Genomic DNA, 55205 nt, shown 5'->3' with positions numbered 1-55205 from the left:
CATGCGCACCTTTCTCAATCTGATCGCGGCCGAGCCGGACATCGCGCGCGTACCGGTGATGATCGACAGCTCGAAATGGGAGGTGATCGAGGCGGGGCTGAAGTGCGTCCAGGGCAAGCCGATCGTCAATTCGATCTCGCTGAAGGCCGGCGAGGCCGAGTTCCGCGAGCAGGCGGTGAAATGCCTGCGGTACGGCGCGGCCGTGGTGGTCATGGCCTTCGACGAGCAGGGCCAGGCGGACACCGCGGCGCGCAAGGTCGAGATCTGCACCCGCGCCTACCGGCTGCTGGTCGACGACATCGGCTTCCCGCCCGAGGACATCATTTTCGATCCGAACATCTTCGCCGTGGCGACGGGGATCGAGGAGCACGACGCCTACGCCTTCGACTTCATCGAGGCCACGCGGACGATCAAGGCCACCCTGCCCCATGCCCGCGTCTCCGGTGGAGTGTCGAACGTCTCGTTCAGCTTCCGCGGCAACGAGCCGGTGCGGCGGGCGGTCCACTCGGTGTTCCTCTACCACGCCATCCAGGCCGGAATGGACATGGGCATCGTCAACGCCGGCGATCTGCCGGTCTATGACGACATCGACCCGGTGCTGCGCGAGGCGGTCGAGGACGTGATCCTGAACCGGCCGCAACGGACCAATGTCTCCAACACCGAGCGGCTGGTCGACCTCGCGCCGAACTACAAGGGCGACAAGGGCGCGGCGCGGGTCGTCGACCTGAAGTGGCGCGACGCCCCGGTCGGCAAGCGCATCGAACACGCCCTGGTGCACGGCATCACCGACTGGATCGAGGCGGATACGGAAGAGGCGCGGCTGCAGGCCGAACGCCCGCTGCACGTCATCGAAGGCCCGTTGATGGACGCCATGAACGTCGTCGGCGACCTGTTTGGCTCGGGCAAGATGTTCCTGCCGCAGGTGGTCAAGTCGGCCCGGGTGATGAAACAGGCCGTGGCCTGGCTGGAGCCCTTCATGGAGGCCGAGAAAACCGGCAAGCCGCGCGAGCTGGCCGGCCGCATCCTGATGGCCACGGTCAAGGGCGACGTCCACGACATCGGCAAGAACATCGTCGGCGTCGTGCTCCAGTGCAACAACTACGAGGTCATCGACCTGGGCGTCATGGTCCCGGCCGACCGCATCCTCGACGCCGCGATCGAGCACAAGGTCGACATCGTCGGCCTGTCGGGGCTGATCACGCCGTCGCTGGACGAGATGGTCTTCGTGGCGCGCGAGATGGAGCGGCGCGGCTTCGACATTCCCCTGCTGATCGGGGGAGCCACGACCAGCCGGACGCATACGGCGGTCAAGGTCGAGCCGGCCTATCACCGCGGTTCGACCACCTATGTGGTGGACGCCAGCCGGGCCGTGGGCGTTGTCTCGGGCCTGCTGTCCCCGACCGAGAAGGCGCGCAACGAGGCGGCGACGCGCGACGAATACATCCGCATCCGCGAGCAGTTCGCGCGCGGACAGACGGCCAAGGCGCGGACGACCTTGCCGGCGGCGCGGGCCAACCGGTTCCGGCCGCAGGCGGCGACTCCCCGCCCCCCGAAACCGTCGTTCCTCGGCGCGCGCGCGTTCGACGCCTGGGATCTGGGCGATCTGGCGCGATACATCGACTGGACGCCCTTCTTCGCCAGCTGGGAGCTGATCGGCCGCTATCCGATGATCCTTGAGGACGAGATCGTCGGCGAGGCGGCCCGCGACCTGTTCGCGGACGCCCAGGCCATGCTGAAGCGGATCGTCGACGAGAAATGGTACACGGCACGGGGCGTGGCCGGCTTCTGGCCCGCCAATGCGCGCGGCGACGACATCGTGGTCTGGGCCGACGAAAGCCGGACGACCGAACTGGCCCGCTTCCACGGTCTGCGCCAGCAGATCGCCAAGACCAGCGGCAAGCCGAACCTGTGCCTGTCGGACTTCGTGGCCGAGGACGGCGAGGACTGGCTTGGGGCCTTCGCGGTCACCGCGGGGCACGGCGAGCTGGAGAAGGCGGCGGCGTTCAGGGCGGCCGGCGACGACTATTCCGCCATCCTGGCCACGGCCCTGGCCGACCGGCTGGCCGAGGCCTTCGCCGAGGCGCTGCACAAGACGGTGCGCGTCGAGCTGTGGGGCCACGCGCCCGACGAACAGACGTCGGTCGAAGACCTGATCGCCGAATCCTACCAGGGCATCCGCCCGGCGCCCGGCTATCCGGCCCAGCCTGACCACACCGAAAAGGCCACGCTGTTCAGATTGTTGCAGGCCGAAACGAACGCCGGGATGGAACTGACCGAGAGCTTCGCCATGTCGCCGCCGGCCTCGGTTTCGGGCCTGTATTTCGGCCACGCCGAGAGCCACTATTTCGGCGTCGGCAAGATCGACCGCGACCAGGTCGAGGACTACGCCCGCCGCAAGGGCTGGGACCTGGCCACCGCCGAACGCTGGCTGGGGCCGATCCTCAACTACGATCCGGCGGCCGCGCCCCGCAGCGACGCGGCCTGAGACCCTCTCCCGCGGAGCGGGAGTCCTACTCCAGCCCCACCTCTTCCGGCGTCGCCGGCGGCGTGGCGATGTTCTCGCGCAGGCGCCGCGCGGCGTGTTCGCAGCGGCCCGGCAGGCCGAAGAACAGGCCGAAGGCCTGACTGCGCACGGACTCGTCCTGACCGGTCAGCGGAGCCCATTTGGCCGTGGCTTCGGCGGCGGCGGCCCGGGCGGCGGCGCGGCTGGCGGCCGACTGGCGCGGACCGGCGGCGTCGAGGGCGGCGCGGAAGTCGGCGGCCTCGAGCTTGCCGAGGCGGATGATGTCCTGGTCCAGCGGGTCGGCGTCGGTCAGGGTCTGGCCGAGCGTCACATGGCCGTTCACCAGCGCTTCGCACCAGGCGACCAGCGGATAGTCGTCCTGCGGCGCGCCGCGCGGCAGCGGGTTGGCGTAGGCCACCGCCTCGCGGATGCGCAGGGCCTCGGTCGTCTCGCCCGAGGCGGGGCCGGCGGTGACGACGGGGCCTTCCTGACCGGCGGCGACGGGAGCCGTCTGCATCATCAGGGCGGCGGCGAGGGCGAGGCTGGCGATCATGAAGGCTCCGGAGTTATGCGCCGCTTGACGACGCTCGGATGCCGCAACGCTTCAGGCCCCGCAATGGTTTTTCCGTGGCGACATATTTTTCATCGCGGACGGGCGAGCAAGAAAAAGGCGGCGGATCCGAAGATCCGCCGCCCGGTAGTCTGTCTCTCCGACCGCTTACTAGAAGCGGTAGGCCAGGCTGAACCGCACCGTACGCGGCGCCTCGTAGGCCGTGACCTTGGCGTAGTTAGGATTGACCGAACCGTCGCCCAGATCGCCGAACTCGTTGAAGTCCTGAGCCGAGGAGGTGTCGAACACGTTGAACACGTCCGCACGAAGCACCAGGCTGTCGCCCGGGATTTCGAACACCTCGGCGAGATCGTAGGCGAAGGTCAGGTCGAGGACCCTGAGCCAGTCACTTTCGAAGGACTCGCCACGCGGGGTGGCGACGCCCTGACAGAACCACGACGCCGCCTGATAGGCCGCGGCGAAGGCATCGGTCGGGTGCACGCCCTGACAGCCGAACTTGCGCGGCGACTGAATCAGCAGGTTGGCGCCGATGTTCAGGGCCGGGGTCGCCTGCCAGTTACCGAACGCCTTGAAGGTGTGCGCGCGGTGGTTGGGCAGGAAGCCGTACGAGTTGTCGGTCAGACCGGGCTGGTCGAAGTCCTGCGACAGACCGGGGTCGGTCTGGCCGTTGTCGGACTTCAGGGCGCCTTCGTAGTTGCCCTTGTTTTCCGACCAGACGTAGCTGAACCGGCCGCCCCAGACGCCATCGAACGGCTTCTCGAGCGAGACCTCGACCGCCTTGTAGGTGCGTTCCGGATCCGGGTAGTTCAGCTGGTCGGCCGTGAGGGTGACCTCGCGGTCAGCCGTGACGACCCCCCCCGTGGCATCGGACAGGTCGTCGCCATCCAGGGTGATGACCATGTCTTCACCGGGGTTGGTCAGGACGTACTGGTGGAAGCCGTACCAGATTTCGTCGCAGCCGGCGCCGTCGGTGATGTCGGTGTCGAGCCCGTTCGCCAGGCAGTACTGATTTACTGCCGCGTCGATGGCGACGTCATCGATGGCCGTACCCAGCTCGCGGTAGGTGCCCTTGATGCCCATCGTCCAGTCGCCGAACACGCGCTGTTCGTAGCCGAGAATGAACTCGTCCACGAACATCGGGTCGAGTTCCTTGTCGACCTGGGTCGCGATCGGCCGGACTTCGCCGCTGGCGAAGTTGCCGCCGCTGACGAAGCCCTGGTTGGTGGTGCCGTAACCGAGGAGGATCGGCTCATCGGTGGTGTCATGGATGCCGTTGCGGTCCACGTCGTTCGGGCCGCCCGTGAAGTCGAGGTTCCAGGTGTCCTGGATAAAGAACTCGGCGCCGGCCAGACGCTGGTTGGTGTTGACCGCGACCGGCAGGAAGTAGCGCCCCCAGAAGCCGAACAGCTTGGCTTCACCATCGCCGAACACGTCGTAGGTCGCACCCAGGCGCGGGGCCCACTGGTTCTGCAGGTCGACGAAGGCGACGCCGGCGATGTTTTCGTTCTCGAAGCCTTCGTTCCGGATGCCGAGGTTCAGGGTCAGCCGATCCGTGACTTCCCACGAGTCCTGCAGGTAGTAGGCGTTCTGGGTCGAGGACCAGCCGCCGTCGTTGTCGTAGGCGCGGACGCGAACGCGTCCGGGGTTGCCCAGCATGTCAGCCCGGCCGACGAGGGTGGGGTTGAAGTTCGGGTTCGGCGTGCCCGCGAGCGGCCCGGTCAACCGGATCGGATCAGCGAAGCCGGTTCCGGCGGCGTTGTTCATGGCGCCGGGGCCGGTGCTAGCGGTCACGAGGGTCTGGAAGCGATACCAAAGGCCGCCCGTCCGGTCGCCGGTGCAGTTCACAACCGAGCTGATCGGGGTGAAGCCGGGAACGTTGCGACCGTTCGGCCGGCAATAGTTGTAGCCGGCGCCCGAGTAGTCGAGAGCCTGGAAGGATTCCAGCTTCTCCTGGTCAATGCCGAAGCGGAAGTGGTGCGAGCCGAAGAAGTCGGCGTAGATGTCGACGTCGGCGCGCAGGACGGTGCGCTCGTCCTCGTTCGTCGAAGGCTGACCGACGCCCCAGATGCCGCGACGCGGGAAGATCGGCAGTTCGTCGGTGATCAGCGCGCCGGCGTCCCCGGGCGAGAAGCTGTACTCGTTGTACTCGTTGACGCCATAGGCCAGCGAGGTGGTCAGCCAGTCGGTCCACACGCCGGTATAGCGGGCGATCCAATTCTCGCCGCCGAACTTGAAGGTCGACGGGGTGAACTCGCCGATCTCCTCGCCGTCGGCGTTGACGAAGATGTTGCGGGTTTCCTGCTCCTGCTCGTCGGAGAAGTAGGTGAACTCCAGACGATGATCGTCGGTGATCAGGAAGTCGACCTTGGCGCCGTAGAACGGATCGTCCGAGGTGACGACCGTCCCGTTGGCGCCCGCGCCGAAATCGGGATCGGGCTGGACCAGGAGGCTGCCGATGTTGGTCGATTCACGATCACGGAAGTTGTACAGACCGAAGATGAACAGACGGTCCTCGATGATCGGACCGCCGAAGTCGAAGATGACATCGGAGGACTCGACTTCGTCGAAGCGGTTCTGCGCCAGGTAAGTGTCCGGCGAATCTTCACGCAGGCTATCCGGCGACCAGTAGGCCGTGATGCCGAATTCCCACTCGTTGCCGCCCGACTTGGTCGTGCCGTTCAGCACGCCGCCAGTGCCGCGACCGAATTCCGACGAATAGCCGCCGGTCTTGGTCTCGAGCGTCTGGTAGAATTCGAACGGAACGGTCGACGAACCGGTGAAGTCCCGGAATTTCGTGATGTTCAGGCCGTTGACGAAGTAGGTGTTTTCGCCGGCCGAGGCGCCGCCGATGGTCGGAATGGAGCCGAAGGCGCCGTCCGAGGCGGTCACGCCCGGGGCCAGCAGGGCCACGGCGCTGGCGTCGCGCGCGATCGGGATGTTGCGCGACAGTTCCTCGACGTTGACCGTCAGGCCGGTCGTGGTGGCGTCGAATTCCGAAACGGCGCGACGGACGCCGACGACGACGACTTCGTCGATCTGCGTGGCGTTGCCCTCGGCGGCGCCCAGGGTCAGGGTCAGCGAGGCGGTGCCGCCCGAGCCGACGCTCACGGTGTCGGTCAGGGAGTTGTAGCCCGGCGCGTTGACGACGACTTCATACTGGCCTTGCGGCAGGGCCACGGCGCGGAAACCGCCCGAGGCGTCAGTGGTGAAGCTGCGCGAGAAGCCCTGGCTGACCGAGGTCAGCGTGACGCTGGCGCCCGAGACCGGCGTACCGGCCTGGTTCGCCACTGTGCCGGCGACGGCCCCCTGGGTCAGGTTCTGCGCGATGGCGACCGAGGGCGTCATCAGGGTGAGGGCCGGAGCCGCCACCAGCGCCATAAGCGCTGTTCCGCCAATCATGGTCGAGTGCAGCAAACGCTGCTTGATGGTTTGGGTCTTCAAAGGTGGTCCTCCTGAGACCGCCGGGCGCATCCAGGAGGAGGCGAACATCGACGGCAACCAAACTCCGCGCACCCCAATGCACGCAGATTGCGGTGACCTTAGACTTGGCAACCCCCAAGCGCAGCATAATTACGGCGCCGTAATCCAATCGTGGCGGCGCTGTCGCAATCCCGCCACACGCCAGATCAAGTTGCTGGGAAGACAGACAAAATGGTCGCCAATTCTGCCTTAATCCACCGTCTTTCCCCGCAAGTCTGGGTGACCGGGCAAGTCCGGCCGGAGGAACTGAGTCAGCTGAGCGCGGCGGGATTCACCTGCTTGGTGAATCACCGGCCCGATGGGGAGGAACCCGGGCAGCCGACAGCGTCGGAGGTCGCCCGGGCCGGGGCCGAGGCCGGTCTCAGGGTCGTCCACGCCCCGACCCGGGGCCTGCCGGACGCGGCCGTCGTCGCCGCAACACGCGAGGCGCTCGACGCCCTGGAGCCGGACGACAAGGCGGTGTTCTTCTGCCGCTCGGGGATGCGGTCCGCCGCCGCGTGGGCCATGGCCGAGCGGCTGGCCGGCGTCGAGCCCGAACCTCTGCGGGAAGCGGCGGCCGCGGCGGGCTACGACCTCAGCCAGGTTCCGCTATAAGGCTGTCAGCGAATAACGCCGACACGGACGGCGTAGGGCGCCGGGTCTGGCGTACAGGAGGCGGCGACGAGCTGCGCCGCCATGAGACACAGGAAGGCCGCCGCGATGGGCTGGAGCCGATTTGAGACAGCCAGGGCGATGGAAACGGCCATGTCGGGCACTCCGCGGAACGATTCCGGGGCTGTGAGGCAAGGGCCGGGCCGCAGTCGGCGCCGCCGCACATGATCCCTTTCGTGCGCGGGCTGGAGGTGGCCTACGGGCGGGCCGACGCGGTCTCGCCTCTGATCCGGCGCGTCATTGCGGCCAATCCCGGGCCGTTCACCTTCACCGGCACCGGCACCTATATCGTCGGGCGCGCGGAGCCCGGAGCGGTCGTGGCGGTGATCGACCCCGGCCCGCCGGACGACGCCCACCTTGCGGCCCTGCTGGCGGCGGTGGAAGGCCAGACGGTCAGCCAGGTGCTGGTCACCCACACCCACCGGGACCACTCGCCCCTCGCCCGTCCATTCGCGGAAGCGGTCGGCGCGCCCGTGCTGGCCGCGCGCCCGCCGGCCATGGTGGTCCACGCCTCGGGCGCGCTGGACGAAGAGGATGACGAGACGTTCGCGCCGGACCTGATCCTGACCGGCGGCGAGATCCTGAACGGCGACGGCTGGACCCTCGAGGCCATGGCGACGCCCGGCCACGCCTCGAACCACATGGCCTTCGTGCTGCGCGAGGAAAACGCCCTTTTCAGCGGCGACCATGTGATGGGCTGGTCGACGACGGTGGTGGCCCCGCCCGACGGCGACATGACGGCCTATATGGCCAGCCTGGACGCGGTGATCGCGCGCGGCTTCTCAACGATCTGGCCGACCCACGGCGCGCCGATCACGGAGCCGGGCCCCTTCCTCGACGCCTATCGGGCGCACCGGCTGGAACGCGAGGCGCAGATCGTGGCCCGGCTGGCGACGGGCCCCCGGCGGATCATGGACATGGTCCCGACGCTCTACGCCGCCGTCGACGAGCGGCTATGGCCGGCCGCGTCCCTCTCGGTCTGGGCCCACCTGATCGCCCTGGTCCGTCAGGGCCGGGTCGTCGCCGAGCCGGAGGCGTCGCTTCAGGCGCTCTACCGGGCTGTCTGACCCGGCGGAGCAGGTCGCCTTGACCGTCTCCCAATCGGCGGCGCTCAGGGCGCTCTCCCCCGGACGCTCGGCAGCGCGCGCGGCCTGGCCTCGCCGCCTCGAGTCCGGGTGGGTGTTCATGAACTCAGCCGCCGCGCCAAGCTGACCGGCGTCACCTTCCGCACGCGCCATCCGCTCAAAGAACGGGGCCATGCCCCGCGATGACAGCCCGGCCGCGTGGAGCAATGCCTGGCCGCCCGCGTCGGCTTCGAGTTCGGCGTCGCGGCTGTAGCTGAGGTCAGAGGCCTGGCCGGCGAGGATGACGGCCTGCTGGCCGGCTCCGGTTCCGCCGCCCACAACCAGATCCAGCAACATGCCGATGCCGAGATCGCGCCAGACCGCCTGCATGACGTGGCGCTTCTCGATATGCGCCACCTCGTGGGAGATGACGGCGGCGAGCTCATCGGGGGTCCGGGCGTCGCGGATGAGATCATCCGTGATCAGGATTGGCCCACCCGGCAGGGCGAGGGCGTTGGCCATCGGCGCCTCGACCGCCCGCACCCGGATATCGAAGGGGGTGTCGGCCCGCGTGGCGATCCGGTCGCCCAGGTCGTTCAGGATCGCCTGGCCCCGCGGATCGTCGCAGCGTGGAAAGGCGGCGCTGACCTGGGCGTCCAGGTTCGAGCCCAGCCGCAGCTCCATATCCGCCGGCGTGGCCCGGGCAAGGGGACCCGCTAGGGCGGGAACGCCGATGAAAACGAAGGCGACCACGCCGGCGGCGGCGGCGGTGAGGCCGCCCACCAGCCAGACCTCGCTCCGGCGCCGGCTCTTCAGGCGGTCGGCCAGCCGGTCCCCGATGAGCGGATTCCAGTCGCCCACGGGCAGCACCAGCCTTGCGTCGGGCTCACGCCGGCTGGAGACACGGGCCTGATCCGCCTCGATCTGGACCGTCAGATCCGGCAGCCGCCAGCCGATTTCTCGCCCATCGGCCCGGATGGTCAGCATGTCGCCATCGAGGCTGGCTTCGGCCTCGTGAGGATGAGCGGTCCGACCGTCGTAGAACCGGACGCTCATCGTCAGATCGCCGAGAAGCCGAAGGCGTCCGCCAGCCCCTCGCCGCTTCCCGGTCCGCGTGAGGTCTGCTGGGCCAGATCCAGACGCGCCTCACCCGCCGACTCCAGGCGCTCGATCAGGAACCGGGCGGTCCGCGCCTGCACCCATGGCATCAGGAAACCGACGGTGATCAGCAGGAAGAACAGGTTCGTCACGGTCAGCCACCAGAGGGGAAGGGCCTTCACGTTCAGCTTGAAGCCCGCCTTGTCGACCGTCACGCCGGCGGCGATCGAGCGCAGCAGGGCCGCCTGGTACGGCGCCCAGATCAGCAGGGCGAACGGCGAGACAACGAGGAGACCTGCGTAGATCGACAGGGTGAACAGGATCGACGGCTGGGCCGGTTGTCCATCCGGGCCCGGCTCGAAGACTCCTGTCACGGCCCCGATGACTCCGACCCCGATCAGCAGCAGGATGTAGCCGACAAGTGTCCCGACCCATCCAATGGCGTAGGCGCCGTAGATGCCGTGCCGCTCCGCCCGCTCCATCCGGAAGCGCACGCGGCGATCGCCAAAGCGCAATTCGTCCCAGATTTTCGACGCGAGGCTGCGCTCGGCATGGGGCCAGAACCAGCCGGCGGTGAGGCTGCTCAGGAACAGGGCTCCCAGATAGTGCAGGCCGTAGGAAGAGGCCGAGCCCTTGAGCCGGAAGCGGATGCCGCGCCACGTCGTGCGGCTGGCCATGTACCGGAAGGCGGTGAAGACGCCGAAGCCCCACAGCCAGAACATTCCGATGTAGAGCGGAAGCAGCAGCAGGATGAACCACTCGCCGATGAACTGGATGCCGAAGGCGATCGCGAGAAACGGCAGGCCCAGGGCGAACAGGGCGATCACGAAACCGACGAACAGTTCGACGCCACGCCCCGTGTATTCGAACGCCTCCTCATTCATGCGCACGCCCCGCCACACCCGCTGGCGCACTTCCGTCTTGCCCCAGAAGCGGTAGAGCGTGAGCGTGACAAGGTTCAGCAGCCCATTCTTCAGGCTGATCCCGAGGAACCGGCGCGGTTCGATCGTCGTCGAGAACCTCAGCGTCTCGCCGGGTTCGGGCGTATAGGGCGCGAGCGACTCGTCGGCCGTACTGTCGGTCATTTTTGGTTCCCCCTGATCAGGCAGGGGTAAACAGCGACGTCTTTCGACGCAACCGGCGAGAGTCCGTCGGTCTTATGAGTTGCACCGAAGCAACGGCGCGCAACCGTCGCGATCAGCCGCCGCTACGCAACGCCTCGCTGATCCGGGTCGCGAGACGGCAAGCCTCGCCCCCATGGCTCCGACCGTCCCGGGCCGCGACGCGGACGTCGGTGCGACCGGGCCGGATGCGGATGACGGCGTCGTGGACCGTGCCGAACCAGAAGCCGCGATGCGAGCCCGCCGCGCGGCCCACGCTGACGCCGCCCTGCAGACTGAACCCCGATTGCTGCAGCGCCCAGACGGCGGACTCCGGCGCGACCTGGGTCATCGCGGGCACGGCGCCCGGGCACGACTCGACCCCCGCCGTCCGGGTCGGGCCCGCTCCGCCGCGCCGGGCGTCCAGTTCGCCGAAGCCGGGACTCTCGGCCAGGTCGGTGCTGATGTCGTCCGGCGGGGCCGACGCGGCGCGCCCCGCCTGCCAGGCGTAGACCCCGATGGTCGCGGCCGATACCACGACGGCGGCGAGCGAGAGCAGCCACACGGCGCGGCGGCGCAGGGCCATGACCAACAGCGCCAGGGCCGCCAATGCGCCGAGCCCGGCGAGGACGGGGCCGACGCGCATCACCAGAAGATCGTGGCCGGTCGCGTAGCTCCACTGCCCGGTCCGGGTCCCCAGCGCGGCGACGAAGACGAGCAGCGGCGCGGCCAGGACCAGCGCGGCCAGACCCTGGCCTGCAATCCCGCTGCGGGTCGACCGGCCCGCCATCTCAGCCTCCCGTCGGCAGGCGGTAGTCCTTCATCCGCTCTCGAACCAGCTTCTTGTCGATCTTGCCGGTCGCGCCAAGCGGGATGTCGTCGACGAAGACCACGTCGTCCGGCATCCACCATTTGGCGATCTTGCCCTGCAGGAAGTCGAGGTGTTCCTGCTTGTTCTGGTTCTGGCCGGGCTTGAGCTTGAGGACCAGCACAGGACGCTCGTCCCATTTCGGGTGGGCCGCGCCGATCACGGCGGCCAGCTCGACCTTCGGGTGGCCCATGGCGATGTTCTCGATCTCGATCGAGCTGATCCATTCCCCGCCGGACTTGATCACGTCCTTGGCGCGGTCGGTGATCTGCATGAAGCCCTGCTCGTCGATGGTGGCCACGTCGCCGGTATCGAAGAAGCCTTCATGGTCGAGGATGTCGCCGCCTTCGCCCTTGAAATAAGCCCCGGCGATGGTCGGGCCCTTGATCATCAGCCGACCGTAGGTGTGCCCGTCGTGCGGCATCTCCTGGCCCGCATAGTTTTTGAGCTTCAGTTCGACGCCCAAGGGCGGAATGCCCTGTTTGACCCGCCATTTCATCTGTTCGTCGTACGGCAGGGCCAGCAGTTCGGGGGGGAGGTTGGACAGGGTGCCGATGGGAGACGTCTCGGTCATGCCCCAGCCCTGCAACACCTCGATATCGAATTCTTCCTGGAAGGCGCGGATCAGGCTCTCGGGCACGGCCGAGCCTCCGATCAGCACCTTCTTCACCGTCGGTATCTTGAGGTTGTTCTCGCGCAGGTGGGTCAGCAGGCCCTGCCAGACCGTCGGCACGGCGGCCGAGAAGGTCACGCCCTCACTCTCGATCAGTTCGTAGATGGCCGCGCCGTCCATGCGCGCGCCAGGCATGACCAGCTTGGCCCCGGACGCGGGTCCGGCGAAGGCGATGCCCCAGGCGTTGGCGTGGAACATGGGCACCACCGGCAGGATCACCTCCTTCGGCGAAGGTCCCAGCACCGTGGATTGCATGCCCAGCAGCGTATGGATGAAGTTGGAGCGGTGCGAGTACAGCACCCCCTTCGGGTTGCCGGTCGTACCCGAGGTGTAGCAGAGGCCGCAGGCGGTGAGCTCGTCGAATCCGCCCCAGGCGATGTCCTCGGACGCGGTCGACAGCAGGGCCTCGTAGCATTCCGCGCCGGGCAGCTTCGTCGCCGGCATGTGCAGTTCGTCGGTCAGAACCACGACCCGCTCGACCGAGGGGCAATGCGGCAGCACGGCCTCGAGCAGCGGGATAAAGGTCAGGTCGACGAAGATGACGCGGTCTTCGGCGTGGTTGATGATGTAGGCCAGTTGTTCCGGGAACAGGCGCGGGTTCAGGGTGTGGCAGACCGCCCCCATGCCCATGATGCCGTACCAGGCCTCCATGTGGCGGCCGCTGTTCCAGGCCAGGGTGGCGATCCGGTCGCCGACCTTGATGTCCCAGTCCTTGAGCACGCTGGACACGCGTTTGGCGCGGGCGTGGATCTCGGCGTAGGTGGCGCGGACGACCGGCCCCTCGACCGAGCGGGTCACGACCTCGCGGTGGCCGTGCCAGTTCCTCGCGTGGTCGATGATCTTGTCGACCGTCAGCGGCCAGTCCTGCATCAATCCCAGCATCGATATCCCTCGCTTGCGCCTGCTGCCCGAGGCGCTTGCCGAAAGGAGTATCGGGGCCGTAGACGTTAGGCAACGTGACGCTAGGTCACCGAGGTCCTGTTTCCGCGGCCGGATATCCGGCACGGCTTCACCCTGGAAGGCCTTCATGCCCATACTCGTCGCCATCACCGGAGGGTCGGGCTCCGGCAAGAGCACCCTGGCGGAAACGCTGGTCGCCGCGCTCCCCGCGGGCGCCGCCGTGCTGGTGCGCGAGGATTCCTACTATCGCGACGCCGCCAGCCTGCCGGGTTTCGACGCCGCCACCTTCGACTTCGACGACGTGGCGGCCCGCGACCACGAGCTGATGATCCGGGACCTGGCCGCGCTGAAGGCCGGACACGACGTCACCGTGCCGATCTACTCCTTCATCCATCACGGCCGCGAACCCGGCGGCGAGCCCGTGCGCGCGGCCCAGGTGGTCATCGTCGAGGGCACACATGTGCTGTGCACGCCCGGGCTGGTCGAGCTGTTCGACATCCGCGTCTTCGTCGACACCCCCGCCGATATCCGCTTCATCCGTCGTCTGTTGCGCGACCAGGCCGAGCGGGGCCGGACCGCCGACTCCGTGATCCAGCAGTATCTGGCCACCGTCCGCCCCGGCCATGAGCGCCTGACCGAACCGTCGCGGGTCAACGCCGACTTCATCGTCGCCGACGCCACCGCCGCCGTGCGGCTGGAGGACCCGCAGGCCGTGGTCCGGCTGGCGGCGCCCGTGCTGGCCCATCCATTGCTGGCGGGCCTCTTCGCCGGCTGATCATCGAACAGGGGTCGCCGACCCCTTGACCGCGCCGCCCGGCGCGGGTCTGCTTGTCGCTCAAGCGAGCGATGAACAGATGCACGGCTCAGTCGACCTTTCGGGCTCCGCCCCCGATCCCAAGCGCCAGTTGATCGTGAGCCACGCCCGCAAGCGCTTCGTCAGCGAGGGCTATGCCGCAACCAAGATCGAGCCGATCGCGCGCGAGGCCGGCGTGTCGACGGCCACCCTCTACACCCTGTTCGGCGGCAAGGCCGAACTGTTCGCGGCCGTGATCGACGACGCCGCAGAGGATTTCGCGCGCCAGATGGCCTGCGTCCGGGCGGTCGAGGGCGACGCGCGGCTGACGCTGACCAGTTTCGCCGAGGCCTACGCCGACTTCATGGGCGATCCGTTCGTGCGCGCCGTCTTCCGGCTGGTCATGGCCGAGCGGCCGCGCTTCGAGGCCGTGGCGCTGCGCTTCTTCGAAAAGGGTCGGGCGGAGTTCGGGGCGACCCTGATCGGAATCCTGGTCCGGCTGTCCGAAACAGGCGCCCTGAAGCCCGTGCAACGGCCGTCATGGGCCGCCGGCCAGCTGATGGGCATGATCGAGCACCCGGTCTTTTTCGTCCCGCTGGTCACCGGCGACGAGGTGCGGATGCGGCGCTCGAACGCGGAAGTGGTCGCCGACGCGGTCGAGACCTTCCTGGCCCGCCACGGAGCCTGACGCAGGTCAGGGCCAGAGCCGCGTCTTCGTCCACTCTCGCCCGACCCGGTCGAACCGGAGCCGGTCGTGCAGGCGGAACGGCCGGTCGCGCCAGAACTCGACCGTATCCGGAATGACCCGCCAGCCGGTCCAGCGCTCCGGCCGCGGCACATCCTGATCGGCGAACCGGGCCGCCTCGCGCGCGACCGCGAGCTCGAGGGTCTCCCGGCTGTCGAGCGGCCGCGACTGGTCCGAGGCCCAGGCCCCGATCCGGCTCTCGCGGGCGCGGCTGGCGAAATAGGCGTCGGCTTCGGCCTCGCTGACCGGCTCGACCGCGCCGCGGACCCGCACCTGCCGGCGCAGCGATTTCCAGTGGAACAGCAGGGCCGCCGCCGGATGGGCCGCCAGCGCCTCACCCTTGGCGCTCTCGCGGTTCGAGTAGAAGGTGAAGCCCCGGGCGTCGATGTCCTTGAGCAGCACGACCCGCGCGTCGGGCAGGCCCGCGGCGTCCACCGTCGCCAGGGTCATGGCGTTGGCGTCGTTCGGCTCCGTCGCCTTCGCATCGGCGAGCCATTCCACGAACAGGCCGATCGGTTCGGCGCGGTCGAAGATGGTCTCGTCGCCGTTGGCGGCCAGGGCGGCGGCGTACTGCTCCGCATACTCCTCGCGGGTCGGGCTGGGCGGGATCAGGGGAGCGGTCATTGGGGGGATATACTGCCCGGGCCGGTCTCGAACCAGCGTCCTGTCGGTCCGAGAGCCGACCGCTCTACCACTGAGCTACCGGGCAGCAGGCGCATCATCGGGACGGAACGGGGACAGTGTCAACCGGGCCGGGTTTGAACCGGCGTCCTGTCGGTTAGGAGCCGACTGCTCTACCGCTGAGCTACCGGATGACCCGCCCCTGTTGGCGCAGCCGCCCCGTGCATGCAAGCGCTCAGAGCTTCGCCGGCTTGAGGCTCTTGCCGCTGAATACGCCGGCTTGCCTGAAATAGGCGGCGAGGTGCGGATTGTTCACCGCCACGCCGTGCACCAGTTCCGGCGTCGGACGGAAGTCCGCGATCTGCGTGCGGGCCCGCGCCCGGCTCCAGCCGCTCTTCTCGGGATCGAGGCCCGCCGCGTCGCAGGCCGCCTCGATATGGGCGCGGGAGCTGACCGCCTCCCCTCGCATCACGGCCCAGGGCGGAGGCAGGCGCCGCCAGACGAGGGTGTCCGGATGGAGTCCGCCGCCTTCGCGGCGATGCCATGCCGCCACGTCCGCAGCCATCAGCCTGAGCACCTTGCCCGGCATCGTGGTCTCGAGGACGGCGTCGGCGCCCATGGCCTCGAGCAACGCGATCCAATGGTCCCGCGCGCGGTTGAACGCCCCGGCCATCAGGTTCCACGTGCTGGAGTCGTTGCCACGCCTGACGATCATCGTCTGGAGATCGATGTCCGTCCTTTCGTGGGCTTCCGCCAGACGCTCGGCTGTTATCTGCAGAACATCGAACCACTGCCCCAGCAATCGACCCTTCTGTTCGTCAGTCAGTCGCGCGAGCACGTCGGCGCGGGGGAAGACATGGGCGATCGCCCACCAGGACGTCGCCGGCGAAGCTTCGCACAGCTTGAGCAGGTGCGCCGCGAAGGCGTCGAACGGACGCTGTTGCCCGGCGATGGTGAACTCACTGCGAAGTTTCATGCGGGCGGCGTAGTAGGCCACGAACGCGGCGCTGCGCACGTCGCCGCCGAAATCCTCGACCGTCAGACGGGGCGACAGGCCTGCCTTTCCCACCAGAATGAGGTCAAACTTCTCCTCTTCGCGCTGGAGGCGGCGGGCCCGGCGCTCCAGCCGCCCGACCAACCGGAACAGCTTGTCGTAGCGCCGCCGCGACAGCGTCAGGCCCGCCGCGGCCCGGGCCTCGCCGTTCAGACGATCCGTGGCGAACGCGGAGCGGCCAGCGGCCTTGCCGATGAGGCGGCCCAGTTCCGCCGCGACGGTGTCGAGGGCGGCGGCGTCCGCTCCATCCGGCAAGGTTTCACCGAGAAACAGCAGGGCGAGCTCCCGCGCCTTGTCGAGCTGCCGGCGCGGACTGGTCGGCGACTGGAAAGTCGCGGGCATGGACGACCAGCCAAACCGGCGGTGCGACGCCATCCCCAGCATCCGCTTCAGCGGTTCGGCCCATTCGCCCCTGCGCAGTTCCGGCAAGGCGTCGCGGGCATAGGCCGCCACGGTTTCGGGCGTTTCCCGCCGGGCGAGCGTGCGGTGCAGAACCTGGACCGGATCGGTGGAACTCATCCCCGGACTTTTCACCGTCCGGTCGCCGCTGTCGAGGCGTCACGGTTAACCGGACCTTGACCATGTTGCCGCCTAAGCTTGCGGATGCGCGCCCGTTCCCAACCCGAGGTCGCCTCGATCGCCGAGGCCCACGCCTTGCTCGGCCTGACCGGTCCGACAGCCGAACCTGTTCTGACAGCAGCGTTCCGCGCGGCGGTGAAGGCGGCGCATCCCTCGGCGCCGGGCGGCGACGCCGATCGCTTCCGCCGCGTGATCGCGGCCTGGCGGTTGATCCAGAGCCACGAGGCGCGGCCACTGGCGCTCGCCGCGCCGATAGCGCCCCCGCCCTCCCCGCCCGTGCTCGCCATCGGGCCGATCGAAGCCCTGAACGGCGGCCATGTCGCGGTGCGGTTGGCGGGCCGGACGTTGAATATCCACGTGCCGAAAGGCCTGCGCAGCGGCGAGCACCTGCGCCTTCGCGGCGCTGGCGGCGGCGGCGCGGACGTCTATCTGCCGGTGCTGATCCGCGGTGCGGAGGGTCTGAGCGTGCTCGGCGACGACCTGTACATGGACTGTCCCGTGCCGAACCGGCTCATGGAGGACGGCGGGCGGCTGGAGATCGACACCCATGCCGGCGCCCGCTCCGCCTGGATCACCGCCGGGCAGGCGCCATTGCGTCTGCGGCTCAAGGGGCTGGGCCTGCCGGCGCGCGGCGGCCGCCCGCAAGGACACCTGTTCATCAACCTGCAGCCGTCCGACGACGCCCCCTCGGCGGCCGAGGATCTGCTGGTCCGCTTCACCCGCGTCTGGACGCCGGACCGGCTGGCGGCCTAAGCCTGACGGGTCATGTCCCACAACACCTTCGGCCATCTGTTTCGCGTAACCACCTGGGGCGAGAGCCACGGCCCGGCCATTGGCTGCGTCGTCGACGGCTGCCCGCCGCTGATCCCGCTGACCGAGGCCGACCTCCAGCCGTGGCTGGACCGGCGCAAGCCCGGCGGCAGCCGCTTCGTGACCCAGCGGCAGGAGAGCGACACCGCCCGCATCCTGTCCGGCGTGTTCGACGACGGCGCCGGCCCGGTCACCACCGGCACGCCGATCGCCATTGAGATCACCAACGAGGACGCCCGCTCGAAGGACTATGGCGACATCGCCCGCGCCTTCCGGCCGGGCCACGCCGACTACACCTACCAGGCCAAATACGGCGTCCGCGATCACCGCGGCGGCGGGCGTTCGTCAGCGCGTGAGACCGCGGTGCGGGTGGCGGCGGGCGGGGTGGCGCGCAAGGTGCTGGGCGAGGCGGTGCGCATCCGCGCCGGCGTCGTCCAGCTGGGTCCGCACCGGATCGCGCCTGAGGCGGTGGATTTCGAGGCCGTCTACGACAACGCCCTGTTCGCGGCCTCGGCCGACGTCGTGCCGGCGTGGGAAGACTACCTGGATGGCGTCCGCAAGGCCGGCTCGTCGATCGGGGCGGTGGTGGCGCTGGAGGTCGCCGGCGTACCCGCCGGCTGGGGCGCGCCGATCTACGGCAAGCTGGACGCCGAGCTGGCCGCCGCGATGATGTCGATCAACGCGGTCAAGGGCGTCGAGATCGGGGCCGGCTTTGGCGCGGCCGAGCTGTCGGGCGAGGACAACGCCGACGAGATGCGCCTGGGCGACGACGGTCGGCCGGTGTTCCTGTCCAACATGGCCGGCGGCGTGCTCGGCGGCATCTCGACCGGCCAGCCGGTGACGGCGCGCGTGGCCTTCAAGCCGACCTCCTCCATCCTGACGCTTCGCCAGACCATCACCCGCGACGGCGCCGAGACCGACCTGCGCACCAAGGGGCGTCACGACCCCTGCGTGGCCCTGCGCGGCGTGCCGGTGGTGGAGGCGATGGCGGCCTGCGTACTGGCCGATGCGATGCTCAGGCACCGGGCTCAGGCGGGGTGATCACCATCGAACCGATGGCGGACGGCGACGCCGGGGCCGTGATCGCACTCTGGGAGACCTGCGGCCTGACCCGGCCCTGGAACGATCCCGTCAGGGACCTGTCGCTGGCGCGGGACGCGGCCGACAGCGTCGTGGTGGTCGCGCGCGAGAACGGCGCGGTCCGCGGCAGCGTCATGGCCGGCTTCGACGGCCATCGCGGTTGGGTCTACTATCTGGCGGTCCATCCGGACGTTCAGCGGCGCGGCCTCGGTCGCGCCCTGATGGCCCCGGCCGAGGCCTGGCTGGCCGATCGCGGCGCGCCGAAAATCCAGCTTATGGTTCGTGAAGGCAACGCCCGGGCGATCAGCTTCTACGAGGCGCTGGGCATGGCCCGACAACCCGTCGTAACGCTCGGCCGCAGACTGGATTGATCCACCCTTTCAGCCACCGACACTGTTACCTATATTGCGCCCGAACGGCGCGTCATAGGATGCGCCCCTCATCGGGAGACCCCTCATGATCGACGTCCGCCCCTTCTCCAGCCTCGGCGGCGCCAACCACGGCTGGCTGAACGCGAAGCACCATTTCTCCTTCGCCAACTACTACGACCCGTCCCGCATGAGCTGGGGCCGGCTGCGCGTCTGGAACGACGACGAGATCGCCGCGAAGTCGGGCTTCCCGCCCCATCCCCACGCCGACATGGAGATCATCACCTATGTCCGCACCGGGGCCATCACCCACGAGGACTCGATGGGCAACAGGGGCCGCACCGGCGCGGGCGACGTGCAGGTGATGAGCGCGGGCACGGGCGTGCGCCACTCGGAGTTCAACCTCGAGGATGAGACCACCACCCTGTTCCAGATCTGGATCGAGACCGACAGGCCGGGCGCGAAGCCGGGCTGGGGCGCCAGGGCCTTCCCGAAGGCCGACCGGACGGGCCGCTTCTCGGTGCTGGCCTCGGGCGATCCGTCCGACGACGCCCTGACCATCAACGCCGACGCCAGGGTGCTGGGCGCCACGCTCAACGCCGGCGAAAGCCTGACCTACAGCCTGGCCGAGGGCCGCCGCGCCTATCTGGTGCCCGCCGTGGGCGAGGTCGAGGTCAATGGCGTCACCCTGAACGCCCGCGACGGCGCGGCCATCAAGGACGAGACCGAGATCACCATCACGGCCAGGGCCGACGCCGAACTGGTGATGGTCGACAGCCTCTGAGCCCTGCCTCAACCCCAATGAGAAACCCCGCCCGGAGCCATCCGGGCGGGGTTCTTTCTGTCAGGCCGCGATCAGTGGGTGGCGACCACCGTGCCCGGGTCCTGCACCGGCGGCGGCGGCGGCAGGGGCTCAGCGGCCTCGTCCCATTCGACCGGCGTCAGCACGCCCGTCAGGGCCCACTTCAACGCCTCGTCGGCGGTCTTGATCGGGACGATCTCCAGCGCGCCCTTCACATTGTCGGGCACGTCGGCGAGGTCCTTCTCGTTCTCTTCCGGGATCAGCACCGTCTTGATGCCTGAGCGGAGCGCCGCGAGCAGCTTCTCCTTCAGGCCGCCGATGGCGGTGACCCGGCCGCGCAGGGTGATCTCGCCGGTCATGGCGATGTCCTTGCGGATCGGGATGCCGGTCAGGACCGAGACCATGGCGACGGTCATCGCCACGCCCGCCGAGGGACCGTCCTTGGGCGTCGCGCCATCAGGCACGTGCACGTGGATGTCGGTCTTCTCGAACACCGGCGGCTTGACCCCGATGGCCAGCGAGCGGGCCCGGACGTAGGAGGCGGCGGCGGAGATCGACTCCTTCATCACCTCCTTCAGGTTGCCGGTCACGGTCATCCGGCCGCGGCCCGGCATCTTGATCGCCTCGATGGTCAGGATGTCGCCGCCGAACTCGGTCCAGGCCAGGCCGGTGACGATGCCGACCTGATCCTCCTCGTCCGTCTCGCCGTAGCGGAATTTCCGCACGCCGGCGTATTCGGCCAGCTTGGCCGCGTCGACGGTGATCGACAGCGTCTTCTCCCGGGCCATCTCGCGCACGGCCTTGCGGGCCAGCCCGCCCAAGGCGCGCTCGAGCGAGCGCACGCCGGCTTCACGGGTGTAGTAGCGGATCAGGTCGCGGATGCTGTCGTCGGGCACCACGAACTCGGCCGGCTTCAGGCCGTTGTCGCTGGTGACCTTGGGCAGGACGTGACGCTTGGCGATCTCGACCTTCTCGTCCTCGGTGTAGCCCGACACCCGGATGATCTCCATCCGGTCCATCAGCGGCTGTGGCATGTTCAGGCTGTTGGCCGTGGTCACGAACATGACGTTGCTGAGGTCGTAGTCGACCTCGAGGTAGTGGTCGCCGAACGCATTGTTCTGGGCCGGGTCCAGCACCTCGAGCAGGGCCGAGGACGGGTCGCCCCGCCAGTCCGCGCCCAGTTTGTCGATCTCGTCCAGAAGCACGAAGGCGTTGGTCGTCTTGGCCTTCTTCATCGACTGGATGATCTTGCCCGGCATCGAGCCGATGTAGGTCCTGCGGTGGCCACGAATCTCGGCCTCGTCGCGCACGCCGCCCAGCGACATGCGGACGTATTCGCGCCCGGTCGCCTTGGCGATCGACTTGGCCAGCGAGGTCTTGCCGACGCCGGGAGGTCCGACGAGGCACAGGATCGGGCCCTTCAGGCTGTTCGTCCGCGCCTGCACGGCCAGATACTCGATGATCCGCTCCTTGACCTTCTCGAGGCCGTAGTGGTCCTCCTCGAGGATGGCCTCGGCCTTGTTCAGATCGATCGGCCGGGTCTTGGCCTTGCCCCACGGGATCGACAGCAGCCAGTCGAGGTAGTTCCGCACCACCGTCGATTCCGCCGACATCGGGCTCATGTTGCGCAGCTTCTTGACCTCGGCCTCGGCCTTGATCCGGGCTTCCTTGGACAGGCGCGTCTTACGGATGCGCTTCTCCAGCTCCATGATCTCGTCGCGGGCGTCGTCGGTCTCGCCCAGCTCACGCTGGATCGCCTTCATCTGCTCGTTCAGATAATATTCGCGCTGGGTCTTCTCCATCTGGCGCTTCACGCGCGAGCGGATCTTCTTCTCGACCTGCAGGACGGAAATCTCGCCTTCCATCAGGCCGTAGACCTTCTCCAGCCGCGACGGCACGGAGATGGTCTCCAGCAGGCCCTGCTTGTCGGCGATCTTGACCGACAGGTGGGCGGCGACCGAGTCCGCCAGCTTGGACGGATCGGTGATCTGGGGAATGGAGCTGAGAGCCTCGGGCGGCACCTTCTTGTTCAGCTTCACATAGTTTTCGAACTGCTCGATGACCGCGCGCAGCAGGGCTTCCGATTGCGACGGCTCGCCCGGATCGTCCGCGATCTCGACCGCCTCGGCCTCGAAATAGTCCGTGCGGTCGGTGAAGCGGGTCAGGCGCGCGCGGCTCTTGCCCTCGACCAGCACCTTGACGGTCCCGTCGGGCAGTTTGAGCAGTTGCAGCACCGTGGCCAGCACGCCGATCGGATAGATGGCGTCGGCCTGCGGATCGTCATCGACGCTGTTCTTCTGGGTGGCCAGCAGAATCTGCTTTTCACCCTTCATGATCTCGTCGAGCGCCTTGACGGATTTCTCGCGCCCCACGAACAGCGGCACGACCATGTGCGGAAAGACGACTATGTCTCTCAGCGGCAGGACGGGCAGGGTTTTGGTCGGGGTCTGGGTCTCTGGCATGATGCGTACTTCCCGGGGCTCTCGTTAATCTCAAGCCCGCCGGGCCGGCGTTCGGGGCGACTGTGCCCCGCCGTGTCGACTCGGCCCGCCATTCGGCGGCCTTGAGAGAGTATGTGGTTCGGATCGCGCGGGGTTCAAGCGTGACGGGTACGCGACCGTCCGTTCCATCCACAGAGCTTCCTCCGCACGACGACGGCCCCAGAGACGGCGCGCCAGCACGGATCATGCGTGTGGCGGGCGGATCCCGGCCAGGCGGCGTTCCCCCGACCTGTGGCTCAGCGGCCTCAGGGCGCGGACCGAACGTGCGCGTCAAGCGTCGCCTGGAGGGCCCGCCGCTGGATCGCGCCGCCGGCCGCTGTCATGTGGCTTCGGTCCGAATACCAGGGACCGTCGCCCCCCCTCGTTCGGCACCGGGCGCCTTCGCACAACGCATCCCGGGGCCGGTAAAGCGTCACGCCGGGCTCGGCGGCGGCCAGTGCGGCCAGCCTCGCGTCGACCATAGCGGCCAATTCCGCATTCGCCGGCGCCGCCAGGTCGCAACGCCCGGTATCCAGGCCGAGGAAGGCCCGGCGAGCATGGCAAGCGCCCGGGGCGAAACCGTAGTCCGGCGTGGTCCCGAGCAAAACGATCAGGGTCCTGGGCCCCACTTCGCTTCGCAGGGCTCGCACGGTGCGCGCCAAATCCTCGATCACGGCGTCGAGGTTGCGCGCGGGATCCCCCGGCGACCGCTCCAGAATCAAGGTCCAGGCCGCGCCGAGCAGAACGACCTCCGGTCCCGCCCTTCCCCACTCGGCGACCGCGGCCCGGTTGAAGGCGCGGCAGCCTTCGTCGGTCAGAGGTGCGCGGGCGCGGAGCAGCGGCAGGCAGCCTGAACGGGTGGCCTGCCGGACCCCGAGGCCCCGCCCTCCGGCCCAGGCCAGCACCGCGGGCGAAAGATGATCCGCATGCGAATTGCCCCACAGCACGACGTCGACATCGGCCCCGGCGGGGACCGTGCATCGATCCGCCGCGGGCAGGGCGTGGCCCTCGGTATGGCAGAGAGCCTGCAATGGAGGACGTCGGAGCACGCCCGCCTCTTCGGCCCGCACCGCCGCCGACGCCCTGCCCGGAAGTCCGTGGAGGGCGAACAGGGTCGCGCCGGCGGCGCCGGTCGCGCCCAGCGCGGCCGCGGCGAAAATCAGCGCGCGGATGGGCCGGCCTTCCAGCCGCCGGCGGACCGGCGTCTCGATCCAGCGATGGGTGGCCAGCGCCAGCAGGGCGGCGACAGCGAGCGCGAGGGCCGCTTCGGGAAGGCTCAGGGGTCGGGCCAGAATGAGCCCGGGCAGCGCCAGCAGGGGCCAGCTCCACAGGTAGAACGGCAGGGCCACGACCCCGAAGCGCGCCAGACCTTCCAGAGGCCGGATCGCCCATCCTGGCGCCGGCCGCCCGGGCCGCCGGGCGATCAGGGCCGCCAGAGCGCCGGCGAGAAACGGCCAGGCCCGGGGCGGAGCCAGGTAGAAGGCGGCCGGGTGGAGCCCCTGCCGCCGCATGAACAGATCGAGGGCGAGCGACGCCGCCAATCCGAGGACGGCCGCGATGACGATCCAGCGAGCGAGGCCAAGTCGTCGCATCAGGACCAGAATGGCGCTCCAGCCAGGCGCCAGCTGCGCGGCCACCCCGATCAGCCAGCCATGCAGCAGCAGTTCGCTGCTCGAACGGGGCGTGTAAGCGCCCTGCTTGAGCAATTCCGCGCCGCTGTTTCCCAGCGCCGTCCACAACGCCGTCCAGCCTTGATTGCGCAAGTCCGCCGGCGGCAGCAGCGCCAGTCCCGCCATCAGCACGGCCGCGACGACCACGACGACAGCGGGAACGGCCCATGCGGCCGCCCTGCCCCAGACGCCCAGCAGCCTGGCCGCGGTGCGTTCCTCGGGCGCCGCGATTGTCAGGTCCGTAATGGCGAAGCCGGCCAGCGCCAGCGCCAGATGGAAACCGGACTGACCGATCCAGGCCTGCTCCGGCGCGGCATGGAACGCGGCCAGGGCCAGAACCGCGACGGCGGCAAAACAAAGGGCCGCCCACCTGGTCTGGTGGACGGCCCCGGGGTGGTCTTCAGGCGCGATCGGCATCAGCGCCCGTCTTCAGGGGATCAGGCGGCCCCGTCGGCCGTCTTTTTCTTGGTTTCCGAGTAGATCAACAACGGCTGGGCCTTGCCCTCGATCACCTCGGCATTGACCACGACTTCCTCGACACCCTCGAAGGTCGGCAGTTCGAACATGGTCTCCAGCAGGATGCCTTCGAGGATCGAACGCAGGCCCCGCGCGCCCGTCTTGCGGGTGATGGCCTTCTTGGCGACGGCGATCAGCGCGTCGTCGGTGAAGGTCAGGTCGACGTTCTCCATCTCGAAGAGGCGCTTGTACTGCTTGACCAGGGCGTTCTTCGGCTCGGTCAGGATGGTGACCAGGGCTTCCTCGTCGAGGTCCTCCAGCGTCGCCAGCACGGGCAGGCGGCCGATGAACTCGGGGATCAGGCCGAAGCGCATCAGGTCGTCGGGCTCGACGCCCTTGAGGATATCGCCGGTGCGCCGCTCGTCGATCTCCTTGACCTTGGCGCCGAAGCCGATCGAGGCCCCGTCGCCGCGCGCCGCGATGACCTTCTCGAGGCCGGCGAAGGCGCCGCCGACGATGAACAGGATATTGGCGGTGTCGACCTGCAGGAACTCCTGCTGCGGATGCTTACGGCCGCCCTGCGGGGGCACGGAAGCGACGGTGCCTTCCATGATCTTCAGAAGGGCCTGCTGCACGCCCTCGCCCGACACGTCGCGGGTGATCGAGGGATTGTCCGATTTGCGCGAAATCTTGTCGATCTCGTCGATGTAGACGATGCCGCGCTGGGCCCGCTCGACGTTGTAGTCCGAGGCCTGCAGCAGCTTGAGGATGATGTTTTCGACGTCCTCGCCCACGTAACCGGCTTCGGTCAGCGTCGTGGCGTCAGCCATGGTGAAGGGCACGTCGATGATGCGCGCCAGCGTCTGGGCCAGCAGCGTCTTGCCCGAGCCGGTCGGCCCGATCAGCATGATGTTCGACTTGGCCAGCTCGACGTCGTTGTTCTTCGTCGCGTGGTTCAGACGCTTGTAGTGATTGTGCACCGCGACCGAGAGCACCTTCTTGGCGTGGCTCTGTCCGATCACATAGTCGTCGAGGACCTCCCGGATCTCCTTCGGCGACGGCACGCCGTCCTTGGCCTTGGAGAACGAGATTTTGTGCTCTTCACGGATGATATCCATGCAGAGCTCGACGCATTCATCGCAAATGAACACGGTCGGCCCGGCGATGAGCTTGCGCACCTCGTGCTGGCTCTTCCCGCAGAAAGAGCAGTACAGCGTGCTTTTGGCGTCTGTGCCGGCGGCTTTGGTCATCGACCCTTCTCACTCCCGCGATGGCCCCGATATGAGACCAAACGCGCTTCCCTCACGTTGATTCCCGGACAATGGGCGCAAAGGTCTTCAAAAAATGACAATCACCCATCACAGCGCCCGCCACAACCCCGCGAAAGCGGAGCAGCAGGCGGAAGCGGACGGTTCACTGTTGATGGCGATCACGGCGAATGTCTGACATGGGAAGCGACGCTCCGTTTCGCCAGCCGCTCCGCAAGGATCAGGCCATCGTCGCCTTCGATTTCGACGGCACCCTGACGATCCGCGACAGTTTCACTGAATTCCTGCGCTGGCGGGCCGGCCCCGGCGGCTGGGCGCTCGGCCTGGTGAAAATGGCGCCCGCGGTGGCGGCCTACGCCCGCGACCGTGACCGGGGGCGGATCAAGGCGGCGTCGGTGCGCGAATTCCTCAAGGGTGTGGATCGCGCGACACTGGAAGCCGACGCCGAACGTTTCGCTGACCGGATTTGGCACAGGTTCATGCGTCCGGACGCCCTGGCCTGCTGGACCGCCTGGGGCGACAAGGGCGCCTGTCGCGTCATCGTCACCGCCAGCCCCGAAACCACGGTCGCGCCGTTCGCCCGCCGGCTAGGCGCGGAGGCCCTCCTCGGCACGCCGCTGGTGTTTGACGTCGACGACCGGGTCACCGGCGCCTTCGCCAGCCCCAACTGCCGCGGCGAGGAGAAGGTCCGGCGGCTACGGTCGGTTTATGGCGAGGGTGTCCGGCTGGCGGCCGCCTATGGCGACACCTCCGGCGACACGGAGATGCTTCAGATCGCCGACGAAAAGGGCTTCCGGGTCTTCACCGGCCGGCCCTGAGGGTCACCGGCCGTCGGCGTCCACGTCGAAGACGACGGCCTTGCCGCGCGAGGTCGGGTTCCAGCCCGCCTCGATCGCCGACGCCACTGCGTTGCGCACGGCCTCGACGTTGATGCGCTGCTTCTCCTGGTCGGGACGCCCGTTGGGGCGCATCGGCATGGGGAACTGGACGACGGCCTCGCGCTTGAAATCCTTCAGGCGCAGGCTGATCGCCATACCGTCCCATTTGCCGCCGGCCTTGGGCTGGGGCTGGCGGCGGATTTCCCACTCATAGGTCTCGCCGTCGACCTCGACGGTCCCGCTGGTCTCTCGCGTGTGCTGCATGGCGGCGCGATAGCACAAAACAAAAGGGCGCGCCGGTCCGGCGCGCCCTTTTCCTCTTGTCGTCTGATGACGCCGATCAGGAGCCGGGCGTCTTGACGCCGTCCTCGTCGGCCTGCTCGCGCTTGTCGTAAACGTGATCGACGATGCCCCAGGCCCTGGACTCCTCGGCGCTCATGAAGTGGTCGCGGTCGAGGGTGCTCTCGACCTCCTCATAGGTCCGGCCGGTGTGGTGGACGTAGATCTCGTTCAGCCGCCGCTTGGTGTAGCGAATGTCCTCGGCGTGACGCTCGATGTCCGACGCCTGGCCGCGGAAGCCGCCCGAGGGCTGGTGCACCATGATGCGGGCGTTCGGCAGGGCCACCCGCGCGCCGGCGGCGCCGGCGGCGAGGATCAGCGAACCGGCCGAGGCGGCCATGCCCATGCACACCGTCGAAACGGGCGAGCGGATGTATTGCATGGTGTCGTAGATCGCCAGCGCCGAGGTCACCTGACCGCCGGGGCTGTTGATATACATGCTGATCTCCTTCTTCGGGTTCTCCGATTCCAGGAACAGCAGCTGGGCGCAGATCAGCGACGCCATGCCGTCCTCGAAAGGTCCGGTCAGGAAGATGATCCGCTCGCGCAGCAGGCGCGAGAAAATATCGAAGGCCCGCTCGCCCCGGCTGGACTGCTCCACCACCATGGGGACGAGGTTCATGTTCATCAGTTCGATCGGATCGCGCATTCAGGCCTTCTCGGGATGCCCCGTTGACGGAGGGTGGCGGCGACTCACCGGTCGCGCGCGTGTTGAGCAGGATATCGCGTCGCCGGGCCGATGACGCAAGGCCGCCGTCACGGCGTCGGAGTCGCTTCTGTCTCCGGCGCGGACCGGTCGGTCCGGGCGTCGACCATGCCGCGGACGATCTCCCGCGCCTGCTGGGTGGCGCGCGCCCGGTCGCGCGAGGCTCCGTACAGCGAGCTCAGATAGTCCCGGTCCCAGTCGGTCAAACCGGCCGGCGGCTCGGCGGCGCTGAACAGATTGAGGATGCTCGGCCAGGCCGAGGTGTCCGCCGACGGCTCGATCTGAGCCAGCGCCACAAGGGCCACATAGTCGCTGAGCGCTCCGTACGAGATCCGGCCGATCCGGGGCGTGTCGAGAATGATGACCACGCGCACCAGATCGTCACGGACATTGGCGCGCAGGCGCGACGCGTCGCGAACCCGCACCGTCGGCGCCTCCTCGCCGGTCAGGCGGATCGCCACATCGCCGGTATCGACGCTGACCGGAAGGCTGACGTGCCACCAGCGCACCGGGGCGTCGGTAGTCTGGAACAGGTCGAGCGCGCGGCTCCCCAGATCGGTCTGGTTCACCGACGGACGGAATCCGTCCGGATCGTCCTTCACCAGGGCGGCGGCGAGATCGTCCGCATCGGCCGCCGCGGCGATCATGATGTTCGGCCTGCAGCCCGGCTCGCCGATATCCAGCCCCAGTTCGACGGCGACCGTCGCCACGCGGTCGATCATGAACTGGGCGTACTGGCCGCTCATGTTGGCGGCCCCCACGCAGATCGCGCGATCCCAGCGGCCCAGACCGCGGCCGCGCGGAGCCGCGCCGACCTCTTCGACGAACGCCGTGGCGCGATCTTCCACCGGACGCTCGCCCGTCACCACCAGCGTGCCGAGATCGGTGTCCGGATCCCCGACCTGCTGGCCGGGGTCCTGCGTCGGGAGCGGAGGCGTGGTTGCGTCCTGGGGAAAGGCCACGGCTGCCGCGGCCATCAACGAAGCGATCAGGGTCACCGGGCCGCTCTCTCCTGCCGGGACAATCCAGCACGTCCGTCTCGCATGGCCGGAAAAGTTGAGCAAGCGCACCAACACCCGGTAGACGCGCAGTCCGGCAAGACGGTCGACCCGCCCCGTCAGACGGGCCGGGCGCCGGTGACGGTCCTAGAGGTCGTCGTCTTCCTTGAGCAGGTCTTCCTTGGTGATCTTGCTGTCGGTCACCTTGGCCTGGTCGAAGATCAGGTCGCAGACCTTCTCCTCGTAGATCGGGGCGCGCATCTGGGCGGCGGCGTTGGGGTTCTGGCGATAGAAGTCCAGCACCTGACGCTCCTGGCCCGGATAGTTGCGGGCCTCGTTCATGATGGCGTTGTTCAGCTCCTGGTCGGAGACCTGGACGTTGTTGGCCCGGCCGATCTCGGCCAGCACCAGACCCAGACGCACACGGCGCTCGGCGATCTTGCGGTACTCGTCCTTGAGCTTCTTCTCGGACTTCTTGACGTCCTCTTCCGGCAGGCGGCCGGCTTCCTTGTCGGCCTGGACCTGCGACCAGATGCCGTCGAACTCGGCGTCGACCATCTTGGGCGGCAGCGGGAAGTCGTGAGCCTTGTCCAGCTCGTCGAGCAGGGCGCGCTTCAACTTGAAGCGGGCCGCGCCCTTGTACTGCTGGTTCAGGTTGTCGCGGAGCAGCTCCTTGAGCTTGTCCAGCGACTCCAGGCCGATGCGCTTGGCGAAATCCTCATCGACCTTGGCCGGAGCCTCGGCCTTGATGGCCTTGACCTTGACGTCGAAGGTCACGGCCTTGCCGGCCAGATGCTTGGCCTGGTAGTCCTCGGGGAAGGTCACGTTGAGGACCTTCTCCTCGCCGACCTTGGCGCCCTTGAGCTGCTCCTCGAAGCCCGGGATGAAACGGTTCGAACCGATGACCAGCTGGGTGTCCTCGGCCGCGCCGCCTTCGAACGGCTCGCCGTCCAGCTTGCCGAGGAAGTCGATGGTGACCTCGTCGCCCTCGGCCGCCTTGACGGTCTTGCCCTTCTTTTCCTCATAGGACTTGGCCTGGCCGGCCAGCTCGTTCAGCGCCTCGTCGAGGTCGGCGTCGGTGGCCTCGTAGGTCGGGCGCTTCAACTTCAGGGTCTTGATGTCGACCGGGGTGAAGTCCGGCATCACTTCCAGCGACATCTCGTAGGCGAGGTCCGCGCCGCCGGTCAGGACCTTGTCCATGTCCGAGATCAGCTTCATCTCGGCCGGGGCGGCGGGCCGCACCTTGGCCTCGTCCAGCGCCTTTTGGCTCGACTCGTTCAGGGCGTTGTTGACGATCTCGCCCATCATGTCGCGGCCGAAGGTCTTCTTGACGTGCGACATCGGGACCTTGCCGGGGCGGAAGCCTTTCAGCTTCATCTGCGGCGCGACTTCCTTGAGCTTCGCGTCCAGCTTCTGGTTCAGCTCAGCGGCCGGAATGGTCACCGCGATCACGCGGCTGAGGCCTTCGTTGGACTTTTCGACGACTTGCATGGTCGGGATTCTGACGCTCTGGGGCGGCGCCCTGGGGGCAGGCGCGGCGCGGTGTGGGTAAAGCAATAAGGGCCGCCCTTTCGAGGCGGCGCCTTTGAAGCCCGCCCTTATGTCGATGACAGCCTCAAAGGTCAACGTGAGACGCGGGCGAGGCGGCGGTTTCGGCGGAGCCCGCGGGCCGCTATCAAGGCGTCATGGACCAGTCCCCTCCCCCGATCGGCGTCGCCGTCTTCCCCGTCACCCCGCTGCAGCAGAACTGCACCCTCGTCTGGTGCCGCAAGACGCTGAAGGCCGCGATCATCGATCCGGGCGCCTCGGTCGACGCCCTGCTGGGCGCGGTGGCGAAGCAGGGGTTGACGCTGGACGCCATCTGGATCACCCACGGCCACCTCGATCACGCCGGCGGCGCGGCCGAGATGCAGGAGAAGACCGGCCTCGACATCATCGGTCCGCACCCTGACGACCAGTTCTGGATCGACGGCATCCCGCAGCAGGGCCAGCTGTACGGCCTGCCCGGCGTGCGCAGCTTCACCCCGACCCGCTGGCTGGCCAACGGCGACGTGCTCACGCTCGGTGAGACGACGTGGGAGGTCTATCACTGTCCCGGCCACACGCCCGGCCATGTGATCTTCTTCAACCGCGAGGCCCGGTTCGCCCAGGTCGGCGACGTGCTGTTCCAGGGTTCGATCGGGCGGACGGATTTCCCGCGCAGTGACCACGGCGCCCTGCTGAACGCCATCGTGACCCGGCTCTGGCCGCTGGGCGACGACGTGACCTTCGTGCCGGGCCATGGCCCCAGCTCGACCTTCGGGGCCGAGCGGCGCGCCAACCCCTTCGTGTCGGATCAGGCCATGCGCCGGGCGCCGATCGCCCGTCCCGCCACCGGGCCGTCCTGACGGGCCGGCCCTATCGCGCCATCAACAGGCCGATGACCAGGCCCAGACCAAGAGCGTACAGCGTCGCCTTGATCGGTTCGTCCTCGACGGCGCGGCGCAGCCGCTCGGCGCGGGTGCGCCCCCAGTCGCGCGCGGCGAGGGCGTCCTCGCGCACCGCCTCGTGGATCGGTTGGGGGCCGAAGGCCCGGGCCTCGCCATCGACGAGGATGGCGTCCGCGTCCTGGTCCAGGCGGGCGGACTCGACGTCAGGCTCGTCGTCGATGTCCTCGGGCGAGGTCGGGCCGGTGTAGGTCTCGGTCATGGCAGGCTCCTGGAGGGTGGGGTTCGGCTGTTCAATCCGTCCGCGCCGCCCGGGTTCCGGTCCCCGCGATTGTCGGTGGGATCGTGATTGAACGGCCGGTTCACCGCCGCGTTCAGACCGTGGAAGGAGGCCGCCATGACCTATATCGAGCCCACCCCGCCGGGCACGCCCCAGCCCGACATACCCCAACCGGACACCCCCCAGCCCGACATAGATCCGGGCTCCACACCGGACGAAGTGCCGCCGCTCGAACCCGGCGGCGGCGGCGAAGGCGACTCCCGGCCCTATGGAGAGGACGACGATTGAGGGCGTGAAACCCTCTGATTCGCTCGCGTTTCTGTGAGGTCCGAACCGGAACCGGACGGCGGCGCGAGGGTTCAGTCACCAACCTCGACCGTCGGCGTGAAAGGACACAGCAATGGCTTTAGGTCAGCCCACCCGAGCCTCTGGCGTTTCCAAGCGGGGCTTCGCCTCGATGGATCCCGAGCGACAGCGGGAGATCGCGCGCAAGGGCGGCGCCAGCGTACCCAGCGAAAAGCGCAGCTTCTCCCAGGACCGCAGCCTGGCCGCGCAAGCGGGGCGTAAAGGCGGCGAGGCCTCGCATGGATCGCGCGGCAAGGAAGCCCGCGGCGCCGAATAGACATCGCGATCTCTTCAAGGGATCAAAGGGCGGCGCCGGTCGGACGCCGCCCTTTTGCGTTTCACGCTTCCAGCAGCGCCAGGGCCACAGACGGTTCGGGCCCGGCTTCGAACGCCGCGACCGTCCAGCCGGACGCCGCCGCGAGATCGCGGACCGTGGCCTCCGTGAATTTGCGCGAGTTCTCGGTGTGGATGGTCTCGCCTTTTCGAAAGGCGATGGCGCGGCCGTCGATCTCGACCTCCATGTCCCGCGCCGCCTCCAGATGCATCTCCATGCGCGACTCGCCGGCGTTCCAGACCGCGCGGTGAACGAAGCTGTCGATGTCGAACCCGGCCTTCAGTTCGCGATTGGCGCGGACCAGAAGGTTTCGGTTGAAGGCCGCCGTCACGCCGGCGGCGTCGTCATAGGCGGCGGTCAGGATATCCGGCGACTTCACCAGATCGACGCCGAGGATGAACAGCGCGCCTTCCCCCAGCTGGCGCCGGGCCGCGTTCAGGAAGGCTTCCGCCTCGGCCGGTTCCAGGTTGCCGATCGTCGAACCGGGGAAGAAGCCGACCCGCCGTCCCTGCCCGATCCCCTCGGGCAGCGCCGCCAGATGCAGGAAATCGCCGACCAGCGGCGCGACCTTGAGGCCCGGATAGCTCTCGGCGATGCGCCGCGCCGCGACGTTCAGCGCGTCGGCGCTGATGTCGATCGGAACGTAGGCCGCCAGATCGGGCGCCGCGTCCAGAACGATCCGGGTCTTCTCGCTGGCGCCCGATCCGAATTCGACCAGCGCCGCATCCGCCCCGAACCGGGCCGCCCACGCCGGGGCGACCTCGCGCAACAACGCCGCCTCCTGCCGGGTCGGATAGTATTCCGGGACCCGGGTGATCTCCTCGAACAGCCGTGATCCCTCGGCGTCATAGAACCATTTGGGCGAAGCGGTCTTGGGTGAGCGCGTCAGGCCGGCGAGCAGGTCGCGGCGAAACCGGGCGGTCTCGCCCTCCCTGCTCGCGCGCGCCGGGGCGGCGGGGAGGTCCTCGGCCAGTCTCAGTCCCATGAACGCCCACCTCTGGTGCGGGTAGAAGAAGTTCCGGTAGCTGGCCCGTCCATGCCCTTCCGGCGTTGCCCAGGATGACCCGCGCAGCACCATCTGATTGGCCATGAACTTGCCGTTGTACTCAGACGCGGTCCCTTCGGTCGGCCTGAACCCCCGATATGGGGCGTAACTGCTCGACGTCCACTGCCAGACCTCGCCAAAAGCGTTGGAGAACATTTCGGGGCGGCAGCGAACCGCGTGCTCCCACTCCGCCTCCGTCGGCAGGCGGCGGCCCGCCCAGCGGGCGTAGGCCTCCGCCTCATAGAAGCTGACATGCCGCACCGGCCCATCGGGATCGACCGCCCGTCGCCCGGCCAGCGTCATCGTGGTCCAGCCCCCGTCGCCGCGGCGCCAGTACAGCGGGGCCGACCAGTCGCCCGCCCTCACGGCCGCCCAGCCGTCGGACAGCCACAGCTCCGGCCGGTCGTAGCCGCCGTCCTCGATGAAGGCGATCCAGTCGGCGTTGCGGACCAGGTCGTGGTCGAGGCCGTAGGGCTCGAGCCATTGTCGATGTGCCGGACCCTCGTTGTCGAAGGCGAAGCCGCCGCCCTCGTGCCCGATACGGACCAGACCGCCCTCGAACCGGGTCATGCCGCCCCGGGGCCGTTGCACCGGCAGGATCCGCGGCTCCTCGTCATAGGCGGCCGGATCCAGCGGCGATCGGGACATCAGGTTCAGCAGGTCCATCAGGAACAGCTCCTGATGCTGCTGGTCGTGATGCAGGCCGAGAGTGAACAGATAGGCCTGCCGCGCATCGGGCGCGCCCCGTTCCAGCCAGGCCTCCATGCGGCGGTCGACCTCGCGCCGGTAGGCCAGCACCTCGTCCAGCGACGGACGCGTCATCAGCCCGCGCTCGCGCCGCTCCACCCGATCGCCCAAGGCCTCGTAATAGCTGTTGAACAGGGTCTGGAAACGCGGATCGACCGGCTGGTAGCCCGGCTCCTCTCCCAGGATCATGGCCTCGAAGAACCAGCTGGCGTGCGCCAGGTGCCACTTGCCGGGACTGCAATCAGGCATCGACTGGGCGGCCAGGTCCTCGGCGCTCAACCCCCAGGCCAGCGCGGGCATGGCGGAGCGGACGCGCCGGAATTCCTCGAGCATCGCGCCCGTGGCCGCCGGGGCTTTGATGGATGCGCTCATGCGTGGCCCCCTGCTTGATCGGCTCCCGCGGTTCAGGTCAACGGGCCATGATCCCCTTTTGTTCCACGCCGACGCAGGCATGTCCAGCGGAACGGTCCCGTCGAGCAGGCGTTGAGATCGCACGTCCCTGATTTACGGGGACATTCCGTCCTATCGAGAGCTTTGTCAGCATGTCGCTGCCCAGCGCGCCATTCGAGGGTCATGACTCCGGCCCTGACGCCCCCGGCGGCATCGTCGATCGCGCCACCTGGCGCGAGGCTGTCACGGCCCGGATTCCGTCCTTGCGCGCCTTCGCCTGGTCCCTGTCGCGCAACGGAGCTGATGCGGACGATCTGGTGCAGGAGACGCTGACCAAGGCCTGGACCTACCGCGACCGGTTCGAGCCGGGCACCAATCTCAGGGCCTGGCTTTTCACCATCCTGCGGAACTCCTGGTACTCGTCGGTGGCCAAGCGCAGCCGCGAGGTCGCGGACGAGGACGGCCACCACGCCGCCCGGCTGACGGCGGAAGGCAGCCAGGAGTGGACGGTGGAGCTCAGCGCGCTGAAGGTGGCCCTCGACGAACTGCCGCCCGAACACCGCGAGGCCATCGTCATGGTCGGCGCCGCCGGCCTGTCCTACGAGGAGGCGGCCGAGATCGCCGGCTGCGCGCTCGGCACGATCAAGAGCCGCGTCAACCGCGCCCGCAATCGCCTGGCCGAGGCCATGGACATGCCGCGCGGCGACGTCTGAGGTTCAGGACGGTTCGCGGGGTTCCGCCGGGCCATCGATCAGCTGGTCGATATGGTCAGTGATCGCGTCGGGAACCGGCTGATTCTCGATCGCCTCGAACGCAGTCCGCAGAGCGCGGTCGAGCGGCGGCATGTCCGGATCTTTCGACTTCTTCGGCATGCGCCGTTCCACTCATCGGCGGCGCACCGAAGGCTGAGCCAGGGTAATGTCGGATTTCCGACACAACGCAGGTATCAGAGGCCGCCAATGGCGTCCAGCAGCTCATCGACGGCCTCGACGGTGGTGGCCCATGAGCAGACGAAGCGGATCGAGCCGTCATCAAACCGGTAGCAGGCCCAGCCCAGCTCGTTGAGCCGCCTGTGGGCGGCGGCCGGCATGCGCACGAACACCGCATTGGCCTCGACGGGATGGGCCAGGGCGAAGCTCGAGCGGGCCAGAACGCCGTCGGCGAGTCGCTGGGCCATCAGATTGGCGTGGGCGGCCCCGTCCTCCCAGGCGTTGCTCTCCAGCAGACCGAGGAAGGGCGCGGCCAGGTAGCGGGCCTTCGAAGCGGTCTGGCCGGCCTGCTTCAGGCGATTGTCGATGCGCCGGGCCAGCGACCGGTCGAACATCACGATCGCCTCGGTGCAATTGGCTCCCGCCTTGGCCCCGCCGAACACCAGCACATCCACCCCCAGCCGGGCGATCCGGGTCAGGTCGAAGCCCGCCGCCGCCGCATTGGCCAGCCGCGCCCCGTCCAGATGCACCCCGCAGCCTTTCAGCTTCACCGGCTCGATCAGGTGGCGCAGCTCCTCCTCGGTATAGACCGCGCCGTACTCGGTGGACTGGGTCAGGCTCAGCGCCGCCGGGGGCTGGCGATGGCCGACCTCCGGCTCGTCCAGCGCGGCGTGCAGGGCCGCCGGATCGATCTTGCCGGAAAAGCCCGGCAGGCCGATCAGCCCCACGCCCGAGCCGAAGAAGCCCGGCGCGCCCGTCTCGTCGGTGCACACGTGCGCGGCTTGATGGGCCAGCACCGCCTCGTGCGGCCACGCCAGCATCGACAGGGCGATGGCGTTGGCCGCTGTGCCGGAAAAGACGAAGCGGATCTCGGCGTCCGCGTCCAGCCGGCGGCGGATCTGGTCGGCGGCCCGGGCGGTGACGTCATCGGCGCCGTAGGCCCGGGCGTAGCCTTCGTTGGCCTCTACAAGGGCCTGCAGCGCGGCCGGGGCCATGCCGGCGGTGTTATCCGAACCGAAATCGTAGCGCATGGAGATCAGGCCTTTCGGCCCAGCCGGCGTCGGCGCGGAGCCGGCGCGGGCGGCTGGGGTTCGGGTTCGGGTTTCTGCGTCCGGACCGGGTCGGACCCCGGCGCCGGCGGTTCATAGGGGACGGCGACCTGATGCGGGAAGGGTATTTCAATGCCGGCGGCGTCCAGTCCCTCCTTCACTCCCTCGACCAGGTCTGCCTTCACCTGCCACCAGTCGTCGACCTCCACCCAGGCCTGCAGGGTCACCTCGACTCCGCTGTCGAGCAGATTGGTCACCCCGGCCCAGGGCTCCGGATCCGGCAGGACCTTATCGTGCGCCTCGGCCACGCCGGCGAGCACCGCCCGGGCCTGCTTCAAATTGGCGGAGTAGCCGACGTTGAACAGCAGCTCGATGCGCCGGGTCTTCTGGCCGGTCAGGTTGACGATCACCTCGCCCAGGACCTTCGCGTTCGGCACGACGATCTTGTGGTTGTTGGCGTTCGACAGCTGGGTGGTGAACAGGTCCAGCCGCTGCACGGAACCCGAGGCCCCGCCGACCTCGATCACGTCCCCGACCTTGTAGGGGCGCAGCACCAGCAGCAGGACGCCGGCCGCGACGTTCGAGAGCGTCCCCTGCAGAGCCAGGCCGACCGCCAGCGAGGCCGCGCCCAGCACCGCGATGATCGAGGTGGTCTGGACGCCCAGCCGCTGCAGCACGGCGATGAAGCCGATGATGTAGACCACCACCCGCACCACCTGCACGACGAAGCTGACCACCGTCTGGTCGTGTCGAAAGCCGCGCACCCGCGACAGCGCCCGGCGGGTTATGCGCGAGGCCCATTTGGCGCCGATGACCGTCGCAACGAGGATGATCAGCGCGATCGACAGGTTGATCGCGAAATCGCCCGCCATGTCGGTCAGCTTGGCCAGCACGGCGGCGTCCAGGGTCATCGCCTGCTGGCCCGCGGCCACGGCGTCGTTCAGCGAGGTCGGAAGCGAAACCATGGGCCGGGTCTAACGTCCTCGCCCCGATTTGGAAGCCCGCGAAGCCGGATTCTTCACGACCGCGCGGCGCCGACCCTTCCACCGCCGCTTTCCAGCGCGTCCAGCAGGTCCATCACATCGTCAAGCGTATTGGCCTCGCGCGCGGGCTTGTCCCAGCGGATTCGGCTGATGCGCGGAAACCGCATGGCCACGCCCGACTTGTGCCGCGTCGACCGGTTCAGCCCCTCGAAGGCGATTTCCAGCACCAGGCCGAAGTCGCGCCCGGCCCGCACCGAGCGCACCGGCCCGAAGCGCTCCACCGTGTGGTCGCGCACGAACTTGTCGAGCTGTTTCAACTCCTCGTCGGTGAAGCCGAAATAGGCCTTGCCGACGGGGGTCAGCGCCCCCTCGTCCGTCCAGACGCCGAAGGTGTAGTCCGAGTAGAAACTGGAACGTTTGCCGTGCCCGCGCTGGGCGTACATCAGCACGGCGTCGATGACGTGGGGATCGCGCTTCCACTTGAACCACGGTCCCTTGGGACGGCCGGCGACATAGGGGCTGTCCCAACGCTTCAGCATCAGCCCCTCGGCCGCCGCCCCGACCGGCGGATCGGCGCGCAGCACGGCCAGCTCGTCCCAGGTCGCATAGGGCACGATCGGCGACAGGTGCAGCCGGTCCCCGCCGCCGCCGGCGACCAGCGCTTCCAGCCGCGCCCGCCGGTCCCGCAGCGGCAGTGGCCGCAGATCCTCGCCGTTCCCGGCCAACAGATCATAGGCGACGATGGCCGCCGGAAAGGCCGCCGTCATCTTCGCATCGACCGTCTTGCGGTTCAGCCGCTGCTGCAGGTCGCCGAACGGCGCCACCCCGCCATCACGCCAGACGACCAGTTCCCCGTCCACCGCCCCCTCGAACGCCAGCCCCGCCATGACGTCGCTGAAGGCGCCGGATATCTCGTCGCCCGTGCGCGAATACAGCCGCGCCGTCCCGCCCTCGCGCACCGCCTGCACCCGGATGCCGTCCCATTTCCATTCGGCCGCATAGTCGGCAGGGTCCAGCCGCGCGAAATCCACCGCCTCGTCGATGGCCACGGCCAGCATCACCGGCCTGAACCGTCCTGGCGCGTTCGCGTCCGGCCGCGCGCCATGGCCCTCCAGCCAGGCGAACAGATCGGCGTAGGGCGGCGACAGGGCGTGCCAGACCTCCTCGATCTCCGGGACGTCGACGGGATCGAGCGCGACGGCCGCCTCCCGGCCGTCCGGATCGGGCGGTTCGCGGATCGCCTGCGGCCGCACCATGGCGGCGGCGGTCTTGGCCAGCCGGGCGGACAGGCCGACCCGCAGGCCGCCGGTCATCAGCTTCAGCAACGCCCAGCGTCCCTTGGGCTCCAGCGCGTCGAGCCAGCCTTCCAGCAGACCGGCGAGGTCTCCGCGGCCGGCTGTCCGCAGCGCCTCGACGACCTCCCCCAGTTCCGGCTCCCGGTTGGGGCGATACTCCGGATCGCGGGGCCAGATCAGCGCGACCGTCTCGGCCAGATCGCCGACGTAGTCATAGGACCAGCCGAACAACACCGGATCGATCCGCGCCTCGACGGCCTTGCGGATCATCGCGGGTTTGGCGGCGTCGAAGGTCAGATCGCCGGTCAGCGAGGCCAGGGCCCAGCCCCGGTCCGGATCCGGCGTGCTCCTCAGATAATCCCTGAGCAGCACCAGCTTCGCATTGCGCGAGGCCGTCAGCGACAGGCGGTCAAGCAGTTCGGCGAAGGCGCGCATCTGGCCTTCAAACGCGAAAACGCCCCGGAAGTCTCCCTCCGGGGCGAAGTCTCGTAGCGCGAAGCGCGTCAGGCCGCCTAGTTGAACAGCCCGGCGATGACGGCGACGACCAGACCGGTCGCGATCGAGGTCATGACGACGTCGTCGCCGCTGCGCACATACTGATGGCCGTAGTCCGGCTGGCGCAGGCCGTAGCGGTTGTAATCGTTCACCACATACTGGTTCGAGCGGTAGTAGGACGGCATCCGCTGACCATACGCCCATTCACGCACCGCATAGCCGCGCGGGGCGTAGTAACGGCCGGCGTTGTAGCGACGTTGCGACTGCTGCCAGCGGGCGTAGGCGCGGCGTTCCTGACGGGCCTCGCGCCGGTCGTCACGGTTGTCCTGGCGCCATTCGCGACGGTCGTTGCGGTCATCGCGACGTTCCGCGCGGCGGTCGTCACGGCGATCATCGCGACGGTCGTCGTCGCGGCGATCATGGCGCTGTTCGTAATGGCCGCGCGATTGCGCCTCGGCCGCGGAGGCCACGCCCAGAGAGGTCACGGCGAGCGTGGCGGCGAGGGCGGCGGTGAGAAACCTGTTCATGGAGCGTCTCCAGATGCGGCCGAAAGATTTCGACTTGCCCGCACTCTGGCTTCGGCCCGTTGAGCCGGGTCTGAACGGCCGTGCTCACCCGCCGTTCACTCCACCGTCGCCTTTCGAACGCTATTGGCCGCCCTCAGGCGGCCTCGGCTTCGTCCTCAGCCTCGACCAGCGAGCGTAGGCCTGACCGGCCGCCGCCGACCCGGTTCATCACCATGGCGAGGGCGGCGAAATCGATCGGCTTGTTCAGATAGGCGTCGGCCCCGGCCTCGAGCCCGGCCTCATGGTCCTCGGTCCGCGCCGAGGCGGACAGGACGACGATCGGGGTCTCCGCGTTGACGCCGCCGCCGGCGCGGATGCCGCGCGTGGCGGTCAGGCCGTCCATGACCGGCATGTTCACGTCCATGATGATCAGGTCGAACCGCTGGTCGGCCGCCATCTCCTGAGCGATCAGCCCGTTCTCCGCCGTCGATGACGCATGGCCGGCGGAGTTCATCCAGGCTTCCAGGATCATCCGGTTCACCGGATGGTCCTCGACCACCAGCACCTTCAGCGAGCGGCCGTCCTCGATCTCGGCGGCGATCGGCGCGGCGGCCGCCTCGCGCGTCCACTCCACCACCTCGGCCTCGACGCTGAAGGTGAAGATCGAGCCTTCGCCGACCGTGGACACCACCGAGATGTCGCCGCCCATGATGTTGGCCATGCGCCGCGAGATGGTCAGCCCCAGGCCGGTGCCGCCGAAGCGGCGCGTCGAGGAGGCGTCGACCTGGGTGAACGGCTGGAACAGCCGCGCCAGATCCTCGGGCGAGATGCCGGCCCCGGAATCCTTGACGGAGAAATCGAAGCGGACCCGGTCGTCTGCGATCCGCTCGGACCGGACCGTATAGGCCACCTCCCCGGCGTCGGTGAATTTGACGGCGTTCGACAGCAGGTTGTGAATCACCTGACAGACACGAAGCGGATCTCCGCGGACCACGGCGGGCGCGTCGCCCTCGAACTGGGTGGAGAAGGACAGGCCCTTGGCCTCAGCCTGGGCCTGGAATGGTCCGGTGACGCGCTTGTGCAGATCGTCGATCGAGACGTCGACCATCTCGAAGGTCATCTTGCCGGCCTCGATCTTGGTCATGTCGAGGATGTCGTTGAGCAGGCTCAGCAGATTGTCGCCCGAATTGCGGATGATCGACAGATATTCCCGCTGGGCCGGCTCCAGCCGGGTCGCGCTCAGCAGCTGGGCCGCGCCGAGGACGCCGTTCATGGGCGTCCTCAGTTCATGCGAGATGACGCCAAGGAAGCTGGACTTGGCCTCGCTGGCCGCATTGGCGCGGTCGCGGGCGGACTCCAGCTCCTCGATCAGATGGGCCTGATGCTCCTGGAAGGCCCGGATCCGTTCCTCGCGCAGCATGGTCATGAGGACCAGCACCACGAGGCCCGCGGCCGTGAACGGCACCACGCCCATGAAGGCCCAGAACAGGTCCGTGCCCCATAGCGATCCGGCGACGATCGCCGCGGCGACCGTGTAGGGCGACGAAATCACCACCGCCTGTTTGGGCGAGCTGCGCAGCTGGGCGAACACCAGCACATAGCCCGAGACCAGCAGGGTCATGGCCAGCGGCTGGCCGAAGGGATGGCCCGAGAACCACGCCATCAGCGGCGCGGTGGCCCAGGCGGCGGTGGTGGCGGTGGCGACGGCGGGGAAGATCAGGCCCCAGCCCGCGCCGACCCGCTGGCTGATCCGCTTTTCGACCGAGCCGCGCAGGGCGCCGGCGGCGATCGTGCCGAAGAACCACAGCGTGGCGGCGAAGGGGCCGACAACCGCAAGCAGGCCCACGGCCCAGCTGGTGATGATCAGGTAGCGCAGATAGTGGGTCTGCAGGATTGCGCGCAGGGCCTGGGCCGCTTCGCCGGAACCCGGTTCGCCGTTCGCCGGCTTGCTGATCCCGTCGGATTCGACCATTGCGCGCCCCAGCTTCCAAACATTCCGGAGGGAACGCTATGGGCAAGTCTCTAAGACGAGGTGAACGCTGACGTTTCAGTGACAACCGTTCGCTGAACCGCGGGGTCAGGCCGCGCCGGCCTCGTCCGGCGTCAGGGCGCGGATCGACAGGGCGTGCACCGGCCCGGCCAGTTCCTCGCGCAGCAGATCGTTCACCGCCCGCTGGCGTTGAACCCGCCCAAGCCCTTCGAAAGCGGCCGACACCACGGTGACATTGAAATGGCTTTCGCCTCCGGCCCGGCCGTCGACCCCGCCTTCGTGATGGTGGCCGGCGTGCCGTCCGCTGTCGTCCTCGACCTCCAGGCGGACAGGCGACAGCCCCGCCGTCAGTTTTCCGCGAATAATCGTCGCGATCGGGCCTTCCGGCATGCGCTTGTCCTTGTTGGTGACCAATTCGCCCCTACACTTCGTGCGATGTCATCCGCCTTTCAATACAAGCCGCGCTTCAAGGACATGCGGGTCAAGCCGCCCCGCCCCGAGGAAGAGGCGGCGGAGGCCGACGTCCTGCACCTCAAGCCGGGCGAAAAACCCTGCCAGTGGCCCGACTGCCGTCAGGCCGCGACGGCGCGCGCGCCCAAGTCGCGCGAGCGGCTGAACGACTTCTACGATTTCTGCCAGCGCCACGCCGGCGAGTACAACAAGGGCTGGAATTTCTACGCCGGCATGACCGAGGGCGAGGTCCGCGCCGCCCAGGAGAACGAGGCGATGACCGGCGGCCGCCCGACCTGGGAGATGAAGGCCGGCAAATTCACCCGCGAGGCCGCCGCCTTCGCGTCCAAGCTCGGCACGTCGAACACCACCGGCGCCGGCAGCTGGCGCGACAGCTTCGGCCTGTTCGGACGCCGCATGAAGGAACAGGCCGGCCCCGACGGCCAGGACGACCTGCGCATCGGCAAGCTGGAACGGGCGGCGCTGGCCGACCTCGGCCTCGACGCGCGCACCGAGAAGAAGGCGATCAAGGCCCGCTATCACGAGATGCTGAAACGCTTCCATCCGGACCTCAACAAGGGCGACCGGGGGGCCGAGGCCAAGCTGCAGAACGTCATCAAGGCCTACAAGACGCTGAAGAAGGCCGGCCTGGCCTAGCGTCGGCGCCAGGAACGCCTAGCTATGGCTCCCCATCAAGGAGCCCCGCCATGGAAGTCCTCTACCGCGCCCACGCCACCGCCTCGGGCGGCGGCCGTGACGAAGGCCGTTCCGCCACCGACGACGGCAAGATCGACGTCCGCCTCTCCGTCCCGACCGAAATGGGCGGCAAGGGCGGCGACGGGACCAACCCGGAACAGCTGTTCGCCACCGGTTACGCCGCCTGCTACCTCGGCGCCCTGCGGCTGGTCAGCGGCAAGGCCGGGACCCCGGTCGGCCCGAACACCAAGGTCGCGGCCGGCATCGGCTTCGGCAAGAACACCCGCGGCGAGGGCTTCAATCTCGACGTCGAGCTCACCGTCAGCGACCACGGGCTCGACCAGGCCGTCATCGACGACCTGATCCAGAAGGCCCACCAGGTCTGCCCCTATTCCAACGCGACGCGCGGCAACGTCGATGTGAAGCTGACGGCGGTTTGACCCCTCGATCCGTTCATCCCGGCGAATGCCGGGACCCAGATGGAATGTCGCCGGCCTATGAAAAAGGGCCAGCGCCTCCTGGTCCAGGCGTCGAGTCTGCGATCTGGGCCCCGGCATTCGCCGGGGTGAGCGGCTAAAGGATCAATCCAGCGTCGTCCGGTACCGCAGCATCGCCAGCGCCCCGACCACCAGCACGAACAGCCCAAGCGCGAACAGGCTCGGCCCGGCGTTCTCCAGCCCGACGCCCTTGAGCAGCGATCCCCGCACCACCCGCAGGAAATGGGTGACGGGGATCGCCGTGCCGATCGCCTGGGCCCACTCCGGCATGCCCCGGAACGGGAACATGAAACCGGACAGCAGGATCGACGGCAGCATGTAGAAGAAGCTCATCTGCATCGCCTGCAACTGCGTCTTGGCCACCGTCGAGATCAGGAAGCCCAGCGACAGCGAGCCGATGATGAACAGCATCAGGCCGGTGATCAGCGCGATCCAGCCGCCGCTCATCGGCACGTCGAACAGCAGCCGCGCCATCACCAGGATCACCGTCGCCTGGATCAGCCCGACCAGCACATAGGGCGTCAGCTTGCCGACCATGACCTCGAGCGGCCGCACCGGCGTCGACAACAGGCTCTCCATCGTCCCCCGCTCGCGCTCCCGCGCCATGCCCAGCGAGGTCATCATCACCAGCGTCATCGACAGGATCACGCCCAGCAGGCCCGGCACGATGTTGTAGGCGGTGATGGCTTCGGGGTTGTAGCGCCGGTGCACGACCACCTCGAACGGCGGGGCGCCCGGCGCCCGCGCCGCCAGCGGCCCGGTCAGGTCCCGCGTCAGCGCCTGCGTCGGCAGGCTGGCCAGCGCCGCCACCGCGCCGCTGGTGGCCGACGGATCGGTGGCGTCCGCCTCGACCAGGATCTGCGCCGCGTCGCCCCGCACCACCCGCCGTGTGAAGTCGGCTGGAATGATCACCGCGAACTGCACATCGCCGCGCTCCAGCGCCCGGTCCAGTTCGCCCTGGCTGCGCGCCTGCAGGACGATGTCGAAATAGCCGCTGTTGTTCATCGCGGTCAGGATCGAGCGCGAGAAGCCGCCGTTGTCCTGCACCAGCACCGCCGTCGGCAGGTTCCGCGGGTCGTCGTTGATGGCGTAGCCGAACAGCAGCAGCTGGATGATCGGCAGCAGCAGGATCATCGCATAGGTCAGCCGGTCGCGCGTGAGCTGGGTGAACTCCTTGGCCATCACGGCCCAGGTGCGGGTGAAAGAGAGCATCAGGCCGCCCTCTTCTTTTCCGCCTCGATGTCGTGGATCAGCTGGATGAACACGTCCTCCAGCGTCGGCCGCGTCTCGGTCCAGTGCAGCGGCGCCTTGCGGAACGGCGCGATGGCCGCCTCCAGCGCCGGCCGGTCGCGGCCCGACACGTGCAGCACGGTCCCGAACGGCGCCGCCATCTCGACGCCGGGCCGGTCGCGCAGCTCGCGCGCCAGCCGGTCGGCTCCCATGCCCTGGTATTGGCCTTCCGCATGGAAGGTCACCAGCCCCGAGGCCGCGATCACCTCGTCGGCCGTGCCGCGCGCCAGCGTCCGGCCGCCGGCGATATAGGCGATCTCGTGACAGCGCTCGGCTTCGTCCATGTAGTGGGTCGAGACCAGTACCGTCATGCCCCCGGCGGCCAGGGCGTGGATCTCGTCCCAGAAGGTGCGCCGCGCCTCCGGATCGACCCCCGCCGTCGGCTCGTCCAGCAGCAGCAGGTCCGGCCCGTGCAGGGTCGCCGCCGCCAGCGCCAGCCGCTGCTTCCATCCGCCCGACAGGTTGCCCGCCAGCTGCGCCCGCCGTTCGGTCAGCCCCAGCCGGTCCAGCGCCGCCTGCACCCGCTCCTTGCGCCGGTCCAGCTCGTGCACCCGCGCCGTGAAGGTCAGGTTCTGCTCGATCGACAGGTCTTCGTAGAGCGAGAACTTCTGCGTCATGTAGCCGACGCGCTGTTTGATCAGGCGCGACTGGCGCATGACATCGTAGCCCAGCACCGTGCCCTCGCCGCTGTCCGGCGTCAGCAGGCCGCACAGCATCCGCAGCGTTGTGGTCTTGCCCGCGCCGTTGGGGCCGAGGAAGCCGCAGATGCGGCCCCGCTCGACCGTGATGCCGAAATCCTTCACCGCATGCAGCGCCCCGAACGACTTGTTCAGCCCCCGCACGTCGATGACTTTTTCTGAGCCCTCCCCCTCGAGGGGGGAGGGTTGGGAGGGGGTGGAGGCAGGATGTTCGTCGGAGGGCTCGGATGGGCTCCGGCGGCCACTCGACACCGCCTCCCGTGCCCCATCATTTGACAGCCTGCCTCCACCCCTACCCCCAACCCCTTCCCCCTCGAGGGGAAGGGGAGTCGGTCGGCGGCTCACTGCCCCGCTCCCAGCGGCGTCACATCCACCGGCAGGCCGGGGTTCAGCGTCGCCGCATTGGCCGGCAGGGCCTCGACCCGGTAGACCAGCCGGTCGCGGCTGCCCTTGCTGTAGAGGATCGGCGGCGTGAACTCCGGCCGCGGGCTGACCCAGGTGATCCGCGCGCTGCCCGCCGCCGCGCAGCCGTCGCAGGCGAACCGCACCGTCCGCCCCGGCCGGTAGCGCGCCATCTCCGCCTCGGGCACGAAGAACACCAGCTTGACCTCGTTGTCCGGCAGCAGGGCCAGCACCGGCGTATTGGCCGGGGCCCATTCGCCGGGCGCGTAGAACACCTCCTCGACCCGCGCCGACGCCGGCGCCGTGGGCGACAGCTGGCCCAGCCGGGCATTGGCCTCGCTCAGCCCGCCCATCGCCTGCGCCGCCTGCTGCCGGGCCTGCGAAATGGCGTCCTGCCGCGCGCCCAGGGTCGCCACCTCGCGCCGCCGCCGCACCGCCGCCGTCTGGGCCCGCGCGGCGTCGCGCGCCGCCCGCACCTGGTCCAGCCGCGCCGGCGCATAGATGCCGCGCCGCACCAGCGGCTCGATCCGCCCGTACTCCGCCTCCGCCTCGCGCTGGGTGGCCTGCGCCGCCAGCAGTTCGGCGTCGAACACCGACAGCTCCTCGGCCCGCTGGCCCTTCCTCAGATCCTCGGCCCGCGCCTCGGCCGCGCCGACCGCCGCCGCCGCGCTCTCGGCCTGGGCCCGCTGCACCCGCGGGTCGATCAGGAAGGTGCGGCCGCCCGCCGCCACCCGCTGGCCCTCGCGCACATACAGGGCGGCCACCGAGCCCGAGACCGGCGCCGCCAGATAGACCCGCTCGCCCTCGATATAGCCCGTCAGGGTCCGCGCCTCGCTCCCGCGCAGGAACAGCAGCCAGACCAGAAGGGCGAGGATCGCGATCGCCCCGATCGCCAGCACCGGCCGAAGACGCGTCATGGCTTCATCCCCCTCAGCACCGTGTCCACATGCTGGTCGGCCAATTTGGCGACATCCAGCGGCTGGGCCCCGATCGGCTCGAACGTCTCGCGCCACACCATCGACAGCACCATCGGCCCCATCAGGCCCATCGCGAACAGGCGCGGATCGCCGGACCGGATCTCGCCCCGCGCCTGCCCCGCCGCGATCAGGCCGGTCATCAGCTGCAGGCCGGGCTGGACCACGGTGTCGTGCCAGATGGTGGCCAGTTCGGGATGGTTGCGGCTCTCGGCGATCACCAGCTTGACCACGCCCGTGATGCGCCGGTCCAGGATCACGGTGCGGGCCAGCATGCCGACGCCCATCCGCGCCGCCTGCTCGAACGGCACGGTCGCCGAGGCCATCGCCTTCACACGCTCCAGGTTGGGAGAGATGGCGTCGGTCACCACGGCGCGGAACAGATCGGCCTTGGTCTCGAAATACAGATACAGCGCGCCCTTCGACACGCCGGCCCGCTTCGCCACCTCCTCCAGCCGCGCCGCCTGGAAGCCGCGCTCGGCGAACACCTCCAGCGCGGCGGCGAGAATCTCGGCCGGGCGGTCGGCGGGTCGGCGACGGAATTTCGGTTCGCCTGCGGGCAGCATCATGCCTCTCTCTAACTGACTGGTCAGTTATTACGCACATCGAACGCGACTGTAAAGCACCGTTATTTCACCTGGCCCGCCGCGTCCGCTGGACCCCGCCTCGCTGGAATTCTAAGGGATGCCCATGACCTCCCCGCTCGACGCCACCCCCGATCCCCTGCTGACGCTGGAACCGCATCGCCACGCCACCGTGCGCGAGGTCTTCGGCATCGATTCGGACATGACCGTGCCGCTGTTCACCGAGCGCGACAGCCATGTGCCGGACATCGACGACGCCTACCGCTTCGACCCGCAGACGACCCTGGCCATCTGCGCCGGCTTCAGCTTCGACCGCCGCGTCATGGTCCAGGGCTATCACGGCACCGGCAAGTCGACCCACATCGAGCAGGTCGCCGCCCGCCTCAACTGGCCGATGGTGCGCGTCAACCTCGACGCCCACGTCAGCCGCATCGATCTGGTCGGCAAGGACGCCATCGTCCTCAAGGACGGCAAACAGGTCACCGAGTTTCGCGAGGGCATGCTGCCCTGGGCCATCCAGCGCCCCATCGCCCTCGTCTTCGACGAATACGACGCCGGCCGCCCCGACGTGATGTTCGTCATCCAGCGCGTGCTCGAGGCCCAGGGCCGCCTGACCCTGCTCGACCAGAACCGGGTCATCCGGCCGAACAAATTCTTCCGCCTGTTCGCCACCACCAACACCATCGGCCTGGGCGACACCTCGGGCCTCTACCACGGCACCCAGCAGATCAATCAGGGCCAGATGGACCGCTGGAACATCGTCACCACGCTCAACTACCTCGACCACGACGTCGAGGCCGAGATCGTCGCCGCCAAGGTGCCGGAGTGGTCCGACGCCGAGGGCAAACGCCGCATCGCCGCCATGGTCCGCGTCGCCGACATGACCCGCAACGCCTTCATGAACGGCGACATCTCGACGGTGATGAGCCCCCGCACGGTGATCACCTGGGCCCAGAACGCCATCATCTTCGCGGGCGACGTGGGCCTGGCCTTCCGGCTGACCTTCCTCAACAAGTGCGACGAGCTGGAGCGGCCGACGATCGCGGAGTTCTACCAGCGGGCGTTCGGGGAGGACTTGCCGGAGGCCGCTACGCGGGTGAAGGTAGGTTAGGGCTTGGTCGGTTTTAGCTGTTCAGTCGAAGCATCGCGACCGAACTCAAAGACTACGAGATCATCATCATCGTCAGGAGCGCCGGACTCCAAGCTGACGCCTTTCACCACCCGACCGCTTGCAGTCTGTTCCCTGAAGAGGTCCGAGAGGTGTTTCATCGCTTCCTGTTCGAAGTAGTCGAGAGGTGCTTCCTGGCACAGGAACTTTTGAAGCGTTCGTGATGACACCATTACGGAAGTCCCCGTTTCTCTCGACCAGCGATAGCCTGTGCAGACCGACCCGTTGAGGGCACCAGCCAAAAACGGTTCTTGATCCGCCAGATGTCGAAGGCGTACTGGCGCCGCCTTAATTGGCGGCAGCAATGCGATCACAGCATTAAGCGGCTGCGGATCGACCTTTCCCGTCAAGTTGTAGATTTCAGCTGCCCAATCATATCCGGCGGGTGAACCGGAAGCGAATACGTATCCGTAAACTGGCCGTCGGTAGATGACCGCGATTAGGTCGATGTGCTTTGCATATTGGGCCGCTTGGGAGAGCACCTCTCGCGGTGAGGCCGCGTTCCATTGCGGGGTCAGCCCGTTGGGCTCTTCAGTTTCGCGGCTACCGCCATCCACCAAAGCAAGAATTCGGATAGCTTGGTCCGGTACCTTCGAAAGCTGATTCCTATCTTTCTCGTCGATCTTGTTACCAACCGGGCTGCGTCCGATGCGCCAGGGCCCCTTGCGCAAGGTCAGCGGGTACCGTCCAGGCACCATCGGGTCGCCTTTTGAAACCATGGCCACCTCAATCACACTGAGCCAGCCCGGGAAGAGATCATCGGACACGATATCTGGCGGATAGTCGTCAAACTCGACGGTTCCCAAAGGTCTGATGGTAGCGACTCTCGAAGTCGCCCAACACATCGCCAGTTCAGCTTGATAGCTGAACGATGTTGCGACCTTTCCGCTATCGATGTGGCGGCAGATACGGGCTCGCCAAGCTAGGGGATGGTCGCTCAGATCCGAGACCATCATTTGAAGACGTCGGCGGGAGAATAGCCCCAACCTAAGCCGCCCTCGGCGTGATCATCTCCAGCGCCGGCCCCATCTTCCGTCGCTGCTCCAGCAGGTCGTGGTCGATCTGCAGTCCGAGAAAGAACCCGGCGCTGAGCCCCCAGTAACGCGTCAGGCGTAAATCCGTGTCGGCGGTCACCGCACGCTTGCCCAGAACGATCTCGTTGATCCGGCGCGGCGGGACGCCGATGGCATTGGCCAGGGCGGTCTGGCTCATGCCCAGAGGCTTGAGAAAATCCTCCATCAGGATGTCACCCGGGGTCGGGTTCTTCAGCCAGTCATCGGGACGGCCGATGCTGGCGAAGCGGTCAGTGGTAGTCGCAGATTTCGACATCCTCGCATCCTCCTTCGGTCCACCGGAAGCAGATCCGCCACTGCCTGTTGATCCGGATCGAGTGCTGACCCTTACGATCCTTGGTCAGTGCCTCCAGGCCGTTACCCGGCGGGACGCGCAGGTCCTCGAGCACCACACTTCGGTTCAACTGACGCAGTTTGCGCAACGCCACGTCCTGAATGTCTCCGGGCAACCGGCGGGATCGCTCGCCGGCCCAGACCTTCTCCGTCTCGCGATCACGGAAGCTGCGGATCATTTAACGCGCCCTTATAACGCATAACGTTATGCGTGGCAAACGGACGCGCCAGCGGCCCGAGCTTATCACGGAACCCCGCCCCATTCCGCCACGCCCCCGCCGCCATCTCTCGCGCCACGTCCCGCACCCCCTCCGGCCAGCCCTCCACCGCCGCGTCGAACGCCGTCCAGTCGCCCGCGAACAGCATCCGCGTCGCCTCCTCATAGCGCGGCAGATCCCCCGCCATCGCGGTCATGAACCGGTAGGCCGCCTCCCTGGCCCGCCGCGCCCGGTCCGGCCCCTCGCCCGCCTTCAGCGCGCCCTCGACCAGTTTCCTCAGCGCCACCGACGCCCCGCCCGGCTGCGCCGCCAGCCAGTCCCAGTGGCGCGGCAGCAGGGTCACCTCGCGGGCGACGACCCCCAGCTTCGGCCGCCCCGGCCCGCGCTTCTCAGGCTCCGCCTCCGAGACGGCCGTCGCCAGCCGCGCCCGCGCGTCCGCCAGGTCGCCGCGCAGGTCGAGATCGACCACCCGGCCGGTTTGCAGATCGAACACCAGCGCACCCTCTCCCGCCCCGACGGCGGCGTGGATCGCGTCCAGCGTCTCGCCGACCGGCCCGCGGGCGATCAGGCGCTGGCCTGTGAAGGCGACGACGGGCCGGTCGGCGGGGACGGACATGACAAAATCTCCTCGGCGGCGGCGCATGCGTCCGCGTTTGACGCAGGGCGCGTCCATACTCCCGGCCCGGACAGTTCCGGCGGAGGGAGGGCGCATCGTGGTTCGGGTTGCGGGTTCAGACTGTTCAGACTGTTCAGACCCTGTTTTTCGTCTGATCCGGCCGGAACGAGCTGGATTTACCCGGACGAAACTCGTCCGTCAATATCACCCGGACATAATTATCCGCGCGCCGCTGTCGCAGGCCCGGAACCGCCGCCCCGGCCATGCGCTAACCCCGCAACCCTCCCCCCCCCGCATAGAAGGAGCCCGCCATGACCGACCAACGCATCGAAGGCGCCGCGACCCAGACCGAAGGCCAGATCCAGAACGGCCTCGGCCGCATGACCGGCGACCGCAGGCTGCAGCTCGAAGGCAAGGTGAACGAGGTCAAGGGCAAGGCGCTCGACGCCTACGGCCGGGTCATCGACGGCCTCGACGGCCTGGTCGAGAAGGCCCCGACCAGTGTCCAGGGCCACGCCCGCACCGGCCTCGACTTCGCCCGCCGCAAGCCGCTGCTGACCACCGGCATCGTCGCCGGCCTGGCCATCCTGCTCGGCGGCCTCGGCGGACGCCGCCGCCGCTAGCCGTTGTCCGCGGCCAGGGCGAACAGCCGGGCGATCTCCGCATCGACCGCGCCCGGCCCGTCCAGTTCCACCACCGAGGTCAGCCGCTCGGACCAGCTCTCCCTGCGGACGGCCCCGGCCAACCTCGGCGACGCCGCCGCCTCGAGTTTCAGGCCCAACAGAGCCTTCCCGCCCTTCAACGGCCGGGCCGCCGCGAACTGGACGGCGCGCGAGAACGAGGTGTAGCCCTTCCGCTGCCCCGAGATGACGCCCTCGACCCCGGCGGCGGCCCGCTCCAGCGCCTCGAGGATCGCCAGCGAGCGCGGCTCGGCCCACAAGGCGGCGCGCAGACCCTCGGCGTCATCCCAGCCCATGGCGTCCGCCGGCCGGGCGGCGCTGAGAATGTGGGCGGCGTGGTTGGCCCCGATCCCGTGCGTCGCCTTGAGCCACGCCGCCTGCGCCCTGGGCCGGGTCTCCGGGCACCCCTTCAGGATGTCGACCCAGACCGCCACCGGCCGGCCCGTCTGCTTCTCGAAATTGGCCTCGACCGTGGCGAACCACTTCTTCTGCCGCTCCGTCAGTCCTGCATCGCCCATTTCAGCCTCCCGACAGCCAGCCCGCCAGGTTCGTCATATACCGCTGCGTCTGCCGCAAGGCTTCCGGATCGCGCACCATCGCATCTCCGGGCGGCTCATCGACGAAGGACGGACAACCGTCGCGCGGGTCCCAGTTGTAGTCGGCGAAATGATGGAAGGTGCTCTGGGCGACCCCCCGTCCCTTTCCGTTCCCGCCCTCGAAGGCCACGGCGATGTTGAACGGCCGGCCGGTGACCTTGCTGGTCCCGACGGCGATGACCCGGGCGTCCGGCTGGCTGGCGGGCGCTCCGACGCCGCCTTCGTGCGGATGGGCCGGAAGGCGCTCCAGCACCTTCCCGTCGGTATCGCGCAGCAGCGGATGGACCTCGCCGACCGGCCGGATCGTCTGCCAGTCGCCGTTGGCGCCGGAATGGTAGTTGGGAAAGTCGATATAGCCCGTCTCGACGTCGTCGCGCCGGTTGCGCTCGGGATCCGGGTCCTGGCTGCTCGAGTGGAAATAGTGGGCGTCGCCCACCCCGCCCAGGGTGCACACCGACGCGCCGAGATCCATGTGGTCGCGGGTGATCATCAGGCCGCCGCCGCGATCCCGGAAGGCGGCGATCGCGGCGCATTCCTCGCCGTTCAGCCCGTCGCCGGCATCGACGGCGAACAGCCAGAGCTGGTCGAAGTCACTGCCCGGCAGTCCCGCGAGCACCGGGTCCGTTTCACCGCCCGGAACGGCGCGGTCGCGGGCGACCACCTCGACCCCGGGCAGCGCCGCCAGATGGGACGCCAGACGCGCGAAGCGGCCGATATGCCAGTCGTCGGCCGTCGGCGTGATGGTGGTCTGCAAAAGGATTTTCATCGCCGCGTCTTCCTCCTCCGGCTGATGCCCGAGCCTACCGTGAAAAAGGCCCCGGCGTCTCCGCCGGGGCCCCGTTCCTCTCTGTGGCCGGGGCGGATCAGTCCGCCGCCTGCGCCTCGATGGCCTTCGTCTGGGCGGCGCTGGGCCCGGTGATGTCGAAGGCGATCTTGCCGTCCTTGAGCTCGACCTTCACGTGCCCGCCGCGGGTCAGCCGGCCGAACAGGATGTCGTCGGCCAGCGGCTTCTTGATGTGTTCCTGGATGACCCGGGCCAGCGGCCGCGCGCCATACAGTTCGTCGAAGCCGTTCTTGGCCAGCCAGTCGTTGGCCTCGTCGGTCAGCTCGATGGTGATGTTGCGGTCCGCCAGCTGGACCTCCAGCTGCAGGATGAACTTGGTCACCACCGACCGGATCGTATCGGCGTCCAGCGCCTTGAACGCCACGATGGCGTCGAGGCGGTTGCGGAACTCCGGCGCGAACAGGCGCTGGATGGCCTTCTCGTCCTCGCCCTCGACCTTGCCCCGGCCGAAGCCGATCGCCGCCCGGGCGTTGTCGGCCGCGCCCGCGTTGGTGGTCATGATCAGGACCACGTTGCGGAAGTCGACCTTCTTGCCGATGGCGTCGGTCAGCTGCCCGTTGTCCATCACCTGCAGCAGGATGTTGTAGACGTCCGGGTGGGCCTTCTCGATCTCGTCCAGCAGCACCACGGCGTGCGGGTGCTGGTCGACGGCGTCGGTCAGCAGGCCGCCCTGGTCGTGGCCGACATAGCCCGGAGGCGCGCCGATCAGCCGCGAGACGGTGTGCCGCTCCATGTATTCCGACATGTCGAAGCGCAGCATCTCGATGCCCAGCGTCGAGGCCAGTTGCTTGGCGACCTCGGTCTTGCCGACGCCAGTCGGGCCGCTGAACAGGAAGGCGCCGATCGGCTTCTGCGGATCGCGCAGGCCGGCCCGGGCCAGCTTCATCGCCGCCGACACCTGTTCGATCGCCGACGACTGGCCGAACACCACCCGGTTCAGGTCGCGTTCCAGCTCGCGCAGGCCCTCGGTGTCGGACTTGGACACAGACTTCGGCGGGATGCGGGCCATGCGGGCGATGACGGCCTCGACCTCCTTCTGCCCGATGACCTTCTTGCGCTTCGATTCCGGCAGCAGCATCTGCGACGCCCCCGCCTCGTCGATCACGTCGATGGCCTTGTCCGGCAGTTTCCGGTCGGTCATGTACCGCGCCGACAGCTCGACCGCCGTGCGGATGGCCGCGTCGGTGTAGCGCAGCTTGTGGTGACCCTCGTAGGTGGTCTTCAGCCCCTTCAGGATCTTGATCGTGTCGTCGATCGTGGGTTCGTTGACGTCGATCTTCTGGAAGCGGCGCGCCAGGGCCCGGTCCTTCTCGAAATGCTGGCGATACTCCTTGTAGGTCGTCGAGCCCATGCAGCGCAGTGTCCCGGACGCCAGCGCCGGCTTCAGCAGGTTGGAGGCGTCCATGGCCCCGCCCGAGGTCGCCCCGGCGCCGATCACGGTGTGGATCTCGTCGATGAACAGGATGGCGTTGTCGTGCGTCTCCAGTTCCTTGACGACCTGCTTCAGCCGCTCCTCGAAGTCGCCGCGGTAGCGGGTGCCGGCCAGCAGCGCGCCCATGTCGAGGCTGTAGATGGTCGCGCCCTCGAGCACGTCCGGCACCTCATGGTTGACGATCTTGCGCGCCAGGCCCTCGGCGATGGCGGTCTTGCCGACGCCGGGATCGCCGACCAGCAGCGGGTTGTTCTTGGTCCGCCGGCACAGGATCTGGATCGAGCGGTCGACCTCGGCCTGGCGGCCGATCAGCGGGTCGATCTTGCCCTGGCGCGACTTCTCGTTGAGGTCGACGCAATAGGCTTCCAGCGCCTCGCCGCCGGTCTTGGCGGCCGCCGCGTCCTCGGCGTCCTCCGGGCTGGCTCCGGCGCGGGCCGGGCGCGTCTCGCCGACGCCCGCCTTCTTGGCGATGCCGTGGGCGATGTAGTTGACCGCGTCGTAGCGGGTCATGTCCTGCTCCTGCAGGAAGTAGGCGGCGTGGCTCTCGCGCTCCGAGAAGATGGCGACCAGCACGTTCGCGCCGGTGACCTCCTCGCGGCCCGAACTCTGGACGTGGATGACCGCGCGTTGGATCACGCGCTGGAAGCCGGCCGTCGGCTTGGCGTCCTCGCCGTCCGAGGTCGCCAGAGCGGCCAGATCGGTGTCGACGTACAGCGTCAGCGCCGTCTTCAGGCTGACGAGGTCGACATTGCAGGCGGTCATCACATTGGCCGCGTCCGGGTCGTCGACCAGGGCGAGCAACAGGTGCTCAAGCGTGGCGTACTCGTGCCGGCGCTCGTTCGCATAGGCGACGGCGCGGTGCAGGGTCTCTTCGAGAGGACGCGAAAATGAGGGCATTGGAAGGTTCCTCTCAGTCCTTTTCCATCGTGCATTGCAACGGATGCTGGTGACGGCGCGCCGTCTCCACCACCTGGGCGACCTTGGTTTCAGCCACTTCGTAGGTGAAGACGCCGCAGACTCCGACGCCATGCTGGTGCACGTGCAGCATGATGCGGGTCGCGTCCTCGCGGCTCTTGTTGAAGAACCGTTCGAGCACGTAAACCACGAACTCCATCGGGGTGTAGTCGTCGTTGAGCAGCAGCACGCGGTAAAGCGAAGGCTTCTGAACCTTCGGCTTGACCTCCGTGACGACCGCGGCGGCGCCGCCTGTCTGCCCTGGGTCCCCTTGCTTTCGCTCGGTCACCGACCACGATCCCCGACTACTTGGGCCTTCAGCCCGGACTCA

Annotated in this window: 55 protein-coding genes and 2 tRNA genes; 18 read left to right on the top strand and 39 right to left on the bottom strand. The window is 68.4% G+C overall.

Annotation, left to right across the window (positions count from 1 at the left end; all coding sequences use genetic code 11):
- The coding region (gene metH / locus VEB62_RS03205; RefSeq protein ID WP_324795290.1) for a methionine synthase at positions 1-2485 on the top strand (2485 nt) is incomplete at its 5' end.
- Between the two features lie 25 nt (positions 2486-2510).
- Here metH and VEB62_RS03200 read toward each other — a convergent pair.
- Complete coding sequence (locus VEB62_RS03200) at positions 2511-3056, bottom strand: hypothetical protein (RefSeq protein ID WP_324795289.1); 546 nt, start codon at positions 3054-3056, stop codon at positions 2511-2513.
- A gap of 168 nt (positions 3057-3224) precedes the next feature.
- On the bottom strand, positions 3225-6515 hold the full coding sequence (locus VEB62_RS03195; RefSeq protein WP_324795288.1) for a TonB-dependent receptor: 3291 nt from the start codon (positions 6513-6515) through the stop codon (positions 3225-3227).
- Between the two features lie 210 nt (positions 6516-6725).
- On the opposite strand from VEB62_RS03195, the gene VEB62_RS03190 reads away from it, so the two are divergent.
- Positions 6726-7148 carry a protein tyrosine phosphatase family protein gene (locus VEB62_RS03190; RefSeq protein ID WP_324795287.1) on the top strand — a complete coding sequence of 141 codons (423 nt, stop codon included), beginning with the start codon at positions 6726-6728 and terminating at the stop codon, positions 7146-7148.
- 5 nt (positions 7149-7153) lie between these two features.
- On the opposite strand, the gene VEB62_RS03185 is transcribed toward VEB62_RS03190, so the two are convergent.
- A complete protein-coding gene (locus VEB62_RS03185; RefSeq protein WP_324795286.1) occupies positions 7154-7300 on the bottom strand; it encodes a hypothetical protein in 147 nt (48 codons plus the stop codon).
- 69 nt (positions 7301-7369) lie between these two features.
- Between VEB62_RS03185 and VEB62_RS03180 the strand changes: the two genes are divergently transcribed.
- Positions 7370-8272 (top strand): MBL fold metallo-hydrolase, encoded by a 903-nt coding sequence (locus VEB62_RS03180; protein ID WP_324795284.1) that lies wholly within the window; start codon positions 7370-7372, stop codon positions 8270-8272.
- Here VEB62_RS03180 and VEB62_RS03175 read toward each other — a convergent pair.
- The 4 genes from VEB62_RS03175 to VEB62_RS03160 form a co-directional block, all read right to left on the bottom strand.
- Positions 8159-9325, bottom strand: coding sequence for a M48 family metallopeptidase (locus VEB62_RS03175; RefSeq protein ID WP_324795282.1), 1167 nt, complete (start codon positions 9323-9325; stop codon positions 8159-8161). The genes VEB62_RS03180 and VEB62_RS03175 overlap by 114 nt on opposite strands.
- 2 nt (positions 9326-9327) lie before the next feature.
- On the bottom strand, positions 9328-10452 hold the full coding sequence (locus tag VEB62_RS03170) for a YjgN family protein (RefSeq protein WP_324795281.1): 1125 nt from the start codon (positions 10450-10452) through the stop codon (positions 9328-9330).
- Between the two features lie 112 nt (positions 10453-10564).
- On the bottom strand, positions 10565-11257 hold the full coding sequence (locus tag VEB62_RS03165; RefSeq protein WP_324795279.1) for a DUF1499 domain-containing protein: 693 nt from the start codon (positions 11255-11257) through the stop codon (positions 10565-10567).
- A gap of 1 nt (position 11258) precedes the next feature.
- Positions 11259-12890 carry a long-chain-fatty-acid--CoA ligase gene (locus tag VEB62_RS03160; protein WP_324795278.1) on the bottom strand — a complete coding sequence of 544 codons (1632 nt, stop codon included), beginning with the start codon at positions 12888-12890 and terminating at the stop codon, positions 11259-11261.
- A gap of 145 nt (positions 12891-13035) precedes the next feature.
- On the opposite strand from VEB62_RS03160, the gene udk reads away from it, so the two are divergent.
- A complete protein-coding gene (gene udk, locus VEB62_RS03155; protein WP_324795276.1) occupies positions 13036-13683 on the top strand; it encodes a uridine kinase in 648 nt (215 codons plus the stop codon).
- Between the two features lie 79 nt (positions 13684-13762).
- Positions 13763-14389: a TetR/AcrR family transcriptional regulator C-terminal domain-containing protein gene (locus tag VEB62_RS03150; protein ID WP_324795275.1), complete on the top strand. Its 627-nt coding sequence runs from the start codon at positions 13763-13765 to the stop codon at positions 14387-14389.
- Positions 14390-14395: 6 nt separating this feature from the next.
- Here VEB62_RS03150 and pdxH read toward each other — a convergent pair whose 3' ends face one another.
- The 4 genes from pdxH to VEB62_RS03130 form a co-directional block, all read right to left on the bottom strand.
- Entirely contained in the window at positions 14396-15070 is a 675-nt protein-coding gene (gene pdxH, locus VEB62_RS03145) for a pyridoxamine 5'-phosphate oxidase (RefSeq protein WP_324795274.1), read from the bottom strand.
- A gap of 12 nt (positions 15071-15082) precedes the next feature.
- A tRNA-Glu gene (locus VEB62_RS03140) sits at positions 15083-15155 on the bottom strand.
- Positions 15156-15188: 33 nt separating this feature from the next.
- A tRNA-Arg gene (locus VEB62_RS03135) sits at positions 15189-15262 on the bottom strand.
- 40 nt (positions 15263-15302) lie between these two features.
- On the bottom strand, positions 15303-16640 hold the full coding sequence (locus tag VEB62_RS03130) for a hypothetical protein (protein ID WP_324795272.1): 1338 nt from the start codon (positions 16638-16640) through the stop codon (positions 15303-15305).
- Positions 16641-16724: 84 nt separating this feature from the next.
- Here VEB62_RS03130 and VEB62_RS03125 point away from each other — a divergent pair, with 84 nt between their 5' ends.
- The 4 genes from VEB62_RS03125 (at position 16725) to VEB62_RS03110 (ending at position 19742) form a co-directional block, all read left to right on the top strand.
- The gene (locus tag VEB62_RS03125) at positions 16725-17453 is read left to right on the top strand and encodes a DnaJ C-terminal domain-containing protein (protein WP_324795270.1); all 729 of its coding nucleotides are present in this window, start codon (positions 16725-16727) and stop codon (positions 17451-17453) included.
- A gap of 12 nt (positions 17454-17465) precedes the next feature.
- Positions 17466-18551, top strand: coding sequence for a chorismate synthase (gene aroC / locus VEB62_RS03120; RefSeq protein WP_324795268.1), 1086 nt, complete (start codon positions 17466-17468; stop codon positions 18549-18551).
- A complete protein-coding gene (locus tag VEB62_RS03115; RefSeq protein WP_324795266.1) occupies positions 18548-18961 on the top strand; it encodes a GNAT family acetyltransferase in 414 nt (137 codons plus the stop codon). Before aroC ends, VEB62_RS03115 begins: the two co-directional genes overlap by 4 nt.
- An 85-nt stretch (positions 18962-19046) precedes the next feature.
- Complete coding sequence (locus VEB62_RS03110) at positions 19047-19742, top strand: pirin family protein (RefSeq protein WP_324795265.1); 696 nt, start codon at positions 19047-19049, stop codon at positions 19740-19742.
- 71 nt (positions 19743-19813) lie between these two features.
- Here the strand turns inward: VEB62_RS03110 and lon are convergent, their stop codons facing one another.
- The 3 genes from lon to clpX form a co-directional block, all read right to left on the bottom strand.
- Entirely contained in the window at positions 19814-22222 is a 2409-nt protein-coding gene (gene lon / locus VEB62_RS03105) for an endopeptidase La (RefSeq protein WP_324795263.1), read from the bottom strand.
- A gap of 284 nt (positions 22223-22506) precedes the next feature.
- Complete coding sequence (locus VEB62_RS03100) at positions 22507-24327, bottom strand: SGNH hydrolase domain-containing protein (RefSeq protein ID WP_324795261.1); 1821 nt, start codon at positions 24325-24327, stop codon at positions 22507-22509.
- 20 nt (positions 24328-24347) lie between these two features.
- Positions 24348-25616 (bottom strand): ATP-dependent Clp protease ATP-binding subunit ClpX, encoded by a 1269-nt coding sequence (clpX, locus tag VEB62_RS03095; protein ID WP_324795260.1) that lies wholly within the window; start codon positions 25614-25616, stop codon positions 24348-24350.
- A 188-nt stretch (positions 25617-25804) separates the two neighbouring features.
- Between clpX and VEB62_RS03090 the strand changes: the two genes are divergently transcribed.
- Complete coding sequence (locus tag VEB62_RS03090) at positions 25805-26452, top strand: HAD-IB family hydrolase (protein WP_324795258.1); 648 nt, start codon at positions 25805-25807, stop codon at positions 26450-26452.
- 3 nt (positions 26453-26455) lie between these two features.
- Here the strand turns inward: VEB62_RS03090 and VEB62_RS03085 are convergent, their stop codons facing one another.
- From VEB62_RS03085 to tig, 4 genes are all read right to left on the bottom strand, one after another.
- Positions 26456-26776 carry a hypothetical protein gene (locus VEB62_RS03085; RefSeq protein WP_324795256.1) on the bottom strand — a complete coding sequence of 107 codons (321 nt, stop codon included), beginning with the start codon at positions 26774-26776 and terminating at the stop codon, positions 26456-26458.
- Positions 26777-26852: 76 nt separating this feature from the next.
- A complete protein-coding gene (locus tag VEB62_RS03080; protein ID WP_324795254.1) occupies positions 26853-27500 on the bottom strand; it encodes an ATP-dependent Clp protease proteolytic subunit in 648 nt (215 codons plus the stop codon).
- Between the two features lie 107 nt (positions 27501-27607).
- Entirely contained in the window at positions 27608-28555 is a 948-nt protein-coding gene (locus tag VEB62_RS03075) for a hypothetical protein (RefSeq protein ID WP_324795252.1), read from the bottom strand.
- A gap of 147 nt (positions 28556-28702) precedes the next feature.
- The gene (tig, locus tag VEB62_RS03070; RefSeq protein ID WP_324795250.1) at positions 28703-30046 is read right to left on the bottom strand and encodes a trigger factor; all 1344 of its coding nucleotides are present in this window, start codon (positions 30044-30046) and stop codon (positions 28703-28705) included.
- Between the two features lie 194 nt (positions 30047-30240).
- Between tig and VEB62_RS03065 the strand changes: the two genes are divergently transcribed.
- Positions 30241-30942 (top strand): MBL fold metallo-hydrolase, encoded by a 702-nt coding sequence (locus tag VEB62_RS03065; protein WP_324795248.1) that lies wholly within the window; start codon positions 30241-30243, stop codon positions 30940-30942.
- Positions 30943-30952: 10 nt separating this feature from the next.
- Here VEB62_RS03065 and VEB62_RS03060 read toward each other — a convergent pair whose 3' ends face one another.
- Complete coding sequence (locus VEB62_RS03060; protein WP_324795246.1) at positions 30953-31243, bottom strand: hypothetical protein; 291 nt, start codon at positions 31241-31243, stop codon at positions 30953-30955.
- A 135-nt stretch (positions 31244-31378) separates the two neighbouring features.
- Between VEB62_RS03060 and VEB62_RS03055 the strand changes: the two genes are divergently transcribed.
- On the top strand, positions 31379-31549 hold the full coding sequence (locus tag VEB62_RS03055; protein ID WP_324795244.1) for a hypothetical protein: 171 nt from the start codon (positions 31379-31381) through the stop codon (positions 31547-31549).
- A gap of 112 nt (positions 31550-31661) precedes the next feature.
- Positions 31662-31883, top strand: a complete 222-nt coding sequence (locus tag VEB62_RS03050) for a con-10 family general stress protein (protein WP_324795242.1) — start codon at positions 31662-31664, stop codon at positions 31881-31883.
- Positions 31884-31944: 61 nt separating this feature from the next.
- Here VEB62_RS03050 and egtB read toward each other — a convergent pair whose 3' ends face one another.
- Positions 31945-34104, bottom strand: coding sequence for an ergothioneine biosynthesis protein EgtB (gene egtB / locus VEB62_RS03045; RefSeq protein ID WP_324795240.1), 2160 nt, complete (start codon positions 34102-34104; stop codon positions 31945-31947).
- A 170-nt stretch (positions 34105-34274) separates the two neighbouring features.
- Here egtB and VEB62_RS03040 point away from each other — a divergent pair, with 170 nt between their 5' ends.
- Positions 34275-34835, top strand: a complete 561-nt coding sequence (locus tag VEB62_RS03040; protein ID WP_324795239.1) for a sigma-70 family RNA polymerase sigma factor — start codon at positions 34275-34277, stop codon at positions 34833-34835.
- Positions 34836-34838: 3 nt separating this feature from the next.
- Here VEB62_RS03040 and VEB62_RS03035 read toward each other — a convergent pair whose 3' ends face one another.
- The 7 genes from VEB62_RS03035 to VEB62_RS03005 all read right to left on the bottom strand — a co-directional run bounded on the left by VEB62_RS03035 (position 34839) and on the right by VEB62_RS03005 (position 41759).
- Positions 34839-34994, bottom strand: coding sequence for a hypothetical protein (locus VEB62_RS03035; RefSeq protein ID WP_324795237.1), 156 nt, complete (start codon positions 34992-34994; stop codon positions 34839-34841).
- A 74-nt stretch (positions 34995-35068) separates the two neighbouring features.
- Entirely contained in the window at positions 35069-36082 is a 1014-nt protein-coding gene (locus VEB62_RS03030; protein WP_324795235.1) for a threonine aldolase family protein, read from the bottom strand.
- Between the two features lie 5 nt (positions 36083-36087).
- Positions 36088-37065 carry a mechanosensitive ion channel family protein gene (locus tag VEB62_RS03025; protein ID WP_324795234.1) on the bottom strand — a complete coding sequence of 326 codons (978 nt, stop codon included), beginning with the start codon at positions 37063-37065 and terminating at the stop codon, positions 36088-36090.
- 53 nt (positions 37066-37118) lie between these two features.
- Positions 37119-38813, bottom strand: coding sequence for a cisplatin damage response ATP-dependent DNA ligase (locus VEB62_RS03020; RefSeq protein WP_324795232.1), 1695 nt, complete (start codon positions 38811-38813; stop codon positions 37119-37121).
- Between the two features lie 77 nt (positions 38814-38890).
- On the bottom strand, positions 38891-39400 hold the full coding sequence (locus tag VEB62_RS03015) for an RcnB family protein (RefSeq protein WP_324795231.1): 510 nt from the start codon (positions 39398-39400) through the stop codon (positions 38891-38893).
- A 133-nt stretch (positions 39401-39533) separates the two neighbouring features.
- The gene (locus VEB62_RS03010; protein WP_324795230.1) at positions 39534-41351 is read right to left on the bottom strand and encodes an ATP-binding protein; all 1818 of its coding nucleotides are present in this window, start codon (positions 41349-41351) and stop codon (positions 39534-39536) included.
- A gap of 105 nt (positions 41352-41456) precedes the next feature.
- Entirely contained in the window at positions 41457-41759 is a 303-nt protein-coding gene (locus VEB62_RS03005; RefSeq protein WP_324795229.1) for a BolA family protein, read from the bottom strand.
- A gap of 45 nt (positions 41760-41804) precedes the next feature.
- Here VEB62_RS03005 and VEB62_RS03000 point away from each other — a divergent pair, with 45 nt between their 5' ends.
- Positions 41805-42476 carry a J domain-containing protein gene (locus VEB62_RS03000; protein WP_324795228.1) on the top strand — a complete coding sequence of 224 codons (672 nt, stop codon included), beginning with the start codon at positions 41805-41807 and terminating at the stop codon, positions 42474-42476.
- Positions 42477-42526: 50 nt separating this feature from the next.
- Entirely contained in the window at positions 42527-42955 is a 429-nt protein-coding gene (locus VEB62_RS02995; protein WP_324795226.1) for an organic hydroperoxide resistance protein, read from the top strand.
- Positions 42956-43096: 141 nt separating this feature from the next.
- On the opposite strand, the gene VEB62_RS02990 is transcribed toward VEB62_RS02995, so the two are convergent.
- From VEB62_RS02990 to VEB62_RS02975, 4 genes are all read right to left on the bottom strand, one after another.
- Positions 43097-44224 (bottom strand): ABC transporter permease, encoded by a 1128-nt coding sequence (locus VEB62_RS02990; protein WP_324795225.1) that lies wholly within the window; start codon positions 44222-44224, stop codon positions 43097-43099.
- On the bottom strand, positions 44224-45144 hold the full coding sequence (locus VEB62_RS02985; protein ID WP_324795224.1) for an ABC transporter ATP-binding protein: 921 nt from the start codon (positions 45142-45144) through the stop codon (positions 44224-44226). Before VEB62_RS02985 ends, VEB62_RS02990 begins: the two co-directional genes overlap by 1 nt.
- 197 nt (positions 45145-45341) lie before the next feature.
- Positions 45342-46319, bottom strand: a complete 978-nt coding sequence (locus VEB62_RS02980) for an HlyD family secretion protein (protein ID WP_324795223.1) — start codon at positions 46317-46319, stop codon at positions 45342-45344.
- Complete coding sequence (locus tag VEB62_RS02975; RefSeq protein ID WP_324795222.1) at positions 46316-46945, bottom strand: TetR/AcrR family transcriptional regulator; 630 nt, start codon at positions 46943-46945, stop codon at positions 46316-46318. The genes VEB62_RS02980 and VEB62_RS02975 overlap by 4 nt, the downstream gene beginning before the upstream one ends.
- A 115-nt stretch (positions 46946-47060) precedes the next feature.
- Here VEB62_RS02975 and cobS point away from each other — a divergent pair, with 115 nt between their 5' ends.
- Positions 47061-48071 carry a cobaltochelatase subunit CobS gene (cobS, locus tag VEB62_RS02970; protein WP_324795220.1) on the top strand — a complete coding sequence of 337 codons (1011 nt, stop codon included), beginning with the start codon at positions 47061-47063 and terminating at the stop codon, positions 48069-48071.
- Here cobS and VEB62_RS02965 read toward each other — a convergent pair.
- The 4 genes from VEB62_RS02965 to VEB62_RS02950 are packed head-to-tail and all read right to left on the bottom strand — an operon-like array spanning position 48068 to position 50368.
- Entirely contained in the window at positions 48068-49084 is a 1017-nt protein-coding gene (locus VEB62_RS02965) for a hypothetical protein (RefSeq protein WP_324795218.1), read from the bottom strand. The genes cobS and VEB62_RS02965 overlap by 4 nt on opposite strands.
- 31 nt (positions 49085-49115) lie before the next feature.
- Positions 49116-49457: a HigA family addiction module antitoxin gene (locus VEB62_RS02960; protein ID WP_324795217.1), complete on the bottom strand. Its 342-nt coding sequence runs from the start codon at positions 49455-49457 to the stop codon at positions 49116-49118.
- Complete coding sequence (locus VEB62_RS02955) at positions 49432-49713, bottom strand: type II toxin-antitoxin system RelE/ParE family toxin (protein WP_324795216.1); 282 nt, start codon at positions 49711-49713, stop codon at positions 49432-49434. The genes VEB62_RS02960 and VEB62_RS02955 overlap by 26 nt, the downstream gene beginning before the upstream one ends.
- Complete coding sequence (locus tag VEB62_RS02950; RefSeq protein ID WP_324795215.1) at positions 49694-50368, bottom strand: DUF2239 family protein; 675 nt, start codon at positions 50366-50368, stop codon at positions 49694-49696. The genes VEB62_RS02955 and VEB62_RS02950 overlap by 20 nt, the downstream gene beginning before the upstream one ends.
- 311 nt (positions 50369-50679) lie before the next feature.
- On the opposite strand from VEB62_RS02950, the gene VEB62_RS02945 reads away from it, so the two are divergent.
- Positions 50680-50991 carry a CsbD family protein gene (locus VEB62_RS02945; RefSeq protein ID WP_324795213.1) on the top strand — a complete coding sequence of 104 codons (312 nt, stop codon included), beginning with the start codon at positions 50680-50682 and terminating at the stop codon, positions 50989-50991.
- Here the strand turns inward: VEB62_RS02945 and VEB62_RS02940 are convergent.
- From VEB62_RS02940 to clpS, 4 genes are all read right to left on the bottom strand, one after another.
- Positions 50988-51566, bottom strand: coding sequence for a DUF4287 domain-containing protein (locus VEB62_RS02940; protein WP_324795212.1), 579 nt, complete (start codon positions 51564-51566; stop codon positions 50988-50990). The genes VEB62_RS02945 and VEB62_RS02940 overlap by 4 nt on opposite strands.
- Position 51567: 1 nt before the next feature.
- Positions 51568-52410 carry a hypothetical protein gene (locus tag VEB62_RS02935; protein WP_324795210.1) on the bottom strand — a complete coding sequence of 281 codons (843 nt, stop codon included), beginning with the start codon at positions 52408-52410 and terminating at the stop codon, positions 51568-51570.
- Positions 52411-52507: 97 nt separating this feature from the next.
- A complete protein-coding gene (gene clpA, locus VEB62_RS02930) occupies positions 52508-54817 on the bottom strand; it encodes an ATP-dependent Clp protease ATP-binding subunit ClpA (protein WP_324795208.1) in 2310 nt (769 codons plus the stop codon).
- A 13-nt stretch (positions 54818-54830) separates the two neighbouring features.
- Entirely contained in the window at positions 54831-55163 is a 333-nt protein-coding gene (gene clpS / locus VEB62_RS02925) for an ATP-dependent Clp protease adapter ClpS (RefSeq protein ID WP_324795206.1), read from the bottom strand.
- Positions 55164-55205 lie beyond the last annotated feature (42 nt).

It is taken from the genome of Brevundimonas sp. (assembly GCF_035626975.1).
In the GTDB taxonomy this organism is placed as follows: Bacteria; Pseudomonadota; Alphaproteobacteria; order Caulobacterales; family Caulobacteraceae; genus Brevundimonas.
Note: the sequence above shows the minus strand (reverse complement) of the source record. Positions and strands in the feature narration are given on the sequence as shown.

Bases quoted from the DNA above. Each gene is read 5' to 3' on its own strand.
- VEB62_RS03065 (WP_324795248.1), top strand. From the start codon at position 30,241: ATGGACCAGTCCCCTCCCCCGATCGGCGTCGCCGTCTTCCCCGTCACC.
- VEB62_RS03150 (WP_324795275.1), top strand. From the start codon at position 13,763: ATGCACGGCTCAGTCGACCTTTCGGGCTCCGCCCCCGATCCCAAGCGC.
- VEB62_RS03170 (WP_324795281.1), bottom strand. From the start codon at position 10,452: ATGACCGACAGTACGGCCGACGAGTCGCTCGCGCCCTATACGCCCGAA.
- VEB62_RS03085 (WP_324795256.1), bottom strand. From the start codon at position 26,776: ATGCAGCACACGCGAGAGACCAGCGGGACCGTCGAGGTCGACGGCGAG.
- VEB62_RS03100 (WP_324795261.1), bottom strand. From the start codon at position 24,327: ATGCCGATCGCGCCTGAAGACCACCCCGGGGCCGTCCACCAGACCAGG.
- VEB62_RS02965 (WP_324795218.1), bottom strand. From the start codon at position 49,084: ATGATGGTCTCGGATCTGAGCGACCATCCCCTAGCTTGGCGAGCCCGT.
- VEB62_RS03080 (WP_324795254.1), bottom strand. From the start codon at position 27,500: ATGCGCGATCCGATCGAACTGATGAACATGAACCTCGTCCCCATGGTG.
- VEB62_RS02990 (WP_324795225.1), bottom strand. From the start codon at position 44,224: ATGCTCTCTTTCACCCGCACCTGGGCCGTGATGGCCAAGGAGTTCACC.
- tig (WP_324795250.1), bottom strand. From the start codon at position 30,046: ATGCAAGTCGTCGAAAAGTCCAACGAAGGCCTCAGCCGCGTGATCGCG.
- VEB62_RS03000 (WP_324795228.1), top strand. From the start codon at position 41,805: ATGTCATCCGCCTTTCAATACAAGCCGCGCTTCAAGGACATGCGGGTC.
- VEB62_RS03200 (WP_324795289.1), bottom strand. From the start codon at position 3,056: ATGATCGCCAGCCTCGCCCTCGCCGCCGCCCTGATGATGCAGACGGCT.
- VEB62_RS03160 (WP_324795278.1), bottom strand. From the start codon at position 12,890: ATGCTGGGATTGATGCAGGACTGGCCGCTGACGGTCGACAAGATCATC.
- VEB62_RS03030 (WP_324795235.1), bottom strand. From the start codon at position 36,082: ATGCGCTACGATTTCGGTTCGGATAACACCGCCGGCATGGCCCCGGCC.
- pdxH (WP_324795274.1), bottom strand. From the start codon at position 15,070: ATGACCGCTCCCCTGATCCCGCCCAGCCCGACCCGCGAGGAGTATGCG.
- VEB62_RS03035 (WP_324795237.1), bottom strand. From the start codon at position 34,994: ATGCCGAAGAAGTCGAAAGATCCGGACATGCCGCCGCTCGACCGCGCT.
- clpA (WP_324795208.1), bottom strand. From the start codon at position 54,817: ATGCCCTCATTTTCGCGTCCTCTCGAAGAGACCCTGCACCGCGCCGTC.
- VEB62_RS03040 (WP_324795239.1), top strand. From the start codon at position 34,275: ATGTCGCTGCCCAGCGCGCCATTCGAGGGTCATGACTCCGGCCCTGAC.
- cobS (WP_324795220.1), top strand. From the start codon at position 47,061: ATGCCCATGACCTCCCCGCTCGACGCCACCCCCGATCCCCTGCTGACG.
- VEB62_RS02955 (WP_324795216.1), bottom strand. From the start codon at position 49,713: ATGATCCGCAGCTTCCGTGATCGCGAGACGGAGAAGGTCTGGGCCGGC.
- aroC (WP_324795268.1), top strand. From the start codon at position 17,466: ATGTCCCACAACACCTTCGGCCATCTGTTTCGCGTAACCACCTGGGGC.
- VEB62_RS03185 (WP_324795286.1), bottom strand. From the start codon at position 7,300: ATGGCCGTTTCCATCGCCCTGGCTGTCTCAAATCGGCTCCAGCCCATC.
- VEB62_RS02945 (WP_324795213.1), top strand. From the start codon at position 50,680: ATGACCGACCAACGCATCGAAGGCGCCGCGACCCAGACCGAAGGCCAG.
- VEB62_RS02995 (WP_324795226.1), top strand. From the start codon at position 42,527: ATGGAAGTCCTCTACCGCGCCCACGCCACCGCCTCGGGCGGCGGCCGT.
- VEB62_RS03025 (WP_324795234.1), bottom strand. From the start codon at position 37,065: ATGGTTTCGCTTCCGACCTCGCTGAACGACGCCGTGGCCGCGGGCCAG.
- VEB62_RS03010 (WP_324795230.1), bottom strand. From the start codon at position 41,351: ATGGTCGAATCCGACGGGATCAGCAAGCCGGCGAACGGCGAACCGGGT.
- VEB62_RS03005 (WP_324795229.1), bottom strand. From the start codon at position 41,759: ATGCCGGAAGGCCCGATCGCGACGATTATTCGCGGAAAACTGACGGCG.
- udk (WP_324795276.1), top strand. From the start codon at position 13,036: ATGCCCATACTCGTCGCCATCACCGGAGGGTCGGGCTCCGGCAAGAGC.
- VEB62_RS03050 (WP_324795242.1), top strand. From the start codon at position 31,662: ATGGCTTTAGGTCAGCCCACCCGAGCCTCTGGCGTTTCCAAGCGGGGC.
- VEB62_RS03125 (WP_324795270.1), top strand. From the start codon at position 16,725: ATGCGCGCCCGTTCCCAACCCGAGGTCGCCTCGATCGCCGAGGCCCAC.
- VEB62_RS03055 (WP_324795244.1), top strand. From the start codon at position 31,379: ATGACCTATATCGAGCCCACCCCGCCGGGCACGCCCCAGCCCGACATA.
- VEB62_RS03110 (WP_324795265.1), top strand. From the start codon at position 19,047: ATGATCGACGTCCGCCCCTTCTCCAGCCTCGGCGGCGCCAACCACGGC.
- VEB62_RS02950 (WP_324795215.1), bottom strand. From the start codon at position 50,368: ATGTCCGTCCCCGCCGACCGGCCCGTCGTCGCCTTCACAGGCCAGCGC.
- VEB62_RS03165 (WP_324795279.1), bottom strand. From the start codon at position 11,257: ATGGCGGGCCGGTCGACCCGCAGCGGGATTGCAGGCCAGGGTCTGGCC.
- clpX (WP_324795260.1), bottom strand. From the start codon at position 25,616: ATGACCAAAGCCGCCGGCACAGACGCCAAAAGCACGCTGTACTGCTCT.
- VEB62_RS02975 (WP_324795222.1), bottom strand. From the start codon at position 46,945: ATGATGCTGCCCGCAGGCGAACCGAAATTCCGTCGCCGACCCGCCGAC.
- VEB62_RS03180 (WP_324795284.1), top strand. From the start codon at position 7,370: ATGATCCCTTTCGTGCGCGGGCTGGAGGTGGCCTACGGGCGGGCCGAC.
- lon (WP_324795263.1), bottom strand. From the start codon at position 22,222: ATGCCAGAGACCCAGACCCCGACCAAAACCCTGCCCGTCCTGCCGCTG.
- VEB62_RS03020 (WP_324795232.1), bottom strand. From the start codon at position 38,813: ATGCGCGCCTTCGCCGAACTGCTTGACCGCCTGTCGCTGACGGCCTCG.
- VEB62_RS03190 (WP_324795287.1), top strand. From the start codon at position 6,726: ATGGTCGCCAATTCTGCCTTAATCCACCGTCTTTCCCCGCAAGTCTGG.
- VEB62_RS03015 (WP_324795231.1), bottom strand. From the start codon at position 39,400: ATGAACAGGTTTCTCACCGCCGCCCTCGCCGCCACGCTCGCCGTGACC.
- VEB62_RS03060 (WP_324795246.1), bottom strand. From the start codon at position 31,243: ATGACCGAGACCTACACCGGCCCGACCTCGCCCGAGGACATCGACGAC.
- VEB62_RS03090 (WP_324795258.1), top strand. From the start codon at position 25,805: ATGTCTGACATGGGAAGCGACGCTCCGTTTCGCCAGCCGCTCCGCAAG.
- VEB62_RS02935 (WP_324795210.1), bottom strand. From the start codon at position 52,410: ATGAAAATCCTTTTGCAGACCACCATCACGCCGACGGCCGACGACTGG.
- VEB62_RS03130 (WP_324795272.1), bottom strand. From the start codon at position 16,640: ATGAGTTCCACCGATCCGGTCCAGGTTCTGCACCGCACGCTCGCCCGG.
- VEB62_RS02960 (WP_324795217.1), bottom strand. From the start codon at position 49,457: ATGTCGAAATCTGCGACTACCACTGACCGCTTCGCCAGCATCGGCCGT.
- egtB (WP_324795240.1), bottom strand. From the start codon at position 34,104: ATGAGCGCATCCATCAAAGCCCCGGCGGCCACGGGCGCGATGCTCGAG.
- VEB62_RS02940 (WP_324795212.1), bottom strand. From the start codon at position 51,566: ATGGGCGATGCAGGACTGACGGAGCGGCAGAAGAAGTGGTTCGCCACG.
- VEB62_RS03175 (WP_324795282.1), bottom strand. From the start codon at position 9,325: ATGAGCGTCCGGTTCTACGACGGTCGGACCGCTCATCCTCACGAGGCC.
- VEB62_RS02980 (WP_324795223.1), bottom strand. From the start codon at position 46,319: ATGACGCGTCTTCGGCCGGTGCTGGCGATCGGGGCGATCGCGATCCTC.